A 57,671-nucleotide genomic window follows, 5' to 3' on the forward strand; every position below is an offset into this window, starting at 1 on the left:
ACGCCCATCTCATGCCGATCCGGAATACACGCCAGAGACCCGACACCAGACGCGGTCGCGCCGTGTGCAGCCATCGGCACATCTTTTCTAGAATATCGCGGAACCACGCCATGCGTAGAGTAAAGACAGGCGCCATAGCTCGCACGTTCCTGATTAACGAAAACATCACACAGGGCACCAAACGCGTGCCGACAGAGTCAGCGTCAACAGCGGTGCCATCCCCTCGGCGGCGGCGGATTTTCTCTCCGCATCCCTTCGACTTACGGCGCCCCCCACCTTTACCCGCCCCCCCTGTTTTCCACGTCCCCTCGGAGACAGCATGCACCTCGCCCCGCTCGCCCACCGCCCGCTCTCCCGGCACCTGTTCGCCAAGCATCTGTTCGCCCATGTCCTGTTCTGTCTGAGTCTGGCGCTTGGCAGCTCACTGGCGCACGCGCAGACCGTCCCGTCGCATGCCGAAGGGCTACACGAAGAGTTGATCAGCGTCGATCTCGGCGATGGTCGCCAGCAGCAAGGCGTCCTCTCCTTACGCGCGGGTAGCCAGGCGCCAACACGGCTCGCCGTTCTGCTCCCCGGCTCGCCGTCGGTCGTTCGCCCGGTGGTTGCCGACGGCGTCATGCAAAGCTCGCGTCTGACCGGCAATTTCCTGATCCGCGCCCGCCGCCATCTCGTCGATGCCGGACTCGCCACACTGATCGTCGATTGCCACTCGGCCAGCGGCGACGAATGCAGCAGCGGCTATCAGGCCAGTCGCGAGCGCTGGCGCGATGTCGAACCGCTGATCGCCGCCGTGCGTCGCCAGCAGCCGGAGATTTGCGAGGTCTGGCTCGTTGGCACCAGCAAAGGAACGATCTCGTCGTCCTTCATGGCGCTGTACGGCGGCAATGCCGTGGCCGGCGCCATCCACACCGCGACCATCAGCGAACCGTGGGCCAAAAACTCGTACCGCGAACTCGCCGGATTCGACTACCGCGCGCCGACGAGCCCGCAGTTTTTCATCCACCACCGCGACGACCCGTGCCCGCTGACGAGCTACGCCGGCATCAGGAAAATCGCCGAACGCTTCCAGAAACCCTTGCTCACCGTCACCGGCGGCAGCGACTTTCAAGGCCCGCTCTGCGCCGCGCAGACAGAACATGGCTTCAAGGGGCGCGAGCCGGAAGTCATGGCAGCCATCCGCAGCATCATCGTCACCGGCCACGCCGAGCGTCTCGACATCCCCTGAGCCGCTCCGCCGCAGTGACGACGCAGCGAGCACCGCTGGTAGAATGCCGGCCCATGAACGTACACGGCACCCCCACCCGCACCATTCGCCCCGCGCCCGTCTCCGAAACCTCTGCGCGGGCCATCGATATCATCGACCAGACCGCACTGCCGCACGACTTCCGCTGGCTGCGCCTCACCTCGCTCGCCGACGCGGCGCACGCTATTCGCAGCATGCAGGTGCGCGGCGCACCGCTGATCGGCGTCACCGCCGCCTATGGCGTCGCGCTGGCGCTCAGCGAACGCGCCGACGAGGCAACGCTCCGCGCCGCCGTCGCCACGCTGGGTGCGACGCGGCCGACGGCAGTGAACCTGCACTGGGCGCTGGCGCGCATCGAAGCGCATCTGCTGGCGCTGCCGGTCGAGCAGCGCGCCGACGCCGCCTGGGCCGAAGCCGCCGCCATCGCCGAAGAAGACGTCGCGCAATGCCGCGCCATCGGTGCCCATGGGCTGGCGCTCTTGCGCCCGCTCGCCGGCCGGCGCGAACGCCTGCAACTAATGACGCACTGCAACGCCGGCTGGCTGGCGACGGTCGATCACGGCACGGCGCTGGCGCCGATTTACGCCGCCTTCGACGCCGGCATTCCGGTGCATGTGTGGGTCTCGGAAACACGGCCGCGCAACCAGGGCCTGCTCACCGCGTGGGAACTGGCGCAACACGGCGTGCCGCATACCGTCATCGCCGACAACGCCGCCGGCCTCTTGCTCGCGCGCGGCGAAGTCGACGCGGTGATCGTCGGCGCCGACCGCATCGCCGCCAACGGCGACGTCGCCAATAAAGTCGGTACCTACCTCAAGGCGCTCGCCGCCAGCGCCGCCGACGTACCCTTCTTCGTCGCCGCGCCGCGCTCGACGATCGATTTTGCCTGCGCCAGCGGTGCCGACATTCCGATCGAGGAACGCGAAGGCGACGAGGTCCGCGTCGTGCATGGCCGCAACGACGCCGGTCAGCCCGCCGCCGTGCGCCAGCTGCCGGCGAGCGAAGCCGTCGCCAATCCGGCCTTCGACGTCACCCGAGCCAATCTGGTGACGGCGATCATCGCCGAGCGCGGCAGCACACCGGCGAGCACCGACGGCCTGCTCTCGCTTTACCCGGAAGAGCGCCGTGGCTGAGTTGCGCCGGCAGCTGATCGAGAGCGCGCAAGCGCTCACCGCCGCCGGGCTGAACAAGGGCACCGCCGGCAACCTCAGCGTGCGCTGCGTCGAGGATGGCGTGGACGGCTACCTGATCACGCCGACCGGCATGGACTACGCGACGCTCGTGCCCGAGGACATCGTTTTCCTCGCACTCGACGACGCCGATGCGGCGCGCCCGCGTGGGCGGCGCAAGCCTTCGTCGGAATGGCGCTTCCACCGCGATGTGTACGCGGCGCGGCCGCAAGCCGGCGCCATCGTGCACACGCATTCGCCTTTCGCCGTCAGCCTCGCCTGCCTGCGCCGCGACATCCCGCCTTTCCACTACATGATCGCGCGCTTCGGCGGTGATACGGTGCGCTGCTCGTCCTACGCCACCTTCGGTACGCAGGCGCTGTCGGACGCTGCGCTCGTCGCGCTCGCCGACCGCTCGGCCTGCCTGCTCGCCAACCACGGCATGCTGCTCTTCGGCGCCGACCTCGAACGCGCGGTGGCGCTTGCCGTCGAACTCGAAGCGCTGTGCGAGCAGTACTGGCGCGCCAGCCAGCTCGGCCAGCCGGTGCTGCTCGACGCCGACGAAATGGCCGTGGTGCTGCAAAAATTCGCCGGCTACGGGCAACAGTAGCGCGCCGACGGCGGCGGATCGTTTTTGCACAGGCGATTATCGATGCGTGTCGACACTTTCCGCTCCGCCGCCGCGCTTGCCTAATCTTTCAACGCCGCCCCAACTCTCGCCGCGTTCGCTCCGCGCTACCAACGCCGCACCACTTCCGACATTGATCCCTCACCGAACCGTTGCCGCCCGAGGCCGCCATGCTGCGCATTACCGAACTCCGTCTGCCGATTGACCATCCGCCGCACGCACTGCCGGCGGCAGCGGCCGCGCGGCTGGGCATCGCCGTTGGCGACATCGCCGCGCACACGGTGTTTCGCCGCAGCGTCGACGCGCGGCGCACCGGCGCGCCGAGCTTCATCTATACCGTCGATGTCACGCTCGCCGACGCCAACGGAGAAGCCGCGCTCCTCGCCGCTCTGGCGGGCGAGCGCACAGTCTCGCTGACACCGGACACCCGCTACCGTTTTGTCGGGCAGGCTCCCGCCAGCGGCCTGCCGGAGGCGACCCGCCCGCTGATCGTCGGCTTTGGCCCCTGCGGCATTTTCGCGGCACTGATCCTCGCGCAGATGGGATTCCGGCCGATCGTCCTGGAGCGCGGCAAGGAAGTCCGCGAACGCACCCGCGACACCTGGGGGCTTTGGCGGCAAAGCACGCTCAATCCCGAATCGAACGTGCAATTCGGCGAAGGCGGCGCCGGCACCTTCTCCGACGGCAAGCTCTACAGCCAGATCCGCGACCCCAAGCACCACGGACGCAAGGTGCTCACCGAGTTCGTCAAGGCCGGCGCGCCTGAAGAAATCCTCTATCTCGCCAAGCCGCACATCGGTACCTTCCGCCTCGTCTCCATGGTCGAGGCGATGCGCCGCGAGATCATCGAACTCGGCGGCGAAATCCGCTTTCAGCAACGCGTCGACAGCCTCCTCTTCGACGAGCCCCCCGCCACAGCCAGTGACCAGCCGGACATGCGGCGCCTGCGTGGCGTCCGTCTGGCAGGCGGCGAGGAAATCCTCAGCCGCCACGTCGTCCTCGCGCTCGGCCACAGCGCCCGCGACACCTTCACGCACTTGCATGAACTCGGCGTGGCGATGGAAGCCAAGCCTTTCTCGGTCGGCTTCCGTATCGAACACCCGCAGTCGCTGATCGACCGCGCGCGCTACGGGCGGCACGCCGGCGACACGCGTCTTGGCGCCGCCGACTACAAGCTGGTGCATCACGCCAGCAATGGCCGCACTGTCTACAGCTTCTGCATGTGTCCGGGCGGCACCGTCGTCGCCGCCACCTCGGAGGAAGGCTGCGTCGTCACCAACGGCATGAGCCAGTATTCGCGCGCCGAGCGCAACGCCAACTCCGGCATCGTCGTCAACGTCTCGCCGGAAGACTTCGGCGGCACACCGGACGATCCGCTGGCGGGCATCGCCTTTCAGCGCCGGCTCGAAGCGCATGCTTTCGTTTTGGGCGGCAGCACCTACGCCGCGCCGGCGCAGCGCGTCGGCGACTTCCTCGCCGGTCGCGCGTCGACGACGCTGGGAGGCGTCGTCCCCTCGTACAAGCCGGGCGTACATCCGACCGATCTGTCCAGCGCCCTGCCCGACTGGGCGATCAGCGCGCTGCGCGAGGCCATTCCCGCCTTCGAACGGCAGATCAAGGGATTTTCCCTACCCGACGCCGTGCTCACCGGTATCGAAACGCGTACCTCATCGCCGCTGCGCCTGCCGCGCGGCGACGACCTGCAAAGCATCAACGTGCGCGGCCTCTACCCGGCCGGAGAAGGCGCCGGCTACGCGGGTGGCATCCTCTCGGCGGCGGTAGATGGCATCCAGGTCGCCGAAGCGCTCGCCCTCGATCTGCTGGCCAGCGGCATCACCCACGACTAAGCGCGGCAACTTGGCCACGGGCGAACGCGGAACGAGGTGAGTTGGAGCGAACGAGACAAGTTGAAGCCTGCCCAAACGAAGCCAGGCGCCGATAGCGAACGTCTATCCGCGCGTTGATGAGTTTTCATTGGTCTGGACGACGGCGCCGGGCGAGCATGGCAGTGTTTTCATCGCCTCGACGAGGAGCGAACCATGTCAGCCCTGCTCTTATCCGCGAACGCTCGCGTGGCCCCGCGCTCCGCGCCGGCCCGTCCACACCAGCGATCACTCCGTAGCCGCCTGCGCCGCCAAGTCGGCCTCGCACTGACGCTGGCCGGCGCACTGGTCGTCGTCGGCGACACCTTGCCCCACCTCCTGGCCTGAGGGACTATCGGCGCGGAGTACGCCGATACCGGCCGCCCGGCGAAAAGCCACGCTGGGGCGGGTTTGGGCAAGTCTGCCAGCGCTACGGCGCGTGCGGAATGTTGCGCAGCAGCTGCTTCTCGACACGATCAACCGGCACCAGACCGCTGCGCTCGAACGGATGGCGGCCCAGCCCGTCGAGCTCGATATCGCCGAGCAAACGGTAGTCGATCATCGTCCGTCCGTCGCGTTGCGCTTCGCGCACGACCCGCAACACGCTGAGCAGGTCGCTGCGCACGTCGATCACCAGCACGGCATCGTCTTCGGGAGGAATCGTCAGCGGCGCAAGCGAGCGGCCGCTGGCAAAGCGCTGGCCGGCGAGTTCGACGTTCAGCACCAATGACTTGAGCGGCAAGGGCTGTGCGTTGGGGTTATCGAGCCGCAGCTTGATCGCGAAATGCTGCTCGAAAAGAGTGCCTTCGCGCCATTCGATGCCGGCCAGCGAGACTTCCGGCGGCTTTTTCGGCACGGAGAGAGCGGCGCAGCCCGCGAGTACCAGCGCAAACGCCAGCATCCCCACCGCGCCAACTGCCCGCCGCCGCGCCAGTCCCGCGCGGATGCCTGCCGTGACGCTCACGAGGCGCTCCCTTCGTCCTTGCCGGCCACGCCGGAAAGTCCCTCCAGCAGCTTGAGGACGGCGATCGAGTCTTCCTCGCCCAGGCCGTTGCCGACGAGCGCGTTGAAAAACTGTGAGGTCGCCGCCGTCAGCGGCGTGAAGACGCCTTGCTGATGCGCGCTTTGCAGCACGATGTTGAGGTCTTTCTGGTTCATCCAGGCTTTGAAACCAGGCGCGAAGTTGCGCTCGAGCATGCGCTGGCCGTGGTTTTCGAGAATGCGCGAACTGGCGAATCCGCCCATCAGCGCCTCGCGCACGCGCCCGGCATCGACGCCGTTGCAGGCGGCAAAATTCAGTGCTTCCGCCACTGCCAGAACGCCGACGCCGGTGAGAATCTGGTTCGCCGCTTTGGTCACCTGCCCGGCACCGGAGGCGCCGATGTGCAGGACGCGACTGCCAACACAGGCCAGTGCCGGTTGCGCAAAGGCGAACGCCGCCGCGTCGCCGCCCACCATGACCGAGAGGCTACCGGCGATGGCGCCGACCTCGCCGCCGGAAACCGGCGCATCGAGAAAGGAAATGCCGCGCGCGGCCAGACGCTCGCCAATACGGCGCGCGGCGGCGGGAGCAATGGTGCTCATGTCGACGGCCACCAAGGGGGGCGCCCCCGGATCGCGTAACGCCAGCGCGTCGACGACGCCACTCTCGCCGAGCATCACCTGCTCGACATCGGGCGCATCCGCCACCATCGAAATGACGAGATCGGCGTTGGCGGCCGCCGCCGCCGCGCTGTCGGCCGTGCGCGCACCGGCTTCGGCCAGCGGCCGCATCGATTCGGCGCGCCGCGCCCAGACCGTGACGGCGTGCCCGCCCCGCAGCAGATTCAAGGCCATCGGCCGACCCATGATGCCCAGACCGATAAAAGCAACTTTCATGTGGACTCTCCTGAAAAACGGACGCGTCTAAACCGGTCCGGCATGCAACAGCTGTTCGGCGCGGCTCAGATTTTCGGTCGCGCCGACAAGAACGAGCACATCGGCGCCGAGGACGCGTGTCGCCGGATCGGGATCATCGCCGCGCACTCCCCCGCGCCGCAAGGCGTCGACGCTGACGCCAAAGCGCCCAAGGTCGAGATCCGCAAGGCTGCGCCCGACCGCATAGGACTGCGCCTCGACGACCACGCTCAGGCGCTCGGGAATCTGCCGCCGCAGCGCATCGCCGTCGGCACTCTGCCGGTCACGCTGGCGGTCGCTTTCGCTGCGGTAGAAGGCGCGCAGCGAGGCGTAACGCTCGGCGCGGGTGGCGCGCACCTGCTGGATGGCGCGCTCGATCGGCACCCCCAGCTGCGACAGCGTGTGCGCTGCCAGCATCAGGCTGCCCTCGACCACCTCCGGCACCACTTCGGTCGCGCCGAGCGATTTCAGCCGGTCGATCTGCGTATCGTCCTGTGTCCGGACAATCACCGGCACTTCCGGGCGAACGCTACGCAGCAGATCGAGTACCGCCTCGGTCGCCGGCTGTTCGGCGTAGGTGATGACCACCGCACGCGCACGCGCAATGCCGGCGGCCATCAGCACCTCCCGCCGGTCAGCGGCGCCGAAAACGACGTTCTCGCCCTCATCCTGCGCCTGCCGGAAACGCTGCGTATCGATATCCAGCGCGATGAACGGAATCTGCTCGCGGGAAAGAAAGCGCGCCACGCTCTGCCCGGTGCGGCCGTAGCCGCAGACAATCACGTGCTCGCGAATATCCATCGCATGCACGGCGATATCGTGAATGGCCTCGGCGCGATGCGCGAATTCGCTGCCCGACAGGCGCTTGCCGACGTGCGCTGCCCGCGCGATGAGAAACGGCGCCAGAAACATCGACAGCAGCATCGCCGCAATGGTGACCTGAAAGGCGTCGGCCGGCAGCAGACGGCTATCGGAAGCCAGTTGCAGAAGCACCAGCCCGAATTCCCCCGCCTGCGCCAGCTGGGCGGCAGTACGCAGACCGACATCGAGCGGATTGCGCAACAGCAGGGTCAGCAGCAGCATCAATCCACCCTTGGCGCCGATGAAGAGCGCCAGCGCCATCAATACCTGCGGCAGATGCGCCAGCACGAAGCCCAGATCGAGCATCATGCCGACCGTCACGAAAAAGAGACCGAGCAGCACATCGCGGAAAGGCCGGATATCCGCCTCGACCTGATGCCGGTACGGCGTCTCGGCGATCAGCATGCCACCCAGAAAGGCGCCAAGCGCCAGCGACAGGCCGGCGGCAGACGTCGCCAGCGAGAGACCGACGACGACCAGCAGCACGTTCAGCATGAACAACTCGGGCGACTTGTGGCCGGCGACGAGATCGAACCAGCGCCGGATCAGCCGCTGCCCGACCAGCACGATGACCGCCAGTACCAGCACCGTCTGCGCCATTGCCAGCGTCAGCGTTTCGGCCAGCGCCTCCGGCCCCTTGCCCAGGGCGGCGAGGACGATCAGCAAAGGTGCCACCGCCAGATCCTGAAACAGCAAGACCGCCATGGTCTGCTGCCCCGGCCGCGAATGCAGTTCAAGGCGCTCGGACAGCAGCTTGGCGACGATGGCGGTCGACGACATGGCGCACGCCGCGCCGATGGCGAAACCGACGCGCCATTCCTGACCGTAAAAGAAGATCGTCACCGCCATGGTGCCGGCCAGCGTCACCAGCAACTGCGCGGCGCCGAGGCCAAAGACCATGTGGCGCATGGCCTTGAGCCGCGACAGGCTGAATTCCAGCCCGATCGAGAACATCAGGAAGACGATGCCGAACTCGGCGACGCTGGAGACCTGCTCGTTTTCGGCGAAATACGCGGCTCCGTGCGGCCCCAAGGCGATGCCGACCGACAGGTAAGCGAGCATCGAGGGCAGACGCAACACGCGCGCCAGCGCCAGCGCAGCGACGGCGGAGGCCAGAAGAACCAGCAGTGATTGCAGCGCGGCGGGCATGTTCTGCGGCCAACTGGCGGGAGGAAAGGGAGGGATCGTAGCACACGCCCCCCATTCGGCGCCGCCGCGATATGCGAACGATTGCTATCCAGAGATCACCGGCGCAGGCGCGCCGGAGCAACGCCGGAGGCCAATTCAGAGGCAGCTCACCGGCGATTTGCCAGCCATGCCCCCGCCATTAACGGGCCGGCCACCGGCAGGTTATCGCCCATTCGCAGGCTATAATCGCCGCCCACCCGCCGCTGCACGACCGCCGGACAACAAGGTCCGGCACGTGTCCGATCGCTCATCGCCGCAGGGCCAGCCGGGAGCGCCGCCACCCGCTGCGGTGCTTGCCGGTGCCTTGCCTGCCCTCGCCCAGCCCTCGAACAGGAGATCCCCGTGGAGTCGTCGCACGCCATCGAAGCTGCCAAACACGTTCTGCAGATATTCGGCACCGTTCTCGCCATCGGCATGCTCTCCGGGCTGCTGGCGAAAAAGATCAAGGTGCCCGACGTGGCGATCTTCCTCATCGTCGGCATCCTCATTGGCCCGGAGCTGGCCGGCCTGGTCGACGTCAAGGCCGATTCGGCGATCAACCAGCTGATCCTGATCTTCGGCTCCTGCTACATCCTCTTCGACGGCGGCGCCTCGCTCAAGCTGAAAGTACTGAAAGAGGTGTGGATCACCATCCTGATCATTTCCACCCTCGGCGTGCTGATCACGGCCGCTGTCACCGGCGTCACCGCCTATTACGTCCTCGGCGTGCCGATGATCGTCGCCGCGCTGCTCGGCGCCACCATCGCGTCGACCGACCCGGCGACGCTGGTGCCGATCTTCAAGCAGCTGACGATCAAGGACCGCGTCGCGCAAACCGTGATGAGCGAGTCGGCGTTCAACGACGCCATGGGCGCCATCGTCACCTTCACCGTACTCGGCATCGCCATGGGCGCCGGGGAATTCTCGCTTGCCGCGGCAGCTGGCGATCTGCTCACACAGGCTGGGCTGGGCATCCTCGTCGGCGGTGTTGCCGGCTACGCGGCGGCGTTCGTCATCGCGCACGAGAAATACGACTTCCTCGTCGAATACGCGCCCCTCGTCACCTTGATGGCCGTCGTCGGCGCCTACATGAGCGCCGACCAGTTGCATGCCAGCGGTTTCATGGCGGTCTTCGTCTTCGGCATCATCCTGGGGAACAAGGACATGTTCGGCTTCGCAATGGAGCACGACGAAGAAAAGCGGCTGGAGGAATACGTCCTCACCACGGCGCTGATCATGCGCATGTTCATCTTCATCCTGCTCGGCACGCAGGTCGATTTCGCGCTGATGAACCGCTATCTGGTCGGCGGCGGGATCGTTGTCGCTGTCTTCATGCTCGTCGCGCGCCCGCTCACCGTCTTCGTCTGCGCCGGTGTCGACCGGCGTGCGCGCTGGAGCGTCAAGGAACTGCTCTTCATGTCGTGGACGCGCGAAACCGGCGTCATCCCGGCGGCGCTGGCCGGATTGCTACTCGGCATGAAAGCGCCGGGCGCCGAAATGATCGCCTCGGTGACTTTCATCGCCGTGCTCATGACCATCCTCATCCAGGCACCGACGACCGCCTGGCTCGCCAGAAAGCTCGACCTGCTGGTCGATTAGCGAGGGCGGGAGTGAGAAGCGCCGCGAGAACTCCGGTCTGCGAGCCGGCGGGGCGCTCATCCGAAATTGCTCCGGAGTTGTTCCGGTGCTGAGCGGGTGACGGCTGGACGCTGACCGGATGCCGAGCCGACGGGGCGTCGAAGACAACTCCCCCGCCAACCGCCCGACGATTACTCGTTGTCGAGAATCAGGAGATGCACGCGGTACGGGCCGTGTGCGCCGAGAACGATGGTCTGCTCGATGTCGCCGGTACGCGACGGGCCGGAAACAAAATTGACGGCGCGCGGCAGGCTGCCACGTTCGCTGCGCAGGAGGGCAAACGCCGCTTCCATGTCGGAGACAATGCGCGAAGCCGGCACGACGGCAATGTGCGTCTCGGGCAGCAGGCTGGTCGTCGCCGCCGTCTGCGGGCCGGACAGCAGCATCAGCGTACCCGTCTCGGCGATGGCGCAGAAAGTGCCGGTAATGCCCAGCAAATCGTCGCCACCAGCAGGACGCCCCGCCAGCACGAGGCCAGCCGACTGCCAGTCGAGATCGGCAAGCTCCGGCCAGCAGACGCCTGTGCCAGGCAAACTGTTGGCCGCGAGGTAACGGGCAACGGCCGCCGGCACGTCAGCACGCGTCGCGAGCCGGTCGACGGTCGACGACATCGATAGCGAACGCTCGGCAAAGCGCGCGGCCAGATCGCCGCGCGGTTGCGGTCGCGGACCGGCCTGCGGCGTTGCGATCATCTGCGCCACCGCCTGCCGGCGGGCGGTCAGCGTCGCCGGATCGCGCGCCAGCGCACCGCGCACACGCGCCAGAATCTCATCTCGTGCCTCGCTCATGGCTCAGGCCGCCAATGTCTTGCCGTGCGGCGCCAGAAGCGCACCGACGCGCGTCGCGAAATCGCCCTGCCCGACCGCGACCAGCGCTTGGACGCCCTCTGCCGTGGCGAGACCGACGACGGCCGCGTCGTCGCCGTGCACGAGGTTCAGGACGCCGCCCGCGAGGCCAGCCTCGCCCAGCACTTCTGCCAGCGCGTAAAGCGCCGATGGCGCCCGCGGACTCGGCTTGATCACCACCGTCGCGCCGGTCCGCAAGGCCGCCAGTGCGCGCTGCAAGGGCGCTGCCAAAGGCGAATGACGGTCGGCCACGAGGGCCAGCACGCCGGCGCCCGCCGCGAATTCGGCAGAAGCGTCAGCCGCCGCGGCCAGTGCCGCCACGCTGGCGGCCACTTCGGCACTCGCCGCTTCCGGCGAGAAGCCGTTTTCCTCGCTGATCAGCCCGGCGAAATGGTCGGCATAGGTCGTCAGGCCATCGGCGGCAGCGGCGAAAACGCGCGCACGTCCGGCTGCGCCGAGCGCACGCCAACCTGCCTGCGCCCGCTGTGCGGCGCTGACCGCCACCTGCGCTTCATCGGCGCCGGTGAGGGGAGTGCGGCGCAGCACCTCGCCCGTGACCGCGTGGCAAACGTCGCAAAACTGCGTCGTCATCGTGAGGTATGCGTGGCCGTCGATCCACAAGGGAATGACGAGAGTGTCTTGACTACCCGACATGGGATTCCTTTACGGTGTTTTATTGAGTATTGCGGCGGCGCGCGGCGTAGCGGTCGCGGAAGGTACCGCCCTGCGGTGCCGGCAGATCGCGGCCAAGCGTCCACGCTGGCGCGAGACCCAAGACGCGAATGCGGTCTTCGCCGCCTGCCAGCCAGCCGAGATAACGCGACAGCAGGCGGGCGGCGCGCGCGTAAAACGCCGGGCGCATCGCCAGCCAGGCCCACGCCTTGCCGCCCAGTCGCTCGGACCACGGACGCAAACCGCGAGTTGTCTGCCGTTCGCGTAGCGTCCGCAGCAACTGCGACAGGGGAATGCGCACCGGGCAAACCGAGCCGCACTGGTTGCACAGCGTCGACGCCTGCGGCAGGTCGAGCGCGCGCTCAAGCCCGGTGAACATGGGCGTCAGCACCGAACCCATCGGCCCCGGATAGACCCAGCCATAGGCGTGACCGCCGACGGTCTGATAGACCGGGCAATGGTTCATGCAGGCGCCGCACCGGATGCAGCGCAGCATGTCGCGAAAATCGTCGTCGAGGAGGGTACTGCGGCCGTTGTCGACGAGGATGAAATACAGATGCTCGGGGCCGTCCGGGTCGCCTTCGCCCTTGACGCCGGTAAGCAGCGAGACGTAATTGGAAATCGACTGCCCCGTCGCCGAGCGCGTCAGCACGCGCAGCAGCGTCGCCACATCGTCGAGCGTCGGCACGACTTTCTCGATGCCGGTGATGACCACGTGCACCTTCGGCAGGGTCGTCACCATGCGGCCGTTGCCTTCGTTGGTGACGAGTGCGACACCGCCGCTTTCGGCGATCAGGAAATTGCCGCCGGAAATGCCCATGTCCGCCGACAGGAAATGCTCGCGCAGCGCCTCGCGCGCCTCACGCGTCAGCGCCGGAATGTCCGTCTGCCGCGGCTTCTTGTGCGTGCGCGAAAAGAGATCGGCGACTTCGTCGAGGTTCTTGTGAATCACCGGCGCGATGATGTGCGACGGCGCTTCGTTGCCGGCGATCTGCAGGATGTATTCGCCAAGATCGGTCTCGACCGGCTGCACGCCGCCGGCTTCCAGGGCAGCGTTGAGATCCGCTTCTTCCGAGAGCATCGACTTCGATTTGATCGCCTTCTGTAAACCGTGGCGACGCGCGATCTCCAGCGTGTGCGCGCAGACTTCGGCGCCATTGCGCGCCCACAGCACGGTCGCACCGCCCGCCGTCGCCTTGGCCTCGAAGGTTTCCAGCCAGACGTCGAGATCGTCGATGACCTTGCTACGGATCGCCTGCGCCGCGTCGCGAACCGCCTCGAAATCGATGGCATCGGCCTGCCCGGCCGCCGCCGCGCACGCCTTGGCGTCGGCGTCGAAGGCACGCACCGCCGCCGCCCGCATGTCGACGAACTTGCCTTTCGCGGTTTTCAGGTTGGCCTGCAGTTTGACGTCGGCCAGCCGCTCACCCACGCGTGCCGCGAAATGCATCGATTGCTGGCGCATCAGAGAGCTCCTCCGCCGGCGACGCCCTTGGCGCCGCCTGTCGCTGCGTCGGCGCCGTGCTCGACGCCATCGACGCCGGCCAGCACTTCGGCCACGTGCAGGACGCGCGTCTGTTCGTCGCCTTCCCGCCGCAAGCGGCCTTCGATGTTGAGCAGACAGCCCAGATCGCCGCCGACGATGGCGTCGGCCTGCGTCGCACGCACGTTGCCGCACTTGCGCGCGGCAATGGCCGCCGACAGATCGCCGAACTTGAGCGAAAAGGCACCACCGAAACCGCAGCACTCATTGGCCGCCGTCATCTCGCGCAATTCGAGGCCGGGCACTTTCGACAGCAAGTGCCGCGGCTGTTCGCGAATTCCCAACCCGCGCAGGCCGCTGCACGAGTCGTGGTAAGTGACACTGCCGGCAAAGCGGCCGGCGACGGTGTCCACCTTGAGTACGGTACACAAGAAATCGGTGAGTTCGAATACACGCGCGGAGAGCGCCTTCGCCCGCGCCGCCCAGTCGTCTTCGTCCGCCAGCAGCAGCGGATACGCGTTGCGGATGTGGTCGGCGCACGAACCCGAGGGCGCGACGACGTAATCGAAGCCCTCGAACTCGGCGATCACCTTCTTTGCCAGTTGCTGCGCCACAGCACGGTCGCCGGAGCTGTAGGCGGGCTGTCCACAGCACGTCTGCCCGTCGGGAACCGTGACGGAACAACCAGCGTCTTCGAGCAACTGCAAGGTGGCAAAACCGACGCTCGGACGCATCAGGTCGACAAGACAGGTAACGAACAGGGCAACGCGCATGATGGTAAGCTAGTGCGCCGCACAAACGGCGGCGAATGAAGGCAGAGCGGGCTCCGCGGAGGCGCTATGGTAGTCTGCCGACCGTGAAAACGAAAGCCGCACACGGTGCAAGCCGGCGCACGACCAGGGTGGGAAATGACTGAGCAGGCCACAGAGAAATCGTCAATTCAGGTGATCGAACGGACCTCGGCCCTGTTCGCCGCGCTGGCTGAATTGCCGTCGCCCGCCAGTCTCAAGGCACTCGCCGCACACGCTGGTCTGCACCCGTCGACGGCGCACCGCATTCTCGCCTCGCTGGCCAGCGCACGTCTCGTCGAGCGGCACGAGGGCGGCACCTACGCGCTGGGCATTCGCCTGCTGGAACTGGGCGCGGTCGTCAAAGCGCGCCTGTCGATCCGCGACGTAGCCCGCCCGCTGATGGAACGCCTGCACGAAAGCATCGGCGAAGCCGTCAATCTCGGAGTGCGCGACGGCGACGAAATCATCTATATCGAACGCACCTCCGGTGGTCGCGCGCTGCTGCGTGTGGTCTACCTCGTCGGCGGCCGCGCACCGCTGCATCTGACCTCGCTCGGCAAGCTCTTTCTGGCCGCCGACAGTGCCGACGCGGTACTCGCCTACGCCCGCCGCAGCGGTCTGCCGGGAAAGACACCGCACTCGCTGACTACGCAAGCGGCGCTGGAACGCGAACTCGACTGGATTCGCCGGCACGATCTGGCCTTCGATAACGAAGAGGCGGAAATCGGTCTGCGCTGCGTCGCCGCACCGATCCGTGACGACGAGGGGCACGTCATTGCCGGCCTCTCGGTCTCGGCGCCGAGCGAACGCCACGACGCCCGCTGGGCGGCGCAGGTGAAGTCCTGCGCGCAGGCGATCTCGCAGGCGCTCGGCTATCGCCCGCCCGCCCCGACGCGCCTCGCCTGAATCTGCGCCGCGCCTTTACTGGAACGCGTCCAGAGCGCAAACACGCGGCTGAGCACGGAGCAAGCGCGCGTGAAACCGGTGCATCGCAGATAGCACGTCAGCGTGGTTAGCGATGGACGCCGCACACGACGCACTCCGACACACCCGTCACAAAAAAAAGGCGCCCGTTCGACGGGCGCCCGCGACACCGACTGCCTATACGATCAGGCGCGCAGATCAGGCGCTCAGGCGCGCGTCGTTGCCTTGCGCTGCGCGGACGAGCCTTCCATCCAGCGCTTGATGCGGTTGGCGTCACCGATGCGCGTCAGTTTGCCAGCGGAGTCGAGCAGAACGATCACCACCGGCTTTTCGGCAACGCGTGCCTGCATGACGAGGCACTTGCCGGCTTCCTGGATATACCCCGTCTTCGACAGCATGATGTCCCAGCTATTGCTGGCGACGAGACGGTTGGTGTTGTTGAACTCCATGCTGCGCCCACGAATTTCCGCCGTGGCATTCGCCGTCGTCGAAAACTCGCGAATCTGCGGATAGTGCGCCGCTGCCGACACCATGCGCGACAGATCGCGGGCGGTGGAGACGTTCTCGCTGGTCAGCCCCGTCGGATCGGAGAAGTGGGTGTACTTCATCCCCAAGGACGCCGCCTTGCGGTTCATCGCCGCAACGAAGGCGCTCATGCCGCCGGGGTAGTGGCGGGCCAGCGCGTGTGCGGCGCGGTTTTCCGAGGACATCAGGGCGAGCAGCAAAGCCGTTTCGCGGGTCAGCGTCGTTCCCGGCGCCAGACGCGAGCGGCTGCCGCGCAGCGTGTCGATATCGTCTTCGGTGATGGTGATGGTTTCCTGCATGTCCGGCGCGCTGTCGAGCACGACCATGGCCGTCATCAGCTTGGTGATCGACGCAATCGGCGCGACGACATCGGCGTTTTTCTCGAAAATGACGCCGCCGCCCTGATCGACCACCAGCGCCGACACCGACTGCACGGAAACCGTCGAATCGCGCGTCGCGAGGCGGCTCGCCGAACCACTGTCGGCGGGGCTGGCGATGACCGGACGCACATTGCTCGCATGCTTGGCGTGCACCTTCGCGGAGGTGGCGACTTTTGCCTGCTCCCTGGCGGGCGCCTTGGCCTTGGCGTGCGGCTTGCTGACGGAGGGCTTGGCCTTCTTGTGCGCCGAGGTATTCGTCGCGTCCTGCGCCGCGCCGGCAACGCCTACGTTGAGGCCGAGTGCCAGCACCGCCGCGGTCAGTAGTTTGACTCGCATGTAAATCTCCCAGCATGTAAAACGTGGCGCCGATTCTACCCCCCTTTCCGCGAAATTAAAAAAAGACAATAACAATCAGTCTGTTGAGAAATCAATCTCAGGAGGCATCTGAACAACTCGGGCGCCACGCCAGACAGCCCACCGCCCCACCCCGCCCGGCCGTGCAGACGGCGCGCGGCAGACAGACCCGGCGCGCGCGAGTACATGCGAGCACGGGAGTGCGCGACGTATTGCGTGCCTGCCCAGACGAGCCATCGCCCCACGGAATTACCCGATTTCAAGTAACGCCGCCGCCCGCACGATGCGCTAGGATTCCTGCATGACGTAACAGAGTATTAATGCCATCGTCGAGGGGGAGCCGCCCGGAAATTCATCAGCCGGGCAGCGCCGCTGCGGCGCCTGACCACTGAGCACAAGGAGTACGCGTGCAGGAGATAGCGAAAGGAGCGGGCAGCGATGCCGCCGCTGTTGCCGACGCTGTGAGCGACAGTGATCCGGGCCATGACATCGCCGCGCCAGAACGCCCGCGGCAGGCGGCGCACACGCCGTCGGCGAACGAACAGGGCGGGCAGGCAGATTCCGGCCTCAGCGATGCCCTGCCGACAGGCACGGCATTCGCGGCCCCGGTCAAGCCATCCACGCACTCCGCCCACGCGACAAACGCCTGTGCCCCGGCGTCGGCCTTCGCCTTCGTCTCCGCCGAAACCCTGCCGGCGATTGTCGTCGCCGACGCGCGCGCGAACGACGCATCGGCAAACGAGCAAAGTGGCGGCTCGCCGCTCATCACGGAGCGAACGGGCGACTTCGCCAACGACTATTGCATCGCCGGGATCGGCGCCTCGGCGGGCGGGCTGGAGGCCTTGTGCGCCTTTTTCGACTGCATGCCGGCGGACAGCGGCATCGCTTTCGTCGTCGTCCAGCATCTGGCGCCCGAGCAAAAAAACGCCGGCGCCGACATTCTGGCGCGCCACACGCCCATGCCGGTGCGCGTCGCGGTCAACGGCATGCGGCCGCGCCCGAACGAGGTCATCACGACGCCGCCGCACACGACCATCCAGCTCGTCGACGGTGCGCTGCGCTTGCAGGCGCAGGGGCGCCAAGGATCGAGCGACCTGCAGATCGACCGCTTTCTCGCCTCGCTCGGACAGGACCGCGGCGACCGGGCGATCGCCATCATTCTCTCCGGCGGCGGTGCCGACGGCGCCATCGGTCTGAAGCGGATCGAAGCGAGTGGCGGCATCGTCATCGTGCAATCGCCCGAAACGGCAACCTACCCGACCATGCCGCGCAGCGCCATCGCCACCGGACTGGCCAGCGAAGTGCTGTCGATCCCCGAAATGCCGGGCGTCCTCCTCGACTACGCCCGCCATCCCTACACTGACGGCCCTCACTCGCTGCCGCCGATCGCCAAGATCGCCGGCGCCGTCGAGGACATCCTGACGCGCCTGCGCAATCAGCGCGGCTACAGCTTCGCGGGCTACAAGCACGGCACACTCATCCGCCGCATCCAGCGCCGCATGGGGCTGCGCGGCATCCTGCGCTGGAACGAATACGCCAGCCTCCTGAAGCGCGACACGCGCGAAACCGACGCGCTCTACCAGGACCTGCTGATCGGCGTCACCGAATTCCTGCGCGATGCCGACGCCTGGGCAGAACTGCGCGAAAAAGTGCTGATGCCGCTCGCCACCCTGAGCGCCACGCACGAACCGCTGCGCATCTGGGTCGCCGGCTGCTCGACCGGCGAAGAGGCGTACTCGATTGCCATCCTCACCCGCGAAGTCCTGCGCGAGCAGGGCAGCACGCGCGGCGTGCAGGTCTTCGCCACCGACGTCAACGCTGCCGCCCTGCAAACCGCGCGGCGCGGCACCTACCCGAGCGGCATCGCGGCGCTGCTGCCAGCAGGCTGGGCCGAACGCTACTTTCATCCGAGCGACGACGGTCAGCACCTGCGCATCGTCCGCGAGTTGCGCGAATCGGTCGTTTTCGGCGCCCACAACGTACTCGCCGACCAGCCGTTCTGCCGCCTCGACCTCATCTGCTGCCGCGATCTGCTGATCTATCTCGACAGCGAAACGCAGCAACGGGTGCTATCGCAGTTTCACTTCGCGCTGCGTCCGGGCGGCACGCTGTTTCTCGGCAACGCCGAATCGGTCGGCCAGCAGGAAGACATCTTCCTGCCGATCTCGCGGCGCTGGCGCATCTTTCAGCACGCCGAGAGCATTCCGCAGCGCAGCGGCGACGGCGTCTTCGAAACCTTGCCGGAACCACGCACCTCGTCCTCCCGGCGCAGTATCGAAGCGCTCGCCGAGCAACTCATCCTCGACCACTTCTCGCCCGCCGCCGTCCTCGTCAACGACAAGTTCGAGGCACTCTATTTCAGCGGGGCGACCCTTGAGTTTCTCAACCGCCCGCGCGGCACGCCGACGCGCGATGTGCTGACGCTGGCGCGCGACGGCCTGCGCCCACCGCTGCGTAACGCGCTGCGCCGGGCCATCGCCGAATGCAAGAGCGTCCGTGTCAGCGCCCGCCTGAAGCAGGCGACGGGCTTTCAGCCGGTGCGCATCACCGTCAGCCCGGCGGGCAGCAACACCGGCGGTGAAGCGCTGCTGCTGGTGGTCTTCGAACACCGCGCGCAACTCGCCGAAGCGCAGCAGGAACACAGCGAAAGCGCGCAGATCCGTCAGCTTGAAGAAGAGCTGAAAAGCGTTCACGAAGAACTCGACCTGACGGTCGAACGCCTCGAAAGCGCCAACGAAGACCTCAAGGTCGCCAACGAAGAAGTCCTCTCGATCAACGAAGAATTGCAGTCGATCAACGAGGAACTCGAAAGCGGCAAAGAGGAAATACGCGCCATCAACGAGGAAGTGAAAGTCGAGAACCAGCAACTGCACGCCAGTATCGAGAGTCTGAACGCCCGCCGGCGCGAGACCGAACTGCTCTTCATCAATGCCCGCCTGGCCACGCTGCGCCTCGACCAGAATCTGCGCATCCGCTGCTTCTCGCCGGCCGTGCGCGATCTGTGCAAGCTGCTCGCCGGTGACTACGGGCGACCGGTGACCGACATCTCACCCGACTGCATCGGCCACGGCGTCGCCGAAGATGCCGCTGCCGCGCTCGCCGGCCAGAGCCCGCGCGCGCGCGAACTGCGCCTCTCCGACGAACGCTGGTGGCTGCGCCAGATCTACCCCTCGCGCACCAGCGACGGCCAGATCGACGGCGTCATCGTCACCTACGCCGACATCAACGACAGCAAGGAAAACGCCGAGGCCGCCGCCGTCGCGCAGCGGCGCATGGCGGAAACGCTGGAGGAACGCGTCGCCAGCCGCACCGGCCAGTTGCGGGCACTGGCCGCCGAGCTGTCGCTCGCCGAAGAGCGCGAACGCCGCGCGCTGGCGCAGGATCTGCACGACGATCTCGGGCAAGTGCTCTCCATCGTCAAGATCAAGCTCAGCTCGCTCGATCACAGCGAACGACGCGGCAAGATGCGCACTCCGCTCAAGGAGATCGAATCGCTGATCGACCAGGCCAACCGCTCGGTGCGCTCGCTGATGATGCAACTGAGCCCGCCCATCCTGCAGACGCTCGGCCTGAGCGCCTCACTCGAATGGCTGGCCGAAGAGATGGAGCGCGTCTTTGGCGTTGCCGTGCGCATCGACGACGACGGCGCCGACAAGCCACTGGAAGAGCCCGCCCGCACCAGTCTCTTCCGTGCCGTGCGCGAACTGCTCATCAACGTCGCCAAACACTCGGGCACACAGGTCGCCGAACTCAACTGCCTGCGCGACGGCGCCAACATCACGGTTTCCGTCACCGACAACGGCAACGGCTTCAACTACCCGGAATCGGTCGACGATCTCATGCAGCACGCCAGCTTCGGCCTCCTGAGCGTACGCGAACGCGTCGAATTTCTCGGCGGACAAATGCACGTCGACAGCGCCCCTGGTGACGGCACGACGGTCACCCTCACCATTCCCGTGGGCGACAGCAGCACACACTTTCCGGAGGAAACCCCATGACCACCCGCGTCCTGCTCGTCGACGACCACAAGATCCTGCGTGAAGCACTCGGCAGCGTCCTCGAACGCGAAAACGACCTCGCCCTCATCGGCGAAGCCAGCGAAGGCGACGAAGCGCTGCGCCTGTCGCGCGAGTTGAAGCCGGACGTCGTGGTCATGGACATCGGCCTGCCGCTCGTTTCCGGGATCGAAGTCACGCGCCGCCTGCTGCGCGATCACCCCGACATCCGCGTGCTCGCCCTGTCGACCTTCTCCGACCGCCGCATCGTCCTGCAAATGCTCGACGCCGGCGCCAGCGGCTACATCGTCAAGTCGGCCGGGCGCGACGAACTGCTGCGCGGCATCCGCTCGCTGGCGCAAGGCCGCACGTACATCTGCCCGGAAGTCGCCGCCATCGTCGTCGACAGCGTACGCGGCCGCAAGCCGACGCAACGCATCAACGGCGAACGCCTTGGCCGGCGCGAACGCGAAGTCCTGCAACTGCTCGCCGACGGTCGCACCTCGCCGGAAATCGCCGGCACGCTGCACATCGCCACCAGCACCGTCGAAGTCCACCGCCGCAACATCATGCGCAAACTCGACCTGCACAGCGTCGCCGAGCTGACCAAATACGCCATCCGCAACGGCCTGACGACCGCCTGAAGCGCCTCCGCCACGCCAGCGCCCCAAGCCCAACGACGCCCGCCATGTCATGCGCCGAACGCCAAAGACGCTGCGAACTACGGCATATCCGACAGCCCGTATCAACACTTGCCGGTATATTCCATGAACATTTCCTCTCGCTATAGTCGGCGCCAATGCAGTCCGTACCATCGAGGGCGCGCCAGCCGTGCGCGCCCAGCCGCGAGGAGAGACGCATGCCGATAGACGAACCTCGTACTTCAGAAGACGGCGCCGCCCTGCACGACGATCTGGAGAGCTTCCGCCAGCGCATGGCCGCCGCCAGTGAATCGCTGATGATCACCGACCGCGATGGCGTCATTCGCCATGTCAACCGCGCCTTCGAGCGGCTCACCGGTTACACCGGCAGCGAAGCGCTCGGCCAGCCCGCCCACCTGATCAGCTCGGGGCTGCACCCGGAGAGTTTCTATGCCGAGCTATGGAACACCGTTCTCGCCGGGCGCGAATTCCGCGCGCTATTCACCAATCGGCGCAAGGACGGCGAGATATTCCACGAAGAAAAGACGATTCGCCCTTTCGTCGATAGCGACGGCGAGCCAGCCTTTCTGGTCGGCGTCGGTCGCCCGGTAAATGACTTTGTGCATGACGCGCTGGCGCGTCTGGAACGACTCGCCAATATCGACGGGCTGACCGGGCTGCCCGGACGCACACTCTTCCTCGACCGTCTGGCGCAGCATTGCGCGCGCGCCGTGCGGCACGGCAAGGCCTTTGCCGTCGCCTTTCTCGACCTCGATAACTTCAAGTCGATCAACGACCGCTTCGGCCACGCGGCGGGCGATCTGGCGCTGTGCGCCACGGCACGGCGCCTGCAGGAGGGCGTACGCAAGGAAGACACCGTGGCGCGACTGGGCGGCGACGAATTCGGCATCATCCTCTGCGACATCCACGAACGCGACGCCATCGCCCAGATTCTCGACAAGATCATCTCCCGTCTGGCGACGGGCATCCTCATCGACACCACGGCGGTGCCGATTCACAGTAGCGTCGGCGTCAGCATTTTCGCGGCGGACGAAGTCGCCGACAGCCGCGGCGACGAACTCTTGCGCCGCGCCGATCACGCCATGTACGCCGCCAAGGCCGCCGGCGGCGGGCTGCGCTTTGCCCACCCGCGCAACACCGTCGCGCCGCTCGCCACGCCCCTCTCCACGCCGCTCCCCGGCGCACCCTGCGCGACGGTGATGGCTATCGCCGTGCCGCTTGCCCCGGCAAACGACCCCGTCTTGTCCGATTCCGCACCAGCGCCGGCAACGGCCTTGGCGACGGACACATCGACAACGCCTCCCCTGCGGGGGGATGACACGCACGAAGCGATGGCTCAGCCCTCTTCGTCGCAGCGCTGGTGCCCTCCCCCGCCGGCAGGGCCCGTGCCCCCCGCCAACAACGCAGAAGACGCAGACACAGCACGCACCGCACACTCCCCACTCACTACAAAAACCGCACCCCCGGCATACGCCGCCCCCCCACCGGACACGCGGAGCGAACACGAAGCCCATGCGTCATCCGGCAGCGGGGAGTAATGCCGAAACGTCGTCAGAAGACGAAAGCGCAGCGGACGCCGCAATTGTCTCCGGGGCCACGATCGCCGCGCCCGCCTCGGCCGCGGAGCGGCGCGCAGCGTGAGTCGCCGGCGCTGTCTTGCCCCGATTGCCGGTGAGCGGCGGCGGGCGTTCGCGCCGGGCGCCCTGCACATGCACCTGCCCGGCCTCGCCGACGCGTCCGCGCACAACGACGTCAACCGCAAGAAATTCGCGCAACAGCGCCACCTCATCGCACAAGGTCGGCGTAATGCGGCAGGTCGAAAAGCTCGAACGCCCCTGCGCGAACGCCAGTGGCAGCACCAGCTGGCTCGCCTGCCAGGGGTCCAGCGCCCCGTCGACCGCAACGTGCGTCAGCAACTGCTCGGCCGCCTCGTCGGCGACGGCATCGCCGTTGCGCCCGAGCGTGCCGGAGGCCCAGTAGCACTGCTGGCTGTGTTCGAACTCGGCGAAAAGCACGACAAAGGCGCCGGGACAAACCGCCGGCACGAGGCACGGCTCGATGCTCAACGGCACGCCGAGCGGCTCCAGTCGGCGCAACGCCCGCGCCCGCTGACGTTCGGCGACCGAGCGATCCAGCCCGGCCACCACCGCGTAACCACGCACGCCGAGCAAGGCACCGCGCGTGCGCACTTTCAGCGCCGCCAGACGCGTGACAGGACGGATGCCGGCGACGATCATGCCGCCGCCCCGCGGACTGAAGCCCGCGCGCAGCAACTGCGCGCTCACCCGCAGTCCGGCGTCTTCCAGCAAGGGCAACAAGGCCTCGGCGAAATACTGGTAACACGGACTATGCGGCGCATGCGTCGCGCCCGCCAGCCGGAGGCGCGAGGACGAACCGGCGAAACTCAGGGGCAGAAGAAGCGACAGCAGCAAGGACACCGCTGAGCCCTGCGCCGGCACCGAGAACGAGTAATCCCCCGCCACGCAGCGACGCGGCGCGAAGCTCAGCGTCTGCGATCCGGCCATCGCCCCGGTGACCTCGGCCTGGCCGATACGCGCCGCCGCCTCGATGCCTCCCAGATCCCCGAGGCGCAAGCCCGGCGTCTGCCGCCGTGCGCGAATGTGGCGCAAGCGCACCGGACGCCCCGTCAGCAAGGCGAGGCTCAGCGCGCTACGCACCGTTTGCCCGCTCTCGACGGCCTCAATGTCGATCATCGGGCGGTCGTGCGGCAGGCGTGGCGGAGCGCAAGGCAACACGCCCCAACGGCGAGGCGGCGAACTCAGGCGGCGGCTGGCACCGGATGGTGCGCAGAAAGAGCGGCGAATTTGTCATGGTCGCTCCACAAAAACGGGCGGCGACCCCGATGGCGAAGCCCGACGGCCCACTCTAGCCAGCGCAAGGCCCACCGCCAATACAGCCTTCGCAGAGTTTCCGACTACGGCAAACCGGGTAATGGCGACACCCTGCCGCGCCCGGCGACGCGATCAGGCGTTCGCGAAACCATTCGGGCAACTCGGCACATCGGCGATTTGTGGGATAATCGCCGCCTCTTTCACCCCCAAAAACGGGGCCAGCAGCTTCGCCGACTACGCCCCGCCACTCAGGTCTTGCCTCATTTTCCCGCATCCGCCGGGCCGAATTTTTCCGCTTTTGCCCGCCGCGACCGACGCTTTTCTCCGACCGGAGCCCGCCGGAACCCTCCGACGCCCCCCGGCCGCACCGCACTGTGCGCCGCCCGCGACGAGTCCTGTTTTCCGTCCTGTCATTGAGAGTGCATGTCATGAATCCAAGCGTTTCACTTAACGTTCCTGAATACGTCAAACACCGCCGACTGATCCAGTGGGTCGCCGACATCGCCGCGCTGACGCAACCGGCACGCGTTGTCTGGGCCGACGGTTCGCAAGAGGAGTACGACCGCCTCTGTGGCGAGATGGTCGACGCCGGCATGTTCATCCGCCTGAACGCGGAAAAGCGTCCGAACTCCTACCTCGCCTGGTCGGACCCCTCCGACGTCGCGCGCGTCGAAGACCGTACCTTCATCTGCTCCGACACCAAGGAAGAAGCCGGCCCGACCAACAACTGGGAAGACCCGGAAACGATGCGCGGCACGCTGAACGGCCTGTTCCAGGGCTCGATGCACGGCCGCACGATGTACGTCATCCCCTTCTCGATGGGGCCGCTCGGCTCGCCGATCGCGCACGTCGGCGTCGAAATCAGCGACAGCCCCTACGTCGTCGTCAACATGCGCACGATGACGCGCATGGGCCGTGCCGTGTTTGACGTGCTCGGCGCCGATGGCGAATTCGTTCCCTGCGTGCACTCGGTCGGCGCCCCGCTGTCACCCGGCGAAAAAGACTCGCGCTGGCCGTGCAACCCGGAAACCAAGTACATCGTGCACTTCCCGAAGACGCGCGAAATCTGGTCCTACGGCTCCGGCTACGGCGGCAACGCGCTGCTCGGCAAGAAGTGCTTCGCGCTGCGCATCGCCTCGACGATGGCGCGCGAAGAAGGCTGGCTGGCCGAACACATGCTGATCCTCGGCGTCGAATCGCCGGCCGGTGAAAAGACCTACGTCGCCGCCGCCTTCCCGTCCGCCTGCGGCAAGACCAACTTCGCCATGCTCATTCCGCCGAAGACCTTCGACGGCTGGAAGATCACCACCATCGGCGACGACATCGCCTGGATCAAGCCGCAGACCGACGCCGACGGCGTCACGCGCTTCTACGCGATCAATCCGGAAGCCGGCTTCTTCGGCGTAGCGCCCGGCACCTCCGAGAAGACCAACTTCAACGCCATGGCGACCTTGAAGGAAAACATCATCTTCACCAACGTCGCGCTGACCGACGACGGCGATGTGTGGTGGGAAGGCATGACCAAGGAAGCCCCGGCGCACCTGATCGACTGGCAAGGCAAGGACTGGACGCCGGCCATCGGCAAGGAAACCGGCCGCAAGGCAGCGCACGCCAACTCGCGCTTCACCGCGCCGGCGTCGCAATGCCCGTCGATCGACGCCAACTGGGAAAACCCGCAGGGCGTGCCGATCTCGGCCTTCCTCTTCGGCGGCCGTCGCGCCACCACGGCACCGCTGGTGCAACAAGCCTTCAACTGGGACTTCGGCGTTTACCTCGCCGCCACCCTCGGTTCGGAAACGACCGCCGCCGCCTTCGGCGCGCAAGGTGTCGTCCGCCGCGATCCGTTCGCCATGCTGCCCTTCTGCGGCTACAACATGGGCGACTACTTCGCGCACTGGATCAAGATGGGCCGCAAGATCGATGAAGCGCCCGGCATCTTCTGCGTGAACTGGTTCCGCACCAACGAGAAGGGCGAATTCCTGTGGCCCGGCTTCGGTGACAACATGCGCGTCCTGAAGTGGGTCGTCGACCGCGTGCGTGGTCGCGTCGGTGCCAAACAGGGCGAACTCGGTCTCCTGCCGCACTACAGCGACATCGACTGGAGCGGCCTCGACATCAGCGAAGAACAGTTCGCTGCATTGACGAAGATCGACCCGGCCGAATGGACGACCGAACTCGCCGGCCACGCCGAATGGTTCGACAAGATCGGGGCGAAGACGCCGCAACAGCTGCGCCTGATCCGCGACTATTTCGCACTGGCTTTCCCGAAGAAGGCGAGCTAAGCCCCTCCTTGCTCCGGCCGGCGCCTGCGCGTTGGCCGGAGCTGCGGCACGCGGTACTTAAGCACCACTCGTAAGCGCTACCAGTACGCGCTGCTGCGCCAAGCTGCTCGTACTCGCTGTTCGTACCACGCCGTTCACACCATTTACGCCGCTGCCTCCGACCACCGCCCTTGCGCGGCTCCGGTGGCAGCGGCGTTCCACTTTCTCCTGTGGAGACTCGCATGGCATCACGTCCTTCTCAGGCAACGCCGCCGGCAGCGCCCTCTTTTCCCGCCCCGCGCGTCGCTGATATCTCGCCTTTCCACGTCATGGAGTTGCTGGCGCGCGCACAAGCGCTGGAAGCCGAAGGGCGCGACATCGTCCACCTCGAAGTCGGCGAACCGGACTTCCCGACGCCGGCGCCGATCATCGCCGCCGCGCAGGCGAGCATCGCCGACGGCCGCGTCTTCTATACGCCGGCGCTCGGCTTGCCGGCGCTGCGGCAGGCGATTGCCGATTTTTACCGTCAGCATCACGGCGTCGACGTCGCGGCTTCACGCATCGTCGTCACCGCCGGCGCCTCAGGCGCGCTGCTGCTGGCACTCGCCTGTCTGGCCAGCCCCGGCGGCGAATGGCTGCTCACTGACCCCGGCTACCCGTGCAACCGGCACTTCGTGCGCAGTTTTGAAGGCGTACCGGTCGGCATTCCGGTCGGTGCCGAGAACGGCTTCCAGCCGACGCTCGATGATCTCGCCGCGCACTGGAACGAGCGCAGCGTCGGCGCCCTGCTCGCCACGCCGGCCAACCCGACCGGCACGCTGATCGAACCGGAACGGCTCGCCGCCATCGCCGACTTCATCCGCGCCCGCCGGGGGGCACTGATCGTCGATGAGATTTATCTCGGTCTGACTTTCGACAGCGACGCGCCGACGGCGCTGGCGCTCGGCGATGACCTTTTCGTCATCAACAGCTTCTCGAAGTATTTCGGTATGACCGGCTGGCGACTGGGCTGGCTGGTCGTTCCCGACGCCTATGTGCGCGACGTCGAAAAGCTGGCGCAAAACCTCTTCATCGCGCCGTCAACGCCGGCACAGCACGCGGCGCTGGCCGCCTTCGCGCCGGAGACGATTGTGCTTCTGGAAGAACGCCGCGCTGAATTCCGCCGCCGCCGCGATTTCATGGCGCCCGCGCTGGAAGCTCTCGGTTTTCGCATCACCGCGCGCCCGGATGGCGCCTTCTACCTCTACGCCGATTGCAGTGCGCTCACCAACGACAGCGAGCGTTTCGCGCACGAACTGCTCGAAGAAGCCGGCGTCGCCGTCACGCCGGGGCTCGACTTTGGCAGCCACCGCCCCGAACGCCACTTGCGCTTTGCGCTGACGACCTCGGTGGAACGACTGGGCGAAGCCGTCGAGCGGATTCGCCGCTTCATCGCGAAAAAAGCTTAGCGTCCAGAGGCGGTGGTGCGATGGCACGGACTCGCGGCTAGCACTGCCGCGGTGGAATCCCCGTGCCGACGAGCCGTGGCCACTCGAAATACGGCCCCGGATCGGTCTTGCGCCCCGGCGCGATGTCGCTGTGGCCCGCCAGCGCCTGCACAGGATGACGTTCCGCCAAGGCGCGCAGCAAGGGGCGCAGGGCAGCGTACTGGGCATCGGTGAACGGATGGGCGTCGCCGCCTTCCAGTTCGATACCGAGCGAAAAATCGTTGCAGCGCGACCGTCCTTGCCAGTTCGACACCCCGGCATGCCAGGCGCGGCGGGTGGTTGCGACGAACTGAATGAGTTCGCCATCGCGCCGGATCAGAAAATGCGACGAGACACGCAAGTGGGCGATGCCGGCGAAGTAGGGATGTGCCGCCGGATCAAGCGTGTTGGTAAACAGCCGCAGGATGTCGTCGCCGCCGAATTCGTCGGGCGGCAGGCTGATGGCGTGGATGACGGCGAGGCAGATCGCCTCTCCCGCCGGCCGTTCGTCGGCATTCGGCGATTCAACACGCCGCCCGCCCGACAACCAGCCGGCGGCGTCGATCACAAGGGGGGCCTCCGTGACGGCGCTGCCTTCTGACGGCGCGAGCGGCGTCTGCGCGTTCGGGTTGTCAGGCGTGGCGTGTCCGGCGGGCATGCGTGGCGCCACCTCAAGAACCCGCCGGATCTTGCGGATGATCGCGGCGTCGATGCTCGGGCGTGCAATAGAACTGCCCGCCAACGCGCTCGCTCTCGCTCTCCGGCACGTTCACGCCGCAATGCGCACAGACGACCATGCGTTCGGCGCCGCGCACACGCGGTGGCGGCACCGCGCCACGCGGCCGACGGCTACGCCACCAGTAAATCAGAAGCCCTGCCAGAGCCATCAACACCAGCAATTTAGCCATGCCATCCTCGTTCGCTGCCAAGGCGGGCAGGATAGCAGATGCGCCCGCCCGACCCGCCGCGCCAGCGGCCCCCTGTGTCACACAACCGACACTGAAGCCCTGCAGGCGCCCGAAAAGGCCGTGACGACTTGACGGGAAAACGCCTAATGCGATCTACTTCGCGGCTTTGATCGCGAGGAACCCACGCCATGTCTTCTGCATCTCGAGTCCTGAACGCCGCACTACGCAACAAAATCATGTCCGCCGACGAAGCGGCGGCCCTGATTTCCTCAGGGGTCAATGTGGGCATGAGTGGTTTCACCGGCTCGGGCTATCCGAAGAGCATTCCGGCCGCGCTGGCGCGCCGCATTACGGCGGCGAACGAAGCCGGCGAGAAATTCCGCATCGGCGTGTGGACCGGCGCGTCGACGGCGCCTGAACTCGACGGCGCGCTGGCCAGTGTCGACGGCGTCGAGATGCGTCTGCCCTACCAGTCCGACCCCACCTGCCGCAAACGCATCAACGCCGGTGAAATGGAGTACATCGACATTCACCTGTCGCATGTCGCGCAATTCGTCTGGTTCGGCTTTCTCGGCAAGCTCGACATCGCCGTCGTGGAAGTCGCCGGCATCCTCGAAGACGGCCGCCTGATTCCCTCGTCGTCGGTCGGCAACAACAAGACCTGGCTCGACCAGGCCGACAAGGTGATCCTCGAGGTCAACTCCTGGCAAAACGCCCAGCTCGAAGGCATGCACGACGTCTACTACGGCACGCAACTGCCGCCGAACCGTCAGCCGATCCCCATCGTTCGCCCCGGCGACCGCATCGGCGAACCCTACCTGCGCTGTGATCCGAGCAAGATCATCGCCGTCGTCGAAACGAACGCGCCTGATCGCAACACGCCGTTTACGGCGCCGGACGACGACTCGCGCCGCATCGCCGGCCACGTCATCGAATTCCTCTCTCATGAAGTGAAGATGGGCCGCCTGCCGGCCAACCTGCTGCCGCTGCAATCGGGCGTCGGCAACATCGCCAATGCGGTGATGGCCGGTCTCAACGACAGCCCCTTCGAACACCTCACCGCCTACACCGAAGTGCTGCAGGACGGCATGCTCGACCTCATCAAGTCCGGCAAGCTCGACTTCGCCTCGGCGACTGCCTTCTCGCTCAGCCCGAACGCACTGGCCGAGCTGAACGCCGACATGGCGCTGTATCGCGACAAGATCCTGCTGCGCCCGCAAGAGATCAGCAACCACCCGGAAGTGATCCGCCGTCTTGGCGTCATCTCGATGAACGGCATGATCGAAGCCGACATCTTCGGCAACGTCAATTCGACGCACATCATGGGCAGCTCGATCATGAACGGCATCGGCGGCTCCGGCGACTTCGCGCGCAACGCCTATCTGTCGATCTTCCTGACGCCTTCGCAAGCCAAGAATGGCAGCATTTCCTGCATCGTGCCGATGGTCTCGCACACCGACCACACCGAACACGACGTACAGGTGCTCGTCACCGAGCAAGGTCTGGCCGACTTGCGCGGCCTGTCGCCGAAGCAACGCGCCAAGGTCGTCATCGACAAGTGTGCGCACCCGGACTTCCGTCCGGCGCTGCACGACTACTACGAGCGCGCGATGAAGCAGGCCTCGGGTCGGCAAACGCCGCACATCCTCGACGAAGCCCTCTCCTGGCACAGCCGCTACCTGAAGACGGGCAGCATGCGCTAACTCGCCAACACCGACTGACCGCTGCCGCCCAGCCACGCATGGTAGGCACGGTCAGTCGTAAACGCGTGCCGGGAGACAAGCTCGTGCACGACGAAATCAAATAGCGCACTGACGCCGACCTTCCCCGCCGCATAGTCCTGCGCCAGACCATCACTCCGCGCCAGCAGTGCCGCATGTTCCGCCGCGTGCGAGTCGAGTCCGGGAAACTCGACACCGCGCAAGACCCCCTCTTCATCCGCAAAGTGCTGCGCGATCTCGCCCTGCAGGCGCAGGACGATCTGTGCAATCTCATCCGACGAACGCCCGGACACGCTGGCGTCGAGCAGATCGTTGGCGCACTGGAAAATCGCGATGTGCTGGCGGTCGATCAAGGCGTTGCCCGAGAGATAGCTGTCGCGCCAACTCAGGGCGCTGACGTCGAAAGGCGCCGTATCGTCCGACTTCCCGTCCCGCCCTGACGCCACGCAAGGCGCCAGCACGTCGGCAACGACGCGATTACGCCCGTCGTTCTTGGCCTGATACAGCGCCGCATCCGCCCGCCGCAACAGCGCCTCCGGCCGCTCACCCTTGCCGGGCAGCAAGGCGGCGACGCCGATACTGACGCTCACGACGCCGAATTCGGAGAGTTCGTGCGGCATCGCCAGATCGCGCACCGCCGCGCAAACGGCCTCGGCAATGCGCTGAATGTTCGCCAGATCGGCCGCCGGCGCGACGAAGGCGAACTCCTCGCCGCCATAACGCGCCACCAGATCGCCACCGCGCTTCGCCGTCGCCGCCAGCACCCGCGCGACGCGCCGCAGGCATATATCGCCCGCCTGATGGCCGTAGCAGTCGTTGTAGCGCTTGAACCAGTCGACATCGAGCAGCGCGAGTCCGAGCGGCTGCCCACCGCGCGCCGCGCGACTCCACTCGCGGGCGAGCACCTCGTCGAAGTGGCGACGGTTGGCAATGCCGGTCAATGCGTCGATGCGGCTTAACGCCTCCAGCTTGCCGTTCAGCGCGCGCAGCTCATCCGTACGCGTAGCGACGCGCTGTTCGAGAGTCGCGTTCAGCGAATTCAGGGCGTGCTGCTCCTGACGCAGTTCGGAGAACAGCTGCTCGTTTTCGGCGAGCGACGCTTTCAGCCGCTTCAGGGTGCGCTGGTGCGCATTCATCATCGCCTGCACAATGAGGATCATCACCGCCGAAATGCCGATGAACGCCTCCATCGACGCCGCGCTCATGAGCGTGTCGGACGAAACAAAAGGCCCGTAGCCGCGACTCGTGCCAAACCAGACCACGAAGTAGGTCAGCGCGAGAAACAGGAAGGTGAAGGTCTGGCTGCGCGTCACCGCGACGTATACCAGCGGCAGATAGATGAAGACCGACTGTTGCAGCACCGGCGAGAGTTGCGCCGTGCCCGGACCAAAAATCGCCCAGGCCAGCGCCAGCAGGCCGAGCGTCGCCAGCGCGTGTGGCGTCAGTTCGCGCCACGAACGCCGGGGATAGCGCTGACAGACGCTGGCGATGAATGGCGGCGCCATGATCAGTGCGCCGACCGAACTGCTGAAGGTCCAGCACGCCAGCGCCTCGGCATAACTGATCGACCACGGCTCGCCCAGCCACCAATACACGCTGACGCCCACCAGCGCCGACACCAGCCCGTAAGCGAACATCGCCGGCAAGAAGCGGCGCAAAACCCAGCGCAGACGACCAAAGGACGACGACAAACGACGCACCCGGCCACACAGGCGCACGACCAGCAAGGAGGCGAGCACATTCCCGCCGACCGTCGCCAGAACAATCAGCACCGACGCAGACGAAAACAGCGGACGGCCGATGGCGTAGAAATGGGCGAGTACGGAAAAGAAGCTGCCCAGCACGATCGCCGGCCAGATCCGCGCGCCAAACAGCAGGGAGGCGGCGACGGCAGCGCCCGCAGCGGGCCAGACATCGATCGTCGCAAAGACGCGTTGTGCCAGCAACGCCAGACACAGATACGTTCCGGCAACGACGAGTTGATGCTGCAACAAAGGGCGACGAAACATGCGAACCACCAGAACCGTGACCGGGAGCTAACCGCCGAAAATAGCACGTCTGGATGCGAAAAATTTAATACTCATTTCATATAAGTTAGAAAATACCGACTTACCGGTACTGCATACCCCGTATGCCACGACTGACGACAGCGCCATGGATGACACGTCACGAAGCTCACTTCCTCTCGCCGCCCATTGTCGAATGTGCTCGGGTAACACCCGACACTCACACACGGCATCGCTACTTATCAAATCGACTGTAAAGAAAAATCAGGCAGTTAAACTTCCTCTGGAAGTATTTCCCCGGACAACTTATCCTCTCGACAAACTACCCACCTGTGGTACCTTTGCCGTATGTGATAGCGCACAACGCCGGATACTTACGCGCATAGACCCTCCCCCCGAAGGACGATGAAAAAACCATCAAAGCCAATACCTCCGCTCTCCGGCACGGCGTGGCAAAATAACGATGGCATATTATCGCCCCTCTGGCTGGAGCCTCGTGGATACCATTACCGTTTACGCGAAGCCTTCGACAAGGCGCCCGTCGGCATGGCGATCTGCTCACTCGACAGCCAGATACTTTTTGCCAACCAGCGTTTGTGTGGCCTGACGGGATACTCCGAAAGCGAGTTGCGTCAGTTGCCGCCGGAACAGCGCTCACTCCCCAGCGACCTGGCACGCGAATCGCAGCTGCTGGAGCAGTTGCTGCAAGGGAACGTCGAAAACGTCTCGCTGGAAAAAAAGCTGCTGCGCAAGAACGGGCATTTTCTGCATGTCCGCAAGAACATGGTCGGACTGCGCGGTCAGGAAGGCCAGCTCGTCTCACTGATTGCTCATATCGAACACCTCGCCCCCCGCAAGGAGGCCGCAAAGCCTGCGGCCGCGCAGATCGACTCTTTCGCCAGCACCGTCATCGGCATTCTGGAGGCAGAGCGCAAGCGCATCTCACTGGAACTGCACGACGAGATCGGCCAGTCACTGACGGCCCTGAAGATCGCCATCAAGCGCGCCGACGAGCACGCGCAAAACGCCGAAGCGCATGAAGCGCTCAATCAGGCACGCCTGATCACCGAGCAATTGATGCACAAGACGCGCACGCTCGCCCACCGTCTGCGCCCTGCCGAACTCGACGAACTCGGCTTGCCCGCCGCCTTTTGCTCCTGCCTGAACAAGCTCGTCCTGCCGCCCGAGACCCGTGTTTTCTTTGAAGAACAGCTGGCCGACGCGCGCTTTTCGCCCGAAATCGAACTGTGCTGCCTGCGCGTGGCGCAGGAAGCCATCACCAACGCCCTGCGCCACGCGCAAGCCACGCAGATCAAGGTCGAGCTCGTCTTCGAACACGACGAACTGCGCCTGAGCGTGCGCGACAACGGCACCGGCTTCACCCCGCCAACCTCGTCCGACAAACGCGCGACGGCGGGCGCCCCAAGCCCTCTGGGCCTCATCGGCATGCGTGAGCGCAGCCTCTCCTGCGGCGGCCAAATGCTGATCAACAGCCGCCCCGGCGAAGGCACCGAGATCCTCCTTTCCTTCCCCCAGCCGCAAAAACGAGCATGACTACACGCGTTCTCCTTGCCGATGACCACCATCTGGTCCGCGCCGGCATTGCCTCATTGCTGCGTGACGCCGGCGGCGTCGACATCGTCGGCGAAGCCGCCAATGGTCAGGAAGCCGTCCGCCTGACGGGCGAACTGCAACCGGACCTGCTGCTCATCGACCTCTCGATGCCGGGCATGTCGGGTCTGGAAGCGATCAGCATCATCAATGAAGCGCAGCCCAAGGTACGCGTCATCGTCCTGTCGATGCACATCAGCGAGGAATACGTCTTGCGCGTATTCCTGCAGGGTGCGGCAGGGTATCTGCTCAAGGATTCAGCACCCGAAGAATTACCTCTGGCCATTGCCGCCGTCATGCGCGGCGATCTCTGGCTGTCGGCGACGGTATCGAAGATGGTCGTCGCCGGCTACCTCGATCCAGCCACCCTGCTCGACAAGAGCGATGGATTAACGCCCCGGCAGCGGCAGGTATTAAAGATGATTGCCCAGGGTAAAACCACGAAGGCGATCAGCAGCGATCTCAGTCTCAGCGTCAAAACCATCGAAACCTATCGCGCGCAAATCATGGAGCGGCTGGATATTCACGACCTGGCCGGTCTCGTTCGCTACGCAATACGTCAGGGAATCACCCCGTTATAAGGTCGAATAACTAATTAAGGGATTTCGTCGCCCTTATCAGGAACACCCTGATTGACCCCTTGACCCCTCTTTCTGATAATCCAAATGCATAAACCTTGAGCTTCTGCTTAAGCGCTTGTGCGACAAGCGGTTTTCCGCCACTCGGTCGGGCGGCACCGTCGGATTAACCAGATCGAGGAAATCTCATGCAATTCGCCGCACTCAGCGTAAAGGCACGGCTCGCGATCATGACCGCCGTCGCCTTGCTCGGCCTGATCGCCATCAGCACCTACTCGCTATTCAACCTGCGCAGCAACCTGCTCGAGGACCGCAAGGAAAAAATCCAGGCCCTGGTCACCTCGGCCAACGGCGTCCTCAGCCGCTACCAGGATCTTGCACAAAGCGGTGCCCTGGCCGACGACGAGGCCAAAAAAGAAGCCATCAACAGCCTGCGCGCCATGACCTACGGCAGTGGCGACTACTTCTTCATCTTCAACCGCCAGGCCGAAACCCTGCTCGCCGCTGCGCAAGGCGGCAAGCAGCACGCAATCGACCCCTCGCTGATCCAGACGATCATCCACGCCGGCACCACCGGCGAAAACCGGGGCTTCTTCAGCTACCAGATCGCCCGCCCCGGCAGCGACACGCCGATTCCCAAGACCTCGCTTGCCAGCGAATTCAAACCCTGGGGCTGGGTATTCGGCACCGGCATCTACATCGACGACGTCGACGCCGTCTTCAAGACCGAGGCATTTCGTCTCGGCGGCATCATCCTCGCCGCGCTGCTGGTGCTGATCGGCGTCTCTTACCTCGCCGGCAAGTCGATCACCCATCAACTCGGCGGCGAACCGAACGAAGCCAGTGCCATCGCCCAGCGTATCGCCAGCGGCGATCTGGTGACGGCGGCGACACGCCGCGCGGCCGCCCCCGATAGCCTCATCGCCTCGATGGCAACGATGCAGGACCGGCTGAAGGCGATCTTCACGGAAATCCGCACGCTTGCGCATGGCCTGAAGGGCGACGCCAACCAGCTGGCGGACTCGGCGGACGAAATCCGCAAGGCCTCCGAAGTGCAATCGAGTTCGACCGCCGCCACCGCCGCCTCGATCGAGGAGATGACGGTCAGCATTCACGAAGTCTCGCAGATCGCCCGCGCCACCGAAGAGAACTCCAGCCGCGCCGCGCAACTCGCCGAACAGGGCCACGCCCTCGTCAACGCGTCGGCAACGCAGATTGCCGATGTCCTGACGACCGTCAGCACATCCTCGACGCAAATCCGTCAGCTTGAAACGCGCACACAAGAAATCGGCAGCATCGCCGGCGTCATTCAGGAAATCGCCGAACAAACCAATCTGCTGGCGCTCAACGCCGCCATCGAAGCCGCGCGTGCGGGCGAACAGGGGCGTGGCTTCGCCGTCGTCGCCGACGAAGTACGCAAGCTCGCCGAACGCACCGCCAAGGCCACCGGCGAAATCGGCGTCATGCTTTCCGCCGTGCAAGTCGGCACGCACGACGCCGTCGGCGCCATGGAGCAGGCCGTGCCGCAAGTGGAAGCCGGTCTCGCCAAGGCACGCGAAGCCAGCGGTCTCTTGCAGGACATCCTCAGTCAGGCCGTCGACTCGCGCGAGCGCGCCCGCGAAGTCGCCTCGGCGACCAAGGAACAAGCGGTAGTGGCCGGCGACATCGCCCGCAACGTCGAGAGCATTGCGACGATGACCGACGAAACCAACGCCACCATCCAGAACAACGCCGCCTCGGCCAAAGCGCTGGATGCCCTGGCGTTACAGTTGGACAAGGCCGTCGAATACTTCCGGGTCGCCTAAATGCGGCGCCCCTCACCCGAACAGCTGGCACCGCCGCCCGATGCACCGGCCGCGAGTGCCACCGACCCACCGCTGCGCCTTGACCCGGCGCCCGAGCCAGCACGCACTCCTGTGCACGGCCTCGCTCTCAGCCCCGCTGCCGACCTCGACGAGAGCGGAGCGGCAACGTGGCTACGCGACGCGACAATCGACAGCCTGCCCTGCCCCGTCTTTCTGCTCGACGACGATGGCCGGCTGCGCGCCTGGAACGATCTTTTTCAGGCACTGTGTGCGGCGACAGGCGAGGCGCTTCTCGGTCGCTCCTTCGCGGAATTCATCGGCACCGACGCCCTCGCCGCGATGCTCGCCGCGCTCGCCGACCCGGCGGCCGAGGCAGCGCGCCGGCATAGCGGGAGATTCCTTTCGCCGTACGCGCCCGCGCGCCCGCATGAATTCAGCCTGCGCCGCGACCCGACGCGACCGGCGACACTGATCGGCACACTCAGCGACAGCAGCGCCCGCCACGCTGCCGAAGCGCACGTCGAAAAACTCCAACGTACCCTGCGCCTGCTCAGCGACTGCAATACCACGCTGTTGCACGCCGACACCGAACTGGTGCTGCTCGATGAAATTTGCCAGCTGATCGTCGACCGTGGCGGCTATCGCATGGCCTGGGCCGGCTTTGCCGCCGCCGACGCCAACAAGACTGTCTGTCCGGTGAGCTTTGCCGGCCATAACGACGGCTTTCTGCAAAGCATCGAAGTCGTCTGGAGCGACTCGGCGCTCGGCGATGGCCCCACCGGCAAGGCCATCCGCACCGGCCGCCTGCAGATTATGGAGAACATCGCCGACGTTCCGCCCAGCAGCCACTGGCGCGACGCCGCGCTCGAACGCGGCTACGTCGCCGGCATCGCCATTCCGCTGCGTAGCGACGGCGAGGTTTTCGGCTCACTCGGCATCTACTCCGGCGAGGCCGACGCTTTCGGCGAAGAAGAAATCGCGCTGCTCAGCGATCTGGCGAAAAACCTCGCCTTCGGCATCCAGAATCTGCGTAGCCGCCGCCGCCGCGACGAGGCCGAAAAGCGCCTCGAACACCTCGCCCACCACGACCCCCTGACCAACTTGCCGAACCGCCTGCAACTGCGCAAGTTCTACGAAAACGCCGCCGCCACCAGCGCCCGCGCGCGGCGCAGCATGGCGCTGCTCTACATCAGCCTCGAAGGTTTCAAGGAAATCAACGACAGCCTCGGACACGACATCGGCGACCGGCTGCTGATGGCCGTCGTCGAGCGCCTGAAGAAGCGCCTGCCCGAAGGCGACTTCCTGAGCCGGCACGGCGGCAAGGAATTCATCGCCCTCTGTCAGGACACGCCGAACAAAGCCGTCATCGAAGCGCGCGTCGCCGACCTGCTGCGCGCCGGCGCCGATCCGGTGGTGTTGGGCGGACACACGCTCTACCTGTCGTTCGGCATCGGCATCAGCCGCTATCCGGAAGACGGCACCAGCCTCGACATCCTGCTGCGCAAGGCCGACGCCGCGCTCGGACATGTGCAGGGCAATGGCGGTGGCGGCAGCCGCTTCTACGAAAGCCGGATGAGCGTCGATGCCATGGCGCGCCTGCAACTACAGGGCAGCCTGCGCAAGGCGCTCGCCAACCGCGAATTCGTGCTGCATTACCAGCCACAGATCAACATCGCCAGCGGCGAGATCGTCGGCGTCGAAGCCCTCGTCCGCTGGCAAAAAGCCAACGGCGAACTGGTGCCGCCAAACAGCTTCATTCCCGTCGCCGAAGACAGCGGGCTGATCCTGCCGCTCGGCGAATGGGTCATGGAAGAAGCCTGCCGGCAAGCCCGCGTCTGGGACGAACGCGGCCTGCCGCCGCTGACGGTCGCCGTCAATCTCTCAGCGCTACAGTTCCGGCATGGCAACATCCTCGACTGCGTTGCGCGCACCCTCGACGAAAGCGGCCTGCCGCCGCACCGGCTCGAACTGGAGCTGACCGAATCGATCCTGCTGCACGATACCGACATGGTCCTGCAGACGATCAACGGCCTGCACCAGCTGGGCGTCAAACTCTCCATCGACGACTTCGGCACCGGCTATTCGAGCCTCGCTTACCTCAACCGCTTTCGCGTCGACAAACTGAAGATCGACCAGTCTTTCGTGCGCAGTCTCGGCGGCGACGCGGACGACAGCGCGATTGTCCGTGCCATCATCCAGCTTGGCCGCACGCTCAAACTGTCGGTCATCGCCGAGGGCGTCGAAACCGACCGCCAGCTCGCCTATCTCGGCAGCTTCGGCTGCCACGAAGCGCAAGGCTATCTGTTCAGCCGCCCGCTGCCGGCCGCCGAACTGACCCGGCAACTCACCGCGAAGCTCGCCACGCACGACGGCGCGGACTTCATCCGCTGGGAGCCCTGCTGAGGGTGGCGATAACGTTGCGCCACGCCGCCCCCGCGCCGCCCGAGGAGCAAGACGCCGCCGCTAGGCGACGCCGAGGCAGAGGTACTTGATCTCGAGATACTCGTCGAGACCATGCCGCGAGCCCTCACGACCGACGCCCGACTGCTTGATGCCGCCAAACGGCACGACTTCGTAGGAGAGCAAGCCGGTATTGATCGCCACCATGCCGTAATCGAGCGCCTCGCCAACGCGCAAGCAACGCCCGACATCGCGTGAGTAGAAGTAGGCCGCCAAGCCGTATTCGGTGGCATTGGCGAGGGCAATGGCCTCTTCCTCGCGTGAAAAGCGCAACAACGGCGCCACTGGCCCGAAAATCTCTTCCTGCGCGATACGCATGGCGGGCGTCACGTCCGCCAGCACCGTCGGCTGGAAGAAGCCGCCGCCCAGCGCATGCCGGGCGCCGCCGCTCAGCACGCGGGCGCCATGCGCCTGCGCGTCGACGACCAGCGATTCGACTTTGGCGACCGCTGCCGCGTCGATCAACGGCCCTTGCGTGACGCCCGCATCCGTCCCACGGCCGACGCTCAGCGCCGCCACGCGCGTCGCCAGTTCGGCGGCAAAGGCCTCGTAAATCCCGTCCTGCACCAAAAACCGATTGGCGCACACGCAGGTCTGCCCGGCATTGCGGAATTTGGCGGCGACGGCGCCATCGACCGCCGCCTTGACTTCGGCATCGTCAAAGACGATGAAGGGCGCGTTACCGCCCAGTTCGAGCGCCAGCTTCTTGATCGTCGGGGCGCACTGCGCCATCAGCAGGCGCCCGACCTCGGTCGAGCCGGTAAACGACAGATGGCGCACCACCGGACTCGCGCACAGCGCGCGGCCAATCGCCACCGACGCCTGCGCGCTGCCCGTCACCACGTTGATGACGCCGGCGGGAATGCCGGCACGCTCGGCCAGCTCGACCAACGCCAGCGCCGTCAGCGGCGTCTGCTCCGCCGGCTTGATCACCACCGTGCAACCGGCAGCCAGCGCCGGCGCCACCTTGCGCGTGATCATCGCCAGCGGAAAATTCCACGGCGTGATCGCCGCGCAAACGCCGACCGGCTGCCGCAGGGTGATGAAGCGTTTGTCAGCCACCGTCTGCGGAATCGTCTCGCCGTAGGCGCGCTTGCCTTCCTCGGCAAACCACTCGACGAAGGACGCGCCAAAGGCCACCTCGCCCTTGGCCTCGGCCAGCGGCTTGCCGCCCTCGGCCGTCACCAGCTGCGCGAGATCGTTACTGGCGGCGAGAATCAGCTCGAACCAGCGCCGCAACACGGCGCCGCGCTCTTTCGCGGTGAGCGCCCGCCAGGCCGGCAGGGCCGCTTCAGCGGCAGCAATCGCCCGCTGCGTGTCGATTTCCCCCGCATTGGCCACCTGCGCCAGCTGCGTGCCGCTGGCCGGATCGAGCACGGCAAAGGTCTCGCCGCCCGCCGCGTCGCGCCATTGCCCGTCGATGTAACACTGCTGCCGCAGCAGCCGGAAGTCCTGAATGATCATCTCGCGTCCCGTCGTAGCGTCTGGAAACAGGCGACTGCCTGAGCGCGAAGGACTATGCACCCATCAAACGCCGGCGAGCAAGCCCACGCCCGATCGGCCCTCGATACGCCTTCACCCGCCGGGAATGCGGCGGCCAGCCCGGATTAGCCGCCTATCTCCGCCAGGCGCGGCGGCGCCACCGGCAGCTGCGCGCAGTCGAGCGCCAGCGCCCGGCAAAGCTGCTCAGGAGGAACGGGATGCCGACGGGCGGCGGCGAGGTACTCCTGACGAAAGCGCAACTGAACCGTCTCGCCGTCCGGATACCCCTGATACGCCGCGTTGGCCGCGCGCAGCCAGGCGACGAAGCGAAAAGCGGTTTCCGCCGCCGTATCTGTCCCGATCTCGATCTGATTGCTACGCAAACAGGCGGCGTACTCGTCGAGCAGTTCGTGAATGGCGTGATCGCAATTGAGTGCGAGATCGAGGCCGCGCTCGATGCCCTGCGCAGACTCCTCCGGCCGCGCGTGCCCCGGCGCGCTACCATGCGCGGCGGCCGGGCCGGCCCCGACGCCCACCGCGCCAGCCAACAGCGCCAGAGCCACGACCCGTCGCCCTCCTTGCCGCACGCGGGCGGCGATGCAACAACGCATAAGCACCTCGACAACCGGGGCGGACGACACGCGCCGCCTACCCCGGCAACACCAACTCAGAACTTGCGGATGCGATTCAAGGGCGCCGGCGAGTAAGGAGCGCTCGCCGAGGTATTGGCTTTCCACCAGGCCACCTGCGCGTCGATATCCTGCGCGCCACCGAGACGATTCGTGCCCTTGTTGAAGATGGTGAAGCCGTCGCCGCCGGTCGCCAGGAAACTGTTGACGGTGACGCGGTAGGTCGCCGCCGGATCAACAACCGCACCATTGATCTTGAGCGTGCTGCCATCGATCTTGTCGCAATCGGGGCGGCTCGCGCTCCAGGCGTAGCTGAGCGATGCCGACGGTTGCAGGAAGCGGCCGCCGCTCGTCTGGGTGTTCCACGCCGTGCAGCTGGCAGGCGCCTTGGCCGATGGCACGAACTGCTGCTCCAGAACGCGCTTGAGATCGTCGCCAGTCAGGTCGAGCACCACCAGATTGTTGCCGAAGGGCATGAAGGTGAATGCCGCGTCGTAGGACACCTTGCCGTCGCCCGCGCCCTTGTTGTTGGGATGCGTCGCCGAGTAGGCGAACACCGGATCGGTGCCACGCAAGCCGCCGTAATTGGTGAAGGCGACAACGGCGCCGCCCTTGTCCGCCGGCGCGGTGGCTTCGAGGAAGGCATCGCCGACGAGATCGCCCGCCTGCGATTCGCCGGCCGCGTTCTGCGCCTTGCTGATGTCGCGGTCGATGTAGCCGATGATCTGGCCGGCAATCGGGCGCGCCAGAGCCTTGTAGCCATCGACGATGTTCTGGATCGGTGCTACCGGCGTCAGCGCCGACGGATCGACGACGACGTTGGTGGCGCGGGTGCTTTGCACGTCGCGGCTGCGCGTATCGATGGCCAGATCGATGTCGGTCACCAACTGACCATATTTGCCGGCACTGGTCAGACGGCGCCCGTCAGGACGCTGCGCATCGGGGCGCACGCAGTTGTACGCCCAGTGCGTGTGGCCGCTGACGATGACATCGACCTCCGGGTGCAAGCGGTCGAGGATCGGCACGATGGCATCCGATAATCCCTTGCAGTCATCCTTGCCGCCGCTGGTGAAGCCGCCTTGATGGATGAGCAGGACGATGGCGTGCACACCCTGATTGCGCAGTTGCGGGATCAGCGCATTGACCGTATCGGCCTCGTCGGTAAACGTCAGGCCGCCAACCCCCGCCGGCGTGACGATCGACGGCGTGCCTTGCAGAGTCATGCCGATGATCGCGACCGGAATGCCCTGGAAGCTCTTGATCTTGTAGGCGGGAAAGAGCGTTTTGCCGGTAGCGCCGTTCTGCACATTGGCTGCCAGATACTTGAACTTCGCGCCCTCAAACGGCACCGGCGTTCCCACGTCGGCGCCGCGGCAGGTCGTCGCCGGATCGACGGCCACGCCGTTAAGATCGACGCTGGCACAGCCGCCATTCTGCTTGCGCAGCAGTTCCGCCGCGCCGGCATCGAATTCGTGATTGCCGACCGCATTGAATTCGAGGCCCAGCCGATTCATCACCTCGATGCTGCCCTCGTCGTGGAACAGCGCCGACGCCAGCGGGCTGGCGCCCGTCAAGTCACCTGCGGAGACGACGACGTTGTTCGGATTGGCCGCTTTCAACTTCTGCACGAGAGCCGCCATGTTGGCCACGCCGCCGGTCGACGGTACGCCGAAGAGCGCGCCTTGCTTGTCGAAGGAGCCATGAAAATCGTTGAAAGCGATGACCTTGACGGCCAGTACGTTGCCGACGTCGGAGGCGCTAGCCGCAGCGATCAACGCCGCCTTTTGCGTGCGGCTCAACTGGCTCTCCGGCACGGCATTGATCACCGCCGTCGCGTTGGCGACGAATTTGGCGTGGCTCGCCCAGCTCGTGTTGGGCAGGTCGGCCTTGAGCAGGTCGTTGAGCGTGCAATTGCCCGGCCCGGCGCCGTCGGCGTCGACGTTGGCAATGCCGCTATCGACGCCGCCGATGAAGACCGAGGTCCGCGTGTCGGGTGCCGCGCAGGTCGCCGCGCCGGCCATTCCCGAAAACGCCAGCGCCAGCGCGCCGGCAAGCAGTGTCGTTTTACGCATGGACGCTCTCCCCGCGCACGGCACGGCGCCGCGCCGCCCAGCCGAGCAGGCCAAGACCGGCCAGCAGCAAGGCATACGCGTCCGGCTCGGGAACCGCCGTCACCTGCAAGCCGCCAATGCCGGCGCCCACGGGCGAACGGCTGACAAGGCCGGTAATGACGTGCGTGCCCGCGCCGAGCAGCCACTGGCCATGACTCCAGTCGCGGCTGGCAAAGGCGGCGTCGAAATCAATGCCGATATCCTGCGTATTGGCAAGCTGCGGCGCCGAAGTGAGGCCAAGCGAGCGGCCGTTGTCGAACACTTCGAAGACGTCACCCGTCGTCCCCAGATCGGTCACCTTGAGCCAGGCCGGACCGCTCAGCGACAGCGAGAACGACAAATTGCCGGGGGCGTTGGCAGCAAAATCATCGAGCCAGTGACTACCGGCGTCGGCGAAATAAAAGGTATTCCAGTCCGGCGTCGTCAACGGGGTCACGCTATCGGCGTGCGCGCTCAGCGCTGCCGCAGACAGCGCAACGGCAATCAGGGAATGGGCGAATTTCATGGCGATCCTTTGTCTGGCGTTGGTCGGTCCCCGCGACAGGCAGCCGGCAGGGTGAGCGCCACGCTAAACAATGACCATTGCATCGCGTTGAACACCCCCTGGCTACTTCGGCAGGGGGCAACGACTGGCGCTAAGGCGCCTCCGTGAATCGCCATACGCGCTTTGAGGCGCAGCGCCCCACACGCTGGCCTTGCTCAGCGCGCCATCGCCGCGAAGGTACGCCCGGCCGCCAAGGCCCAGGAAGCGACCGAATCGGGCAGGAAGAGTGGCCGGGAAGTGCCCGCGCCCGCGCCGGCGTTTGGCGTGGCGGGCACGGCCTCGCCCGCCGCCTCGCGCGCCCCCCGCAGCATGATCTGCGTGGCTTCGAGCGCCTCGATCCACGGTAACAAAACCCGTGCCGAAAGTACCTGCCGCTCATCGACGATGGGCTCCATCGACTCGATGAAAAAGTCGTCCGCCAACTCCGGCGCCTCGAGTTCGACCGTCTGCAAGACCAGCACGGCGGCCGTCACCTCGTCGGTCGGCACGGTGATACTGTCAGGCTTGCAGACAAAGCCGACGGGCATGTCGCTGTCGAGGAGCCCCGCCGGCAGCCAGCCTGCGCGCACGACGCCTTTCGGCAAGGTTTGTGGCGGCATCAGCAGCGCCTCAGGCCGATTGGCCGACGCCAGATGCAACAAGGCCGGCGCCCCCCAGAGAGGCCCGCCCAGCGGACCGCCCATCGCCAAGACCTCGCGCGCCAGTGAAAGCAGCGACGTACGCTCTTCGCCCACCACACCGGCCAGATCGGGCGATAACTGGGGATAACTCGTGCATTCGAGCCAGGAACGCGCCGCCGCGATCGCATCGCAGTAGCGGCCAGCTTTGAGATGGGCAATAACGGGGCGGTGCATGATCCGGAGCCATACGCGCAGGAAAAGACGAAGCGGCGATTTTGCCCTGAGAACGCGACGGCTGGAATCGGAATCCGACGAATCCGACGCCTGAGCGCCCGATGACGAGAAATCGCCCGCTTACACGAACTCTGCGCGCCCGCAGGCCAGACGGGAGAGGGGAACGTCCGATTGGTGCGAAACGAATAGCGCCACACCCCGTCCTCCACCGAAAAACCCAGATCACGCGTCGTCGCGGCAGGGCTGGACGCTCACGGGGTATCAACGCAGAAACGTAAAAAATCAGAGTTTTTTAGAGCACGGGAGCAGAACCGGAGCCGGAATTATTCTTTTTGAATATTTTCAAAAAGATTTCTGGAGCACGTATTTTTGCGGAACATACCCGGACGGGTATTCCTACTCCCCCAGTAGATCACCAGCCGTGTGGTCGACAACTCCCCACAGCGCCACCTCCCAAACTGGGTCTGCGCGGCAGCACAAGATAATTGAACGGCCGTTTCCTGCAGGAACTGCCAATCAACGTTCCAAGATCAGCGCGCTACCCATACTGTTCCTTATCCATTAATGGAGAACCAATGCAGCAGCCCCCATTCTGGAGCCATTCCCCAACAGCAAGGAATCTTATCGCTGCCGCCGTGCAGCACGGGGCTGGTCGTTGACCGTTGATACGCATTGACGACAACCGCGGCGAATTTTACTTGCGCCGAGGCGCGGTCATTCCGTAGGGATGGCGAGTGCCCGCAGAATCTCATTCACCTCTGGCTTGATCTCATACTTCATGGTTTCGTGAGACTCGCCACCAAGGGAAACTGATCTTTTCTTGAAGTTGAGCGGGCGCGTCTCGATGATATAAACAGGCCGATCAGTAAAATTACCGCAGATTTTGCAACGAGCCATTTTTCCCGCCGCAAAATAATTATCTAAGATATTGATTTTAATAACAGAAAATCAAAACAATAATTAAACCCAACAGCGACAAATCACTTGTGTTATTTTATTCAAACCGGATATGCGGTAACGAGGGGAATTTTTCATGTCGGGCCTGATGTCACTGCGGGTATCTACCCGTATGCAATTGCTCGTATTACTGACTCTGAGCGGCTTGCTGGCGCTCTGCTTGGTCGGGCTATTTCAGCTCAAGGGCAGTTTGCTTGAGGATCGCAAGGAGAAAACACAGAACCTGATCGAGGTCGCTCTCGGCGTCCTCGAATACCACCAGCAGTTGGTGAAGGACGGCAAGCTGTCCGAGGACGAGGCGAAGAAAGCGGCGCGCGAGAGCCTGCGCGGCCTTCGCTACAGCGGCAGCGAGTACTATTTCATCCTCGATACCGACTGCAACTACATATTGTTGCCGCCGAAACCGGCGTTCGAGGGCACGAACAAGAAGGACATGAAAGACGCCACCGGCAAGCTGGTGGTGCAGGAAGTCGTCAGCGTCGGTCAGCAGGGCGGCGGTTTCGTCAACTACTGGTTTCCACGTGCCGGACAGGACAAGCCCGAGCCAAAGCTCTCGTATTCGAAGGTATATGCGCCGTGGGGTTGGGTCGTCGGCACGGGTATCTACATTGACGATATCGATGCCGCGTTCCGCCACGCCGCGCTAATCTTTGGCGCCATCTCGCTGGCCTTGCTCGCAGCACTGAGCTTTTTCGGCTGGCGCGTCAGCGCCAGCATCCTGCGTCAGCTCGGTGGTGAGCCACGGACGGCGACGGCGGTGATGGAACGTGTCGCTGAAGGCGATCTGAGCGCCGATGTCGGCTCGCCGCCGCACGGCAGCCTCTTGTACGCGCTCGGCGGCATGGTCGTGGCGCTGCGCAAGCTGGTCACCGAGATCAACACCGACGCCGACCGCGTTGTCCGCAATGCGGCAGAGATCAGTCACGCGTCGACCGAGGTGGCGACCGCCGCCGGCCAGCAGGCCGACGCGACTTCGTCGATGGCGGCGGCAATCGAGCAAATGACCGTCAGTTCGACGCACATCTCGGACAGCGCTCACGACACCGCACAAGATTCGCAGACGGCCATGAACCAGGCTGCCGACGGCGGCGCGCGCGTCGACCAGGCTTCAGCGGCGATTCGCCAGATTTCGTCGACGGTCAGCAGTGCCTCGCAGCGGATTATTGCGCTGCAAGGACGCGCCACGCAGATTTCGTCAATCGCCAACGTGATCAAGGAAATCGCCGCACAGACCAATCTGTTGGCACTCAACGCGGCGATCGAGGCGGCACGCGCCGGCGAGCAGGGGCGCGGTTTCGCGGTCGTTGCCGACGAGGTGCGCAAGCTCGCCGAGCGCACGTCGGAGGCGACGACCGAGATTGAGCAGATGATCGTCGGCATCCAGAGCGACACCAGCGGTGCCGTCGATGCGATGAACGCGGCGCTGCCGGAAGTCGAGCAATGCGTGCAACTGGCGGGTTCGGCGGCCGATTCGCTGCGTGCGATCGAAGACGGTGCCGGACGCACCCTCGAACGCATCCGCGAGATGGCCAATTCGACACGCGAGCAAAGTGCGGCAAGCACTTCGATCGCGCAACGAGTCGAGCAGGTCGCGCAGATGGTCGAGGAAACCAGCTCGACGATCCGAGGCACAGCCGAAACCGCCGCAGAACTTGAGCAGATCGCCGTCAGCTTGCGTTCGCAGATTGGACGCTTCAAGGTTTGAGTAGGCGCGCAAACGGTCGCATCTCCGGGACGGTGGTAGCGCTGTGGGGCCGACGTCCCCCCGTTTTTGGTAGCAGAGGGCTTTAGAGTCCGAGGGTAACTTACCCGATTTCCGGGTGAGTCATTTGGCATAGGCGGCGGGAGCGACTTCGCCGCTGAAGGTATTCGCCTTCCTCGATGCGACCGGTAAATGGGACCCCGCGCTGCCCTTCGTTCTCGGAGGTACCGTGGTTATCGCCGCTATCAGCTTTCACTGGATATTGAAACGCCAGCGACCGGCATTCCATCAGCAGTTCCACCTCAATCCGGCCCCCCGATCTGGCGCGAGTGCAGGGATCGGCGCTGTTCGGCATCGGCTGGGGAATTTACGGCAACTGCCCAGGACCGGCAATCGCCTTGCTCGCGGCACCCGACAATCCCGAAACGACGATTTTCCTGACCGGACTGGCGACCGGAATCTCCTGCATTTTCTCGTCGCGAAGCGAAGAAAAGCGACGGCAAACCCGGTTCGCCTCGAAGCGCGGTTCGCCAAGGTCATATCGTTGTCTCAACCCAGATCGCTGCGCGCTAAAGGGGTTTCGACTTTCTAGCCCACCGGTACAAGGAGAGTGTCCGAGCTACCCGCCATCCTTATCCCCGCCGCCGGGGTGTTGATCTACGCCAACGTCAGCAACCGGTCTCAGCGCAGGTACAGCTCGGTGGTCCTTGTTGAATACGGAGGGGAATACCGATAAGGTATCCGGCAGCAAAGCCTAAAGAAGAAAAAAGCTCTGATTTCTCAGAGCTTTTGACTTGAATAAGTGGTCGGGGTGAGAGGATTCGAACCTCCGACTCCTGCGTCCCGAACGCAGTACTCTACCGGGCTGAGCTACACCCCGACGGAAGAGATTTACTCGGCAGTTGCGTTAATATTTCCGTGCAACTGCAAAGGCTGGCAATTCTAGCAGCGAATCTTTGTATTGGGAAGCCGGTAATGCATCTAATGCACGCGCAGCGAGTTTGGCCTCGTTCTGCGCGGCCTGCTGCGCATACTCCAGCGCGCCCGACGCACGAATTGCCGCGAGCACGGCCGGGAAGTCTTCTCGGCCGCCCTGCTCGATCGCCTTGCGCACACACGCCGCCTGTTCCGGCGTGCCGCGCTGCATCACGTAGATTAGCGGCAGCGTCGGCTTACCCTCGGCCAGATCGTCGCCGAGATGCTTGCCGGTTTCGGCCTCGGCCCCCGAATAGTCGAGGATGTCGTCGACCAGCTGGAAAGCCGTGCCCAAGTGCATGCCGTACGCTGCGAGCCCGCGTTCAATTTCCGGCGATGCGCCACCGAGAATGCCGCCAATTTGCGCAGCAGCCTCGAAGAGCTTCGCCGTCTTGAAGCGGATCACATGGAGATAGCGTTCCTCATCGACATCGCTGTCGTGACAGTTCATCAACTGCAGGACTTCGCCCTCGGCAATGATGTTGGTCGCCGACGAGGTGACACGCATGACGCGCATGTCGCCGATCTCGACCATCATCTGGAAGGCGCGCGAATAGAGGAAGTCCCCCACCAGCACGCTCGCCGCATTGCCGAAGGTCGCATTCGCCGTCTCGCGGCCACGCCGCAATTCGGACTCATCGACCACATCGTCGTGCAACAAGGTGGCGGTATGAATGAACTCTATGACCGCCGCCATCTGGTGGTGGCGTTCGCCGCGATAGCCGAGCGCGCCGGCAGCGAGAAGCACCAGCGCAGGACGCAGGCGTTTGCCGCCCCCCTGCACGATGTACTCGGCGACCTGCCGAACCAGCACGACATCCGAATGGAGTCGGGCACGGATGACGGCATCGACGGCCTGCATATCTGGCCCGATCAGACTGTAGAACTGTTCCAGCTTCACCCGGGTAAATGCCTTGGCGAAAAAACGCCAGATGGTAGGCGCCGCCGCGGCTAGCGTCAAGCTGCGCGCTGCCAAGACACTCTCCACCAAACAGCGGCCCGCCAAGAGCTGGCGCCCCGACCGCACAAAGCCACACAAAAAGCGGGAAAAACGCGGGGAAACCTTTGACGCAGAGGGATAAATCCGTATAATTCACGGTTCGTTTCACCTCGTTTCGTTCTTTGGAGTCCAACATGTACGCGGTCATAAAAACCGGCGGCAAGCAATATCGCGTTGTCGCTGGCGAAAAATTGAAAATAGAACAGATACCGGCAGAAGTTGGCGCAGAAATCACCATCGACCAGATCCTCATGGTAGGAGAAGGCGAGTCGGTGAAGATCGGCGCTCCGTTTGTTGCTGGCGCCTCCGTCAAGGCCACGGTCCTCACGCAGGGCCGCCACGACAAGATCAAGGTCTTCAAGATGCGTCGCCGCAAGCACTATCGGAAGCAACAAGGCCATCGTCAGAACTACACTGAAATCCGCATCGACGGCATTTCGGCGTAAGTGTCGACCTGACTTGAGAGGAATCTGAAAAATGGCACACAAAAAAGCAGGCGGTAGTTCGCGTAACGGCCGCGACTCAGAATCGAAGCGCCTTGGCGTCAAGCGCTACGGCGGTCAACTCGTCGCTGCCGGCAACATCATCGTTCGCCAGCGCGGCACCGAGTTCCACCCGGGTGAAAACGTCGGCATCGGCAAGGACCACACGCTGTTCGCGTTGGTCGAAGGCCGTGTCGAATTCACCATCAAGGGCGAAAAGCGTCGCCGTACGGTTCGTATCGTCCCGGCAGCCTGATCGCCGCGGCACGGATCGACGACGCCATGCGTCGCCGGAAAGCCCTATCCTCGCGATAGGGCTTTTTAGTTTTTAGCTGCAAAAAGCCTCGGAGGGCGTCCAATGAAATTCATCGACGAAGCGAAAATTTTCGTCGCTGCCGGCGACGGCGGCAATGGTATCGCCTCGTTTCGGCGCGAGAAATACGTGCCCATGGGCGGCCCCGATGGCGGCGACGGGGGACGTGGCGGCAGCGTTTACGCGGTCGCCGACCGTAACATCAACACCCTCGTCGAGTACCGCTACACGCGGAAATTCCTCGCCCAGCGCGGCGAAAACGGCGGTTCCGCGGACTGCTATGGGCGCGGTGGCGAGGACATCGTCCTGCGCATGCCGGTCGGCTCGGTGCTCACCGACATCAACAGCAACGAGATCGTCGCCGACCTGGACGTCGACGGCAAACGCGTTCTCATCGCCAAAGGCGGTCGCGGCGGCCTCGGCAACATCCACTTCAAGTCGAGCGTCAATCGCGCGCCGCGTCAATGCACCAAGGGCGAAGCCGGCGAAGAGCGCGAACTGAAGCTCGAGCTGCGTGTCCTCGCCGACGTCGGCCTGCTCGGCTTGCCGAACGCCGGCAAGAGCACCTTCATTCGCTCAGTCTCGGCGGCTCGCCCAAAGGTCGCCGACTACCCCTTCACGACCTTGCACCCGAATCTCGGCGTGGTGCGCGTCGCCGAAAACAAGAGCTTCGTCATTGCCGACGTCCCCGGCCTGATCGAAGGCGCCGCCGATGGCGCGGGCTTGGGCGTGCGCTTTCTCAAGCATCTGGCGCGCACCCGCGTGCTGCTGCACATCATCGACCTGGCGCCACCCGACCCGGACGCCGATCCGGCGCGTGACGCTCGCGCCATCGTCGGCGAGCTCGAAAAGTACAGTCCGGAACTCGCGGCACGTCCGCGCTGGCTGGTGCTCAACAAGCTCGACCTGATCCCGGAAGACGAACGCGAGGCACGCATCACTGCCTTCCGCGAGGCCTACGGCCCCGCCGATGCGTGCTTCTGCATCAGCGCCATCAACGGTGAAGGCTGCCGGCCACTCATCTTCGCCGTGCAGGACGCGCTGGAAAAGCTGGCGCCCCCCGTTCCCAACGCACCGCCCGTCGCCCCTGCCTTCGCGGACGAGGGCGGCGAGCCGGGCCACGACGGCTCGCCGCACGCGGCGCTGGAGGAGGAAAATGCCGCAGACGAAAGCAACGACGAGGACGCCCATCACGCGGAGCCGCGCGCATGAGTCAGCCGCTTGCCGACGCCCGCCGTCTGGTCGTCAAAGTAGGTTCAGCACTCGTCACCAATAACGGCGCGGGCCTTGACCTCAAGGCCATCGGCGAATGGGCGCGGCAAATCGCCACCCTGCGCGCCATCGGGCGCGACGTCGTACTCGTCTCCTCCGGCGCCATTGCCTGCGGCATGCAGCGTCTGGGCTGGACGCGTCGCCCCTCCGGCGTACACGAACTCCAGGCAGCAGCAGCCGTCGGCCAGATGGGACTGGCGCAGGTCTACGAAAGCGCCTTCGTTGCGCACGGGTTGCAAACGGCGCAAGTGCTGCTGACGCATGAAGACCTCGCCGACCGCAAGCGTTACCTCAACGCACGCTCAACGCTGACGACCCTGCTGGGTCTGGGCGTGGTGCCGATCATCAACGAGAACGACACGGTCGTTACCGATGAAATCAAGTTCGGCGACAACGACACCCTCGGTGCCCTCGTCGCCAATCTGGTCGAAGCGGACGCGCTGATCATCCTCACCGACCAGCGCGGCCTGTATACCGCCGACCCGCGCAAAGACCCCGACGCGACGCTGATCGAGACGACCCGTGCAGGCGATCCAGTGCTGGAAAGTATGGCCGGCGGCGCCGGCACGCAATACGGCAAAGGCGGCATGATCACCAAGGTGCTGGCGGCAAAACGCGCGGCCCGCAGTGGCGCCCACACCGTCATTGCCAGCGGACGCGAAGCCGACGTGCTGCCGCGTCTGGCCCGTGGCGACGGTGTCGGCACCCTGCTCATCGCCGACACGCAGCCGCTGACGGCGCGCAAACAGTGGCTCGCCGATCACCTGCAGTTGGCGGGAACACTGCATCTGGATGCAGGTGCGGTCGATGCGCTGCACTCCGGCCGCAGCCTGCTGCCGGTGGGCGTCTGCGACATCGAAGGCGATTTCGAACGCGGCGCCGTCGTTGCCTGCGTCACACCTGAGCGCCGCGAAATCGCGCGCGGCTTGGTGAACTACAGCAGCGGCGAAGCACGCCGTATCGCCCGTCACGCCAGCCAGGACATCGCCACCGTGCTCGGCTACGAACACGAGCCCGAGTTGATCCACCGCGACAACCTGATTCTGCTCGAGTAGAAAGCGCGCCCGTCGCTTACCGGACGGGCGCCGCGCAGAAGACCCGACTTCCGGTCTTCCCTCGGCCTTTCCCCTGACTTCCCGCTCTCTTCGTTAGCCGAAGAGAGCGGCGAGCGCTTCGCCCGGCTCGGGCGCACGCATGAAGGCCTCGCCGACGAGGAAAGCATTCACTGACTGATCGCGCAGACGGCGCACGTCGTCCTTAGCAAGAATGCCGCTCTCGCTGACGACGATCCGCTCCGGCGGGATGCGCGGCAGAAGATCCAGCGTGGTCTGCACATCGACGACGAAGCTGCGCAGATTGCGATTGTTGATGCCCATCAGGGGCGTCTCGAGACGCAAGGCGACCTCCAGCTCGGCCGCGTCATGCACCTCGACCAGAACGCCCATACCGAGACTGTGCGCCAAGGCTTCCATGTCGCGCATGGCCGAGAGATCGAGCGCCGCCGCAATCAGCAGAACGGCATCCGCCCCCATCGCCCGCGCTTCATAGACCTGATACGCGTCAACGAGGAAATCCTTGCGCAACACCGGCAGCGCGCAGGCCGCCCGTGCCGCTTGCAAGTAGGCAGGAGCGCCCTGGAAGAAGGGCTGATCGGTGAGCACCGACAAGCAGGCCGCGCCGTACCGTTCATACGAACGGGCGATCTCCGCGGGCCGAAAATCCGCACGCAACACCCCCTTCGACGGACTCGCCTTCTTGACCTCGGCAATGACGGCCGCCTGCCCGACATCGACGCGCTGGCGAATCGCGGCGACGAAACCGCGCGCCGGCGCTTCGCGCGCCAGACTTTCCGCTTCGTCGCGCAGGGCGTGGAGGGGCTTGGCACTGCGGGCAGCGGCAACTTCTTCGTGCTTGACGGCGAGGATGCGCTTGAGGATATCGCTCATGCCGCCCGCCGCGTGTAGGCCACGAAGTCGTCGAGCTTTTGCCGCGCAGCGCCGCTGGCGATCTGCTCGAAGGCAAGGCTCACGCCATCGGCAAGCGTCGGCGAAACGCCGGCAACGTAGAGGCTGGCTCCGGCGTTGAGGGCAACGATGTCACGCGCCGCGCCCGGCTGATTCGCCAATGCGCCCAGGAGCACCGACTTCGACTCCTCGACGCTGGCAACCCGCAGTACGCGCGGATCGTGCACGGCGAGATTGAACTGTTCCGGATGCACGACGTACTCGGTCACGCGACCATCGCGCAACTCGCCGACGCAGGTTTCACCGGAGATCGAAATCTCGTCGAGGCATTCGCGGCCAAAGACGACCAACGCACGCGCGCTGCCCAGCCGCTGCAACACGCGTACCTGAATACCGACGAGGTCTTCGTGAAAGACGCCCAGCACCTGATTGGGCGCGCAGGCCGGATTGGTCAGCGGGCCGAGGATGTTGAAAATCGTCCGCACGCCCAGTTCGCGGCGCACCGCGCCGGCGTGCCGCATGGCGCTATGGTGATTGGGGGCGAACATGAAGCCGACGCCAACCGCTTCCAGACACTCGGCGACGCGCTCCGGCGACAGTTCGATATTCGCGCCGAGGGCTTCGAGCACGTCGGCACTGCCCGACGACGACGATACCGAGCGGCCGCCGTGCTTGGCGATACGGGCACCACCAGCGGCAGCAACGAACATCGCCGCCGTGGAGATGTTGAAGGTATGCGCACCGTCACCGCCGGTACCGCAGGTGTCGACGACGCGCGAGGTATCGGCGAGCGGCACCTTGGTCGACAACTCACGCATCACCTCGGCCGCCGCCGCGATTTCGCCGATGGTTTCCTTCTTCACCCGCAGACCGGAAATGATCGCCGCGATCATCACCGGCGACAGTTCGCCACCCATGATCTGCCGCATCAGCGACACCATTTCGTCATGGAATATCTCGCGATGCTCGATGACCCGCGTCAACGCGTCCTGCGGCTTCATGCAGCGTGCTCCTCAAGGAAGTTTTTCAGAAGATCGTGGCCGCGCTCCGAGAGGATCGACTCCGGGTGAAACTGCACGCCCTCGACCGCCAGCGTCTTGTGGCGCAGGCCCATGATTTCGCCGTCGTCCGTCCACGCGGAGATTTCCAGACACTCCGGCAAGGACTCGCGCTCGACGGCCAGCGAGTGGTAACGCGTACAGGACAGAGGATTCGGCAAACCACGAAACACGCCGCTATTCGTATGCTGCACCGGCGACACCTTGCCGTGCATCAGCTTTTGCGCGTGCACCACGCGCCCGCCAAAGGCTTCGCCAATCGCCTGATGCCCCAGACACACGCCAAGGATCGGAATCTTGCCGGCGAATTCGCGAATCGCCGCCAGCGACACCCCCGCCTGCGTCGGCGTGCCGGGCCCCGGCGAAATCACCAGATACTGAGGCGCCGCCGCCGCGATACCAGCAAGGCTGATGGCGTCATTGCGCACCACCTGCACGTCCTGCCCCAACTCGCCGAAATACTGGACGATGTTGTAGGTGAAGGAGTCGTAGTTGTCGATCATCAGCAGCATGGTGCGACCTTCCTCTTGTTCTATGGAGCCGGCGTACCCGTAAACCGGGCATAAAGACCCGCACGCGACACCCGAAGCGAATACACGAAAGGCGTCATTGTCGCCCAGATCAGCGTCGCTAGAAACCCTCGCCCTGACACACGCCGGCGCTCGGCAGCTCCCAACTTCACGCCCGCCCCTGCCTCCATGCCCAGTCGCATGTACCACACGCCTTGCCAATCCGGCAGTCTCATGCCGGATGGAAGCCCCTGCGCGAGCGATTTGACAGCAGGAAGCGCGCCCCTATAATGCGAACCACTCTCAAAAACAAGCACCCTTCCGCCGCCCTACGGCACCATAGAAGAGCCCACTTCGCGAGAGTGCCGACGCTCCTTGGCGTCGGATCGCTATCCCGCTTCGCACCACGCACTGCCTGCCAGCCACCGACGGAACTCCCGAGGAAGCCAGCCCCCGGCATCACTTGGAGTTTCCATGCACTTCCCGACCCCACTGCCGTCGGCACTGCGCCGTCGTCCGCTCGCCCTCGCCCTGGCCGCGTTCTGCGCCTCTCCGGCCTTTGCCGCCGATCCCGTAACGACCGAGGAACGCGTACTCAGCGCGGTGACCGTCACCGACAGCGCGGACGCCAGCGACAGCACCGAACGTTCCGGCCTCTACACCACGCGCAAAAGCAGTTCCGCCACCGGGCTCGCCCTCTCGTTGCGCGAAACACCGCAAACGGTGTCGGTCGTTTCGCGCAGCCAGATGAACGACTTCCGTCTCGACAGCGTTAACGAGGTGCTCGCCGCCTCGTCCGGCATTACCGTCGAAAAGGTCGAAACCGACCGCACCTACTACACGGCGCGCGGCTTTGACATCACCAATTTCCTCGTCGACGGCATCGGCCAGCCCTTTGCCTACGGCAACGTCAATGGCGATATCGATACGGCGCTCTATGACCGCATCGAAGCCGTCTACGGCGCGAACGGGCTGACCTCGGCTACCGGCAACCCGTCGGCAACGGTCAATTTCGTCCGCAAGCGGCCGACGGCGGACTTTGCCGCCTCGGCAGGACTCAGCGCCGGATCCTGGGGCAAAACGCGCGTCGATGCCGAGGTATCGGGCAAACTCATCGACTCCGGGCGGATTCGCGGACGCTTCGTCTTTGCACGCGAAGACGCCGACTCCTATCTCGACCGTTACTCGCGCGACAAAACGGTTTTTTCCGGCATCGTCGAAGCCGACCTGAACGAATCGACCGTCCTCACCCTCGGCCACCAGCAGCAGCGCAACAACAACCACAGCCCGCTGTGGGGCGCCCTGCCGATGCTCTACAGCAACGGCCATCCGACGCACTACGACAGCTCGACCAGCACTTCCGCCAACTGGGCATACTGGAACTCCCGCAGCGCCAGCACGTTTGTCGAACTCGCCCACGAGATCAACGCGGACTGGAGCGCCAAGGCGACGCTGACGCGCAGCCAATACGACAACAACGGCGCCCTGTTCTACGTCTACGGCACCCCGGACGCGAGTACCGGCCTTGGCCTCGCCGCCTACCCCTCGCTCTACGACATGAAAAACCGCCAGACGCAGGCCGACGTCTCCGCTCAAGGGCGCTTCTCGCTCGGTGGCCGCCAGCACGAACTCACCTTCGGCGCCAACAGCTCCGAGTCCGTGCTCGACGACGTATCGCACTACGGGCGCGGCATCGGCACGCCGCTACCGCCGCTGCAAAACTGGGACGGCAACTACCCGATGCCGTCGTTTGACGCCTCGGTCAACGGCAGCCACTTCGTCTTCCGGCAAAAGAGCGCCTATGCCGCCACCCGTCTTGCGCTGAACGACGATCTCAAGCTGATCGTCGGCGCCCGCTCGACGCACGCGGAAAGTAACGGCACCTCCTACGGCGTCGCGCGCGAAAGCAGCGCCAGCAAAGTCACCCCCTACACCGGCCTGCTCTACGACCTCACCGCCAACTTGAGCGTCTACGCGAGCCATACAGCCATCTTCACGCCGCAATACCAGCCCGACGCCTCGGGCAACCCGCTCCAGCCGGTGGTCGGGCGCAGCCGAGAAATCGGCCTGAAAGGCGAATTCCTCGACAAGAAGCTGAACGCCTCGCTCGCTTTCTTCAAGACCGAACAGCACAACATCGCCGAGCAAGCCGGCACGATCGGTCCGCTCACCGTCTATCGCGGCATTGAGGCGAACTCGCAGGGCATCCAGCTCGACGCCTCGGGACAACTCACCTCGCGCCTGCAAATGAGTTTCGGCTACACGCAACTGGCGATGGACGATGGCGCCGGCCATGACGTGCGGACTTACGTGCCGCGCCGCCTGTTGCGTACCGCACTGACCTATCGCGTGCCGGGCATCGAAGCGTTGAAAGTGGGCGGCAGTCTCAACTGGCAGAGCGACACCTACCGCAACACGAGCCTCGGCGAAATCCGGCAAAAGGCCTACGCCGTGCTCAACCTGATGGCGCGTTACGACATCGACAAGAAGTGGAGCGTCAGCGCCAATCTCAACAATGTCACCAACGAGAAGTACATCGCCAGCCTCTACTGGGATCAGGCCTACTACGCCGCCCCTCGCAACGCCAGCATCGCGCTGAACTGGCGCTACTAGCCCGCCATGCGGCAAGGTCTCGTCGTCCTGCATCGCTATTGCGGTCTCGCCTGCGCGCTATTCCTGACGGTCGCCGGTCTGACCGGCGCCATCATCGCCTGGGATCACGAAATCGACGCCTGGCTCAACCCGCAGTTTTTCCAAGCGGCGAAGAGCGACGCGACCTTGCCGCCCCTGCTACTGGCGGAACGGCTGGAAGCCGCCGAACCGCGCCTGCGCGTACGCTACCTGCCCCTTACCCTCGAAGCGGGGGAAGCCCTTCAGCTATTCGTCGAGCCCCGCACGAGTGGCGCAGGAAGCGGGAGCGGCGCCACTTTTGACTACAACCAGGTCGCCATCGACCCGGCGACCGGCGATGTGCAGGCGCGACGCGAATGGGGCAAGCCCACGCTCGAGCGCGAAAACCTGCTGCCCTTTCTCTACAAGCTGCATTACAGCCTGCA

45 protein-coding genes, 1 tRNA gene and 1 pseudogene (1 of these 47 running past the window's edge) are annotated in these 57,671 nt (G+C 65.3%); 25 read left to right on the forward strand and 22 right to left on the reverse strand.

The window, feature by feature from the left end; all coding sequences use genetic code 11:
- Positions 1-319 precede the first annotated feature (319 nt).
- From GHK24_RS02300 to GHK24_RS02315, 4 genes are all read left to right on the forward strand, one after another.
- Complete coding sequence (locus tag GHK24_RS02300) at positions 320-1,225, forward strand: alpha/beta hydrolase (RefSeq protein WP_153468307.1); 906 nt, start codon at positions 320-322, stop codon at positions 1,223-1,225.
- A 53-nt stretch (positions 1,226-1,278) separates the two neighbouring features.
- On the forward strand, positions 1,279-2,376 hold the full coding sequence (gene mtnA, locus GHK24_RS02305; protein WP_153468310.1) for an S-methyl-5-thioribose-1-phosphate isomerase: 1,098 nt from the start codon (positions 1,279-1,281) through the stop codon (positions 2,374-2,376).
- A complete protein-coding gene (locus GHK24_RS02310) occupies positions 2,369-3,022 on the forward strand; it encodes a class II aldolase/adducin family protein (protein ID WP_340666075.1) in 654 nt (217 codons plus the stop codon). The genes mtnA and GHK24_RS02310 overlap by 8 nt, the downstream gene beginning before the upstream one ends.
- A gap of 188 nt (positions 3,023-3,210) precedes the next feature.
- Complete coding sequence (locus GHK24_RS02315) at positions 3,211-4,887, forward strand: NAD(P)/FAD-dependent oxidoreductase (protein ID WP_153468313.1); 1,677 nt, start codon at positions 3,211-3,213, stop codon at positions 4,885-4,887.
- A gap of 445 nt (positions 4,888-5,332) precedes the next feature.
- Here GHK24_RS02315 and GHK24_RS02320 read toward each other — a convergent pair whose 3' ends face one another.
- Genes GHK24_RS02320 through GHK24_RS02330 form a run of 3 tightly spaced genes read right to left on the reverse strand, consistent with a single transcriptional unit; the run spans position 5,333 to position 8,808 of the window.
- The gene (locus GHK24_RS02320) at positions 5,333-5,866 is read right to left on the reverse strand and encodes an LEA type 2 family protein (RefSeq protein ID WP_153468316.1); all 534 of its coding nucleotides are present in this window, start codon (positions 5,864-5,866) and stop codon (positions 5,333-5,335) included.
- The gene (locus GHK24_RS02325) at positions 5,863-6,780 is read right to left on the reverse strand and encodes an NAD(P)-dependent oxidoreductase (RefSeq protein WP_153468319.1); all 918 of its coding nucleotides are present in this window, start codon (positions 6,778-6,780) and stop codon (positions 5,863-5,865) included. Before GHK24_RS02325 ends, GHK24_RS02320 begins: the two co-directional genes overlap by 4 nt.
- Positions 6,781-6,807: 27 nt before the next feature.
- Positions 6,808-8,808 carry a monovalent cation:proton antiporter family protein gene (locus GHK24_RS02330; RefSeq protein WP_153468322.1) on the reverse strand — a complete coding sequence of 667 codons (2,001 nt, stop codon included), beginning with the start codon at positions 8,806-8,808 and terminating at the stop codon, positions 6,808-6,810.
- 381 nt (positions 8,809-9,189) lie between these two features.
- Here GHK24_RS02330 and GHK24_RS02335 point away from each other — a divergent pair, with 381 nt between their 5' ends.
- Entirely contained in the window at positions 9,190-10,425 is a 1,236-nt protein-coding gene (locus GHK24_RS02335) for a cation:proton antiporter (RefSeq protein WP_340666076.1), read from the forward strand.
- A 170-nt stretch (positions 10,426-10,595) separates the two neighbouring features.
- Here the strand turns inward: GHK24_RS02335 and GHK24_RS02340 are convergent, their stop codons facing one another.
- From GHK24_RS02340 to GHK24_RS02355, 4 genes are read right to left on the reverse strand one after another with little or no spacing between them, the layout of a single operon-like run.
- A complete protein-coding gene (locus GHK24_RS02340; RefSeq protein ID WP_153468325.1) occupies positions 10,596-11,252 on the reverse strand; it encodes a LutC/YkgG family protein in 657 nt (218 codons plus the stop codon).
- Between the two features lie 3 nt (positions 11,253-11,255).
- Positions 11,256-11,963, reverse strand: coding sequence for an aldehyde dehydrogenase family protein (locus tag GHK24_RS02345; RefSeq protein WP_153468328.1), 708 nt, complete (start codon positions 11,961-11,963; stop codon positions 11,256-11,258).
- Between the two features lie 19 nt (positions 11,964-11,982).
- A complete protein-coding gene (locus GHK24_RS02350; RefSeq protein ID WP_153468331.1) occupies positions 11,983-13,446 on the reverse strand; it encodes a lactate utilization protein B in 1,464 nt (487 codons plus the stop codon).
- The gene (locus GHK24_RS02355; protein WP_153468334.1) at positions 13,446-14,237 is read right to left on the reverse strand and encodes a (Fe-S)-binding protein; all 792 of its coding nucleotides are present in this window, start codon (positions 14,235-14,237) and stop codon (positions 13,446-13,448) included. The genes GHK24_RS02350 and GHK24_RS02355 overlap by 1 nt, the downstream gene beginning before the upstream one ends.
- 135 nt (positions 14,238-14,372) lie before the next feature.
- Here GHK24_RS02355 and GHK24_RS02360 point away from each other — a divergent pair, with 135 nt between their 5' ends.
- Positions 14,373-15,161, forward strand: coding sequence for an IclR family transcriptional regulator (locus tag GHK24_RS02360; RefSeq protein ID WP_153468336.1), 789 nt, complete (start codon positions 14,373-14,375; stop codon positions 15,159-15,161).
- Positions 15,162-15,385: 224 nt separating this feature from the next.
- Here the strand turns inward: GHK24_RS02360 and pbpG are convergent, their stop codons facing one another.
- Positions 15,386-16,420: a D-alanyl-D-alanine endopeptidase gene (gene pbpG / locus GHK24_RS02365; RefSeq protein WP_153468339.1), complete on the reverse strand. Its 1,035-nt coding sequence runs from the start codon at positions 16,418-16,420 to the stop codon at positions 15,386-15,388.
- Positions 16,421-16,845: 425 nt separating this feature from the next.
- Between pbpG and GHK24_RS02370 the strand changes: the two genes are divergently transcribed.
- The 3 genes from GHK24_RS02370 to GHK24_RS02380 all read left to right on the forward strand — a co-directional run bounded on the left by GHK24_RS02370 (position 16,846) and on the right by GHK24_RS02380 (position 22,633).
- Complete coding sequence (locus GHK24_RS02370) at positions 16,846-20,436, forward strand: CheR family methyltransferase (protein WP_153468342.1); 3,591 nt, start codon at positions 16,846-16,848, stop codon at positions 20,434-20,436.
- On the forward strand, positions 20,433-21,077 hold the full coding sequence (locus tag GHK24_RS02375; protein ID WP_153468345.1) for a response regulator: 645 nt from the start codon (positions 20,433-20,435) through the stop codon (positions 21,075-21,077). Before GHK24_RS02370 ends, GHK24_RS02375 begins: the two co-directional genes overlap by 4 nt.
- 215 nt (positions 21,078-21,292) lie before the next feature.
- Positions 21,293-22,633 carry a diguanylate cyclase domain-containing protein gene (locus GHK24_RS02380; protein WP_194286353.1) on the forward strand — a complete coding sequence of 447 codons (1,341 nt, stop codon included), beginning with the start codon at positions 21,293-21,295 and terminating at the stop codon, positions 22,631-22,633.
- Here GHK24_RS02380 and rtcA read toward each other — a convergent pair.
- A complete protein-coding gene (gene rtcA, locus GHK24_RS02385; RefSeq protein WP_153468351.1) occupies positions 22,613-23,809 on the reverse strand; it encodes an RNA 3'-terminal phosphate cyclase in 1,197 nt (398 codons plus the stop codon). The two genes, GHK24_RS02380 and rtcA, sit on opposite strands and share 21 nt — an antisense overlap.
- Positions 23,810-24,375: 566 nt before the next feature.
- Here rtcA and GHK24_RS02390 point away from each other — a divergent pair.
- Entirely contained in the window at positions 24,376-26,229 is a 1,854-nt protein-coding gene (locus GHK24_RS02390; RefSeq protein WP_153468354.1) for a phosphoenolpyruvate carboxykinase (GTP), read from the forward strand.
- Positions 26,230-26,450: 221 nt separating this feature from the next.
- Complete coding sequence (locus GHK24_RS02395; protein ID WP_153468357.1) at positions 26,451-27,656, forward strand: pyridoxal phosphate-dependent aminotransferase; 1,206 nt, start codon at positions 26,451-26,453, stop codon at positions 27,654-27,656.
- Between the two features lie 37 nt (positions 27,657-27,693).
- On the opposite strand, the gene ampD is transcribed toward GHK24_RS02395, so the two are convergent.
- Together ampD and GHK24_RS02405 are read right to left on the reverse strand one after the other, a co-directional pair.
- Positions 27,694-28,332, reverse strand: a complete 639-nt coding sequence (gene ampD, locus GHK24_RS02400; protein WP_153468360.1) for a 1,6-anhydro-N-acetylmuramyl-L-alanine amidase AmpD — start codon at positions 28,330-28,332, stop codon at positions 27,694-27,696.
- A gap of 13 nt (positions 28,333-28,345) precedes the next feature.
- The gene (locus GHK24_RS02405) at positions 28,346-28,582 is read right to left on the reverse strand and encodes a PP0621 family protein (RefSeq protein WP_153468363.1); all 237 of its coding nucleotides are present in this window, start codon (positions 28,580-28,582) and stop codon (positions 28,346-28,348) included.
- 188 nt (positions 28,583-28,770) lie between these two features.
- On the opposite strand from GHK24_RS02405, the gene GHK24_RS02410 reads away from it, so the two are divergent.
- The gene (locus tag GHK24_RS02410) at positions 28,771-30,285 is read left to right on the forward strand and encodes an acetyl-CoA hydrolase/transferase family protein (RefSeq protein WP_153468366.1); all 1,515 of its coding nucleotides are present in this window, start codon (positions 28,771-28,773) and stop codon (positions 30,283-30,285) included.
- Here the strand turns inward: GHK24_RS02410 and GHK24_RS02415 are convergent.
- Complete coding sequence (locus tag GHK24_RS02415) at positions 30,282-32,312, reverse strand: sensor domain-containing diguanylate cyclase (protein WP_153468369.1); 2,031 nt, start codon at positions 32,310-32,312, stop codon at positions 30,282-30,284. The genes GHK24_RS02410 and GHK24_RS02415 overlap by 4 nt on opposite strands.
- A gap of 402 nt (positions 32,313-32,714) precedes the next feature.
- Between GHK24_RS02415 and GHK24_RS02420 the strand changes: the two genes are divergently transcribed.
- The 4 genes from GHK24_RS02420 (at position 32,715) to GHK24_RS02435 (ending at position 38,706) form a co-directional block, all read left to right on the forward strand.
- Entirely contained in the window at positions 32,715-33,863 is a 1,149-nt protein-coding gene (locus GHK24_RS02420) for a sensor histidine kinase (protein ID WP_153468372.1), read from the forward strand.
- On the forward strand, positions 33,860-34,501 hold the full coding sequence (locus GHK24_RS02425; RefSeq protein WP_153468375.1) for a response regulator: 642 nt from the start codon (positions 33,860-33,862) through the stop codon (positions 34,499-34,501). The genes GHK24_RS02420 and GHK24_RS02425 overlap by 4 nt, the downstream gene beginning before the upstream one ends.
- A 185-nt stretch (positions 34,502-34,686) precedes the next feature.
- Positions 34,687-36,303: a methyl-accepting chemotaxis protein gene (locus tag GHK24_RS02430; protein ID WP_228384482.1), complete on the forward strand. Its 1,617-nt coding sequence runs from the start codon at positions 34,687-34,689 to the stop codon at positions 36,301-36,303.
- Positions 36,304-38,706, forward strand: a complete 2,403-nt coding sequence (locus GHK24_RS02435) for a sensor domain-containing protein (RefSeq protein WP_153468378.1) — start codon at positions 36,304-36,306, stop codon at positions 38,704-38,706.
- A gap of 60 nt (positions 38,707-38,766) precedes the next feature.
- On the opposite strand, the gene GHK24_RS02440 is transcribed toward GHK24_RS02435, so the two are convergent.
- From GHK24_RS02440 to GHK24_RS02460, 5 genes are all read right to left on the reverse strand, one after another.
- Positions 38,767-40,227, reverse strand: a complete 1,461-nt coding sequence (locus GHK24_RS02440; protein ID WP_153468382.1) for an NAD-dependent succinate-semialdehyde dehydrogenase — start codon at positions 40,225-40,227, stop codon at positions 38,767-38,769.
- A gap of 143 nt (positions 40,228-40,370) precedes the next feature.
- Positions 40,371-40,808 (reverse strand): hypothetical protein, encoded by a 438-nt coding sequence (locus GHK24_RS02445; protein ID WP_153468384.1) that lies wholly within the window; start codon positions 40,806-40,808, stop codon positions 40,371-40,373.
- Between the two features lie 104 nt (positions 40,809-40,912).
- Positions 40,913-42,946, reverse strand: coding sequence for a bifunctional metallophosphatase/5'-nucleotidase (locus tag GHK24_RS02450; protein WP_194286355.1), 2,034 nt, complete (start codon positions 42,944-42,946; stop codon positions 40,913-40,915).
- Positions 42,939-43,490, reverse strand: a complete 552-nt coding sequence (locus GHK24_RS02455) for an FxDxF family PEP-CTERM protein (RefSeq protein WP_153468389.1) — start codon at positions 43,488-43,490, stop codon at positions 42,939-42,941. Before GHK24_RS02455 ends, GHK24_RS02450 begins: the two co-directional genes overlap by 8 nt.
- Before the next feature lie 194 nt (positions 43,491-43,684).
- Complete coding sequence (locus tag GHK24_RS02460) at positions 43,685-44,383, reverse strand: hypothetical protein (RefSeq protein ID WP_153468392.1); 699 nt, start codon at positions 44,381-44,383, stop codon at positions 43,685-43,687.
- 1,069 nt (positions 44,384-45,452) lie between these two features.
- On the opposite strand from GHK24_RS02460, the gene GHK24_RS02465 reads away from it, so the two are divergent.
- From GHK24_RS02465 to GHK24_RS13955, 3 genes and pseudogenes are all read left to right on the forward strand, one after another.
- Positions 45,453-47,045 carry a methyl-accepting chemotaxis protein gene (locus GHK24_RS02465; protein WP_228384483.1) on the forward strand — a complete coding sequence of 531 codons (1,593 nt, stop codon included), beginning with the start codon at positions 45,453-45,455 and terminating at the stop codon, positions 47,043-47,045.
- Between the two features lie 154 nt (positions 47,046-47,199).
- Positions 47,200-47,289 (forward strand): annotated as a pseudogene (locus GHK24_RS13950) (DUF6691 family protein); the annotation flags it as partial.
- Positions 47,290-47,371: 82 nt separating this feature from the next.
- Entirely contained in the window at positions 47,372-47,698 is a 327-nt protein-coding gene (locus tag GHK24_RS13955; protein WP_422917815.1) for a DUF6691 family protein, read from the forward strand.
- A 147-nt stretch (positions 47,699-47,845) separates the two neighbouring features.
- Here the strand turns inward: GHK24_RS13955 and GHK24_RS02470 are convergent.
- Positions 47,846-47,922 (reverse strand) — tRNA-Pro (locus tag GHK24_RS02470).
- Positions 47,923-47,949: 27 nt separating this feature from the next.
- A complete protein-coding gene (ispB, locus tag GHK24_RS02475) occupies positions 47,950-48,918 on the reverse strand; it encodes an octaprenyl diphosphate synthase (RefSeq protein ID WP_167680878.1) in 969 nt (322 codons plus the stop codon).
- A gap of 233 nt (positions 48,919-49,151) precedes the next feature.
- Between ispB and rplU the strand changes: the two genes are divergently transcribed.
- From rplU to proB, 4 genes are all read left to right on the forward strand, one after another.
- Positions 49,152-49,463, forward strand: a complete 312-nt coding sequence (gene rplU, locus GHK24_RS02480; RefSeq protein ID WP_153468398.1) for a 50S ribosomal protein L21 — start codon at positions 49,152-49,154, stop codon at positions 49,461-49,463.
- 31 nt (positions 49,464-49,494) lie between these two features.
- Positions 49,495-49,755: a 50S ribosomal protein L27 gene (rpmA, locus tag GHK24_RS02485; RefSeq protein ID WP_153468401.1), complete on the forward strand. Its 261-nt coding sequence runs from the start codon at positions 49,495-49,497 to the stop codon at positions 49,753-49,755.
- 102 nt (positions 49,756-49,857) lie between these two features.
- Entirely contained in the window at positions 49,858-51,024 is a 1,167-nt protein-coding gene (gene cgtA, locus GHK24_RS02490; protein WP_153468404.1) for an Obg family GTPase CgtA, read from the forward strand.
- Complete coding sequence (proB, locus tag GHK24_RS02495; protein WP_153468407.1) at positions 51,021-52,139, forward strand: glutamate 5-kinase; 1,119 nt, start codon at positions 51,021-51,023, stop codon at positions 52,137-52,139. The genes cgtA and proB overlap by 4 nt, the downstream gene beginning before the upstream one ends.
- Before the next feature lie 93 nt (positions 52,140-52,232).
- On the opposite strand, the gene trpC is transcribed toward proB, so the two are convergent.
- The 3 genes from trpC to GHK24_RS02510 are packed head-to-tail and all read right to left on the reverse strand — an operon-like array spanning position 52,233 to position 54,618.
- Positions 52,233-53,030 (reverse strand): indole-3-glycerol phosphate synthase TrpC, encoded by a 798-nt coding sequence (trpC, locus tag GHK24_RS02500; protein ID WP_153468410.1) that lies wholly within the window; start codon positions 53,028-53,030, stop codon positions 52,233-52,235.
- Positions 53,027-54,049 (reverse strand): anthranilate phosphoribosyltransferase, encoded by a 1,023-nt coding sequence (trpD, locus tag GHK24_RS02505; protein ID WP_153468413.1) that lies wholly within the window; start codon positions 54,047-54,049, stop codon positions 53,027-53,029. The genes trpC and trpD overlap by 4 nt, the downstream gene beginning before the upstream one ends.
- A complete protein-coding gene (locus GHK24_RS02510) occupies positions 54,046-54,618 on the reverse strand; it encodes an aminodeoxychorismate/anthranilate synthase component II (RefSeq protein WP_153468416.1) in 573 nt (190 codons plus the stop codon). The genes trpD and GHK24_RS02510 overlap by 4 nt, the downstream gene beginning before the upstream one ends.
- Before the next feature lie 471 nt (positions 54,619-55,089).
- Between GHK24_RS02510 and GHK24_RS02515 the strand changes: the two genes are divergently transcribed.
- Together GHK24_RS02515 and GHK24_RS02520 are read left to right on the forward strand one after the other, a co-directional pair.
- On the forward strand, positions 55,090-57,228 hold the full coding sequence (locus GHK24_RS02515) for a TonB-dependent siderophore receptor (RefSeq protein ID WP_153468419.1): 2,139 nt from the start codon (positions 55,090-55,092) through the stop codon (positions 57,226-57,228).
- Positions 57,229-57,234: 6 nt separating this feature from the next.
- On the forward strand, positions 57,235-57,671 hold the 5' end (the start) of the coding sequence (locus GHK24_RS02520) for a PepSY-associated TM helix domain-containing protein (RefSeq protein WP_153468422.1). Its footprint extends 793 nt past the window's final position; 437 of the gene's 1,230 nt are visible here — the first part of the coding sequence; the start codon lies at positions 57,235-57,237; the stop codon falls past the right edge of the window.

This window comes from Rhodocyclus gracilis (genome assembly GCF_009617575.1).
Lineage (GTDB): Bacteria > Pseudomonadota > Gammaproteobacteria > Burkholderiales > Rhodocyclaceae > Rhodocyclus > Rhodocyclus gracilis.

Coding starts and splice junctions, on each gene's coding strand:
- GHK24_RS02300 (WP_153468307.1), top strand. CDS start 320: ATGCACCTCGCCCCGCTCGCCCACCGCCCGCTCTCCCGGCACCTGTTC.
- mtnA (WP_153468310.1), top strand. CDS start 1,279: ATGAACGTACACGGCACCCCCACCCGCACCATTCGCCCCGCGCCCGTC.
- GHK24_RS02315 (WP_153468313.1), top strand. CDS start 3,211: ATGCTGCGCATTACCGAACTCCGTCTGCCGATTGACCATCCGCCGCAC.
- GHK24_RS02325 (WP_153468319.1), bottom strand. CDS start 6,780: ATGAAAGTTGCTTTTATCGGTCTGGGCATCATGGGTCGGCCGATGGCC.
- GHK24_RS02330 (WP_153468322.1), bottom strand. CDS start 8,808: ATGCCCGCCGCGCTGCAATCACTGCTGGTTCTTCTGGCCTCCGCCGTC.
- GHK24_RS02340 (WP_153468325.1), bottom strand. CDS start 11,252: ATGAGCGAGGCACGAGATGAGATTCTGGCGCGTGTGCGCGGTGCGCTG.
- GHK24_RS02345 (WP_153468328.1), bottom strand. CDS start 11,963: ATGTCGGGTAGTCAAGACACTCTCGTCATTCCCTTGTGGATCGACGGC.
- GHK24_RS02350 (WP_153468331.1), bottom strand. CDS start 13,446: ATGCGCCAGCAATCGATGCATTTCGCGGCACGCGTGGGTGAGCGGCTG.
- GHK24_RS02355 (WP_153468334.1), bottom strand. CDS start 14,237: ATGCGCGTTGCCCTGTTCGTTACCTGTCTTGTCGACCTGATGCGTCCG.
- GHK24_RS02360 (WP_153468336.1), top strand. CDS start 14,373: ATGACTGAGCAGGCCACAGAGAAATCGTCAATTCAGGTGATCGAACGG.
- pbpG (WP_153468339.1), bottom strand. CDS start 16,420: ATGCGAGTCAAACTACTGACCGCGGCGGTGCTGGCACTCGGCCTCAAC.
- GHK24_RS02375 (WP_153468345.1), top strand. CDS start 20,433: ATGACCACCCGCGTCCTGCTCGTCGACGACCACAAGATCCTGCGTGAA.
- GHK24_RS02380 (WP_194286353.1), top strand. CDS start 21,293: ATGCCGATAGACGAACCTCGTACTTCAGAAGACGGCGCCGCCCTGCAC.
- rtcA (WP_153468351.1), bottom strand. CDS start 23,809: ATGATCGACATTGAGGCCGTCGAGAGCGGGCAAACGGTGCGTAGCGCG.
- GHK24_RS02390 (WP_153468354.1), top strand. CDS start 24,376: ATGAATCCAAGCGTTTCACTTAACGTTCCTGAATACGTCAAACACCGC.
- GHK24_RS02395 (WP_153468357.1), top strand. CDS start 26,451: ATGGCATCACGTCCTTCTCAGGCAACGCCGCCGGCAGCGCCCTCTTTT.
- ampD (WP_153468360.1), bottom strand. CDS start 28,332: ATGCCCGCCGGACACGCCACGCCTGACAACCCGAACGCGCAGACGCCG.
- GHK24_RS02405 (WP_153468363.1), bottom strand. CDS start 28,582: ATGGCTAAATTGCTGGTGTTGATGGCTCTGGCAGGGCTTCTGATTTAC.
- GHK24_RS02410 (WP_153468366.1), top strand. CDS start 28,771: ATGTCTTCTGCATCTCGAGTCCTGAACGCCGCACTACGCAACAAAATC.
- GHK24_RS02415 (WP_153468369.1), bottom strand. CDS start 32,312: ATGTTTCGTCGCCCTTTGTTGCAGCATCAACTCGTCGTTGCCGGAACG.
- GHK24_RS02420 (WP_153468372.1), top strand. CDS start 32,715: ATGAAAAAACCATCAAAGCCAATACCTCCGCTCTCCGGCACGGCGTGG.
- GHK24_RS02425 (WP_153468375.1), top strand. CDS start 33,860: ATGACTACACGCGTTCTCCTTGCCGATGACCACCATCTGGTCCGCGCC.
- GHK24_RS02430 (WP_228384482.1), top strand. CDS start 34,687: ATGCAATTCGCCGCACTCAGCGTAAAGGCACGGCTCGCGATCATGACC.
- GHK24_RS02435 (WP_153468378.1), top strand. CDS start 36,304: ATGCGGCGCCCCTCACCCGAACAGCTGGCACCGCCGCCCGATGCACCG.
- GHK24_RS02440 (WP_153468382.1), bottom strand. CDS start 40,227: ATGATCATTCAGGACTTCCGGCTGCTGCGGCAGCAGTGTTACATCGAC.
- GHK24_RS02450 (WP_194286355.1), bottom strand. CDS start 42,946: ATGCGTAAAACGACACTGCTTGCCGGCGCGCTGGCGCTGGCGTTTTCG.
- GHK24_RS02455 (WP_153468389.1), bottom strand. CDS start 43,490: ATGAAATTCGCCCATTCCCTGATTGCCGTTGCGCTGTCTGCGGCAGCG.
- GHK24_RS02460 (WP_153468392.1), bottom strand. CDS start 44,383: ATGCACCGCCCCGTTATTGCCCATCTCAAAGCTGGCCGCTACTGCGAT.
- GHK24_RS02465 (WP_228384483.1), top strand. CDS start 45,453: ATGCAATTGCTCGTATTACTGACTCTGAGCGGCTTGCTGGCGCTCTGC.
- rplU (WP_153468398.1), top strand. CDS start 49,152: ATGTACGCGGTCATAAAAACCGGCGGCAAGCAATATCGCGTTGTCGCT.
- rpmA (WP_153468401.1), top strand. CDS start 49,495: ATGGCACACAAAAAAGCAGGCGGTAGTTCGCGTAACGGCCGCGACTCA.
- cgtA (WP_153468404.1), top strand. CDS start 49,858: ATGAAATTCATCGACGAAGCGAAAATTTTCGTCGCTGCCGGCGACGGC.
- proB (WP_153468407.1), top strand. CDS start 51,021: ATGAGTCAGCCGCTTGCCGACGCCCGCCGTCTGGTCGTCAAAGTAGGT.
- trpC (WP_153468410.1), bottom strand. CDS start 53,030: ATGAGCGATATCCTCAAGCGCATCCTCGCCGTCAAGCACGAAGAAGTT.
- trpD (WP_153468413.1), bottom strand. CDS start 54,049: ATGAAGCCGCAGGACGCGTTGACGCGGGTCATCGAGCATCGCGAGATA.
- GHK24_RS02510 (WP_153468416.1), bottom strand. CDS start 54,618: ATGCTGCTGATGATCGACAACTACGACTCCTTCACCTACAACATCGTC.
- GHK24_RS02515 (WP_153468419.1), top strand. CDS start 55,090: ATGCACTTCCCGACCCCACTGCCGTCGGCACTGCGCCGTCGTCCGCTC.